Annotated in this window: 52 protein-coding genes, 1 tRNA gene and 1 pseudogene (1 of these 54 running past the window's edge); 46 read left to right on the top strand and 8 right to left on the bottom strand. The window is 36.6% G+C overall.

All coding sequences use genetic code 11. From position 1 onward, the window contains the following. From ADH99_RS00460 to ADH99_RS00405, 13 genes are all read left to right on the top strand, one after another. Window positions 1-467 carry the end of a sugar kinase gene (locus ADH99_RS00460; RefSeq protein WP_049554431.1) on the top strand. Its footprint begins 538 nt before the window's first position, so only the last 467 of its 1005 coding nucleotides appear in the window; the start codon falls outside the window, past its left edge; its stop codon occupies window positions 465-467. A gap of 302 nt (window positions 468-769) precedes the next feature. Further along, a complete protein-coding gene (locus ADH99_RS10395; RefSeq protein WP_152903664.1) occupies window positions 770-958 on the top strand; it encodes a hypothetical protein in 189 nt (62 codons plus the stop codon). A gap of 498 nt (window positions 959-1456) precedes the next feature. After that, window positions 1457-2284, top strand: a complete 828-nt coding sequence (locus tag ADH99_RS00455; protein WP_065427277.1) for an HAD family hydrolase — start codon at window positions 1457-1459, stop codon at window positions 2282-2284. 18 nt (window positions 2285-2302) lie between these two features. Further along, a complete protein-coding gene (locus tag ADH99_RS00450) occupies window positions 2303-3772 on the top strand; it encodes an MFS transporter (RefSeq protein ID WP_049554433.1) in 1470 nt (489 codons plus the stop codon). 35 nt (window positions 3773-3807) lie between these two features. Continuing rightward, window positions 3808-5532, top strand: coding sequence for a glycoside hydrolase family 3 protein (locus tag ADH99_RS00445; RefSeq protein ID WP_049554434.1), 1725 nt, complete (start codon window positions 3808-3810; stop codon window positions 5530-5532). A 15-nt stretch (window positions 5533-5547) separates the two neighbouring features. Beyond that, window positions 5548-7350 carry a beta-glucuronidase gene (gene uidA, locus ADH99_RS00440; protein ID WP_049554435.1) on the top strand — a complete coding sequence of 601 codons (1803 nt, stop codon included), beginning with the start codon at window positions 5548-5550 and terminating at the stop codon, window positions 7348-7350. 91 nt (window positions 7351-7441) lie between these two features. Continuing rightward, window positions 7442-8122: a FadR/GntR family transcriptional regulator gene (locus ADH99_RS00435; protein WP_049554436.1), complete on the top strand. Its 681-nt coding sequence runs from the start codon at window positions 7442-7444 to the stop codon at window positions 8120-8122. Between the two features lie 117 nt (window positions 8123-8239). Next, complete coding sequence (locus ADH99_RS00430; RefSeq protein ID WP_049554437.1) at window positions 8240-8869, top strand: bifunctional 4-hydroxy-2-oxoglutarate aldolase/2-dehydro-3-deoxy-phosphogluconate aldolase; 630 nt, start codon at window positions 8240-8242, stop codon at window positions 8867-8869. A 2-nt stretch (window positions 8870-8871) separates the two neighbouring features. Beyond that, the gene (gene uxaC, locus ADH99_RS00425; RefSeq protein WP_049554438.1) at window positions 8872-10275 is read left to right on the top strand and encodes a glucuronate isomerase; all 1404 of its coding nucleotides are present in this window, start codon (window positions 8872-8874) and stop codon (window positions 10273-10275) included. A gap of 13 nt (window positions 10276-10288) precedes the next feature. Further along, the gene (gene uxuA, locus ADH99_RS00420; protein ID WP_049554439.1) at window positions 10289-11341 is read left to right on the top strand and encodes a mannonate dehydratase; all 1053 of its coding nucleotides are present in this window, start codon (window positions 10289-10291) and stop codon (window positions 11339-11341) included. Between the two features lie 10 nt (window positions 11342-11351). Then, entirely contained in the window at window positions 11352-12191 is an 840-nt protein-coding gene (locus ADH99_RS00415; RefSeq protein WP_049554440.1) for an SDR family oxidoreductase, read from the top strand. A gap of 78 nt (window positions 12192-12269) precedes the next feature. Continuing rightward, the gene (locus ADH99_RS00410; protein ID WP_049554441.1) at window positions 12270-13274 is read left to right on the top strand and encodes a sugar kinase; all 1005 of its coding nucleotides are present in this window, start codon (window positions 12270-12272) and stop codon (window positions 13272-13274) included. 118 nt (window positions 13275-13392) lie between these two features. Continuing rightward, window positions 13393-14100: an alpha/beta hydrolase gene (locus ADH99_RS00405; protein WP_049554442.1), complete on the top strand. Its 708-nt coding sequence runs from the start codon at window positions 13393-13395 to the stop codon at window positions 14098-14100. A gap of 43 nt (window positions 14101-14143) precedes the next feature. On the opposite strand, the gene ADH99_RS00400 is transcribed toward ADH99_RS00405, so the two are convergent. From ADH99_RS00400 to ADH99_RS00390, 3 genes are all read right to left on the bottom strand, one after another. After that, window positions 14144-14217: transfer RNA gene (locus ADH99_RS00400), tRNA-Arg, on the bottom strand. Between the two features lie 434 nt (window positions 14218-14651). Beyond that, entirely contained in the window at window positions 14652-15095 is a 444-nt protein-coding gene (locus ADH99_RS00395) for a threonine/serine exporter family protein (protein WP_005605748.1), read from the bottom strand. Continuing rightward, on the bottom strand, window positions 15092-15862 hold the full coding sequence (locus tag ADH99_RS00390; protein ID WP_049554443.1) for a threonine/serine ThrE exporter family protein: 771 nt from the start codon (window positions 15860-15862) through the stop codon (window positions 15092-15094). Before ADH99_RS00390 ends, ADH99_RS00395 begins: the two co-directional genes overlap by 4 nt. A 209-nt stretch (window positions 15863-16071) precedes the next feature. Here ADH99_RS00390 and pta point away from each other — a divergent pair, with 209 nt between their 5' ends. Beyond that, window positions 16072-17061, top strand: a complete 990-nt coding sequence (pta, locus tag ADH99_RS00385; RefSeq protein WP_049554444.1) for a phosphate acetyltransferase — start codon at window positions 16072-16074, stop codon at window positions 17059-17061. A 347-nt stretch (window positions 17062-17408) separates the two neighbouring features. On the opposite strand, the gene ADH99_RS00380 is transcribed toward pta, so the two are convergent. Beyond that, complete coding sequence (locus ADH99_RS00380) at window positions 17409-17594, bottom strand: PspC domain-containing protein (RefSeq protein WP_005605744.1); 186 nt, start codon at window positions 17592-17594, stop codon at window positions 17409-17411. 430 nt (window positions 17595-18024) lie between these two features. Here ADH99_RS00380 and ADH99_RS00375 point away from each other — a divergent pair, with 430 nt between their 5' ends. From ADH99_RS00375 to queA, 4 genes are all read left to right on the top strand, one after another. Then, entirely contained in the window at window positions 18025-18564 is a 540-nt protein-coding gene (locus tag ADH99_RS00375; protein WP_049554445.1) for an NADPH-dependent FMN reductase, read from the top strand. 143 nt (window positions 18565-18707) lie between these two features. Further along, complete coding sequence (ruvA, locus tag ADH99_RS00370; RefSeq protein ID WP_049554446.1) at window positions 18708-19295, top strand: Holliday junction branch migration protein RuvA; 588 nt, start codon at window positions 18708-18710, stop codon at window positions 19293-19295. Between the two features lie 12 nt (window positions 19296-19307). After that, window positions 19308-20315 carry a Holliday junction branch migration DNA helicase RuvB gene (gene ruvB, locus ADH99_RS00365; protein ID WP_049554447.1) on the top strand — a complete coding sequence of 336 codons (1008 nt, stop codon included), beginning with the start codon at window positions 19308-19310 and terminating at the stop codon, window positions 20313-20315. Between the two features lie 14 nt (window positions 20316-20329). Continuing rightward, window positions 20330-21367, top strand: coding sequence for a tRNA preQ1(34) S-adenosylmethionine ribosyltransferase-isomerase QueA (queA, locus tag ADH99_RS00360; RefSeq protein WP_049554448.1), 1038 nt, complete (start codon window positions 20330-20332; stop codon window positions 21365-21367). Between the two features lie 303 nt (window positions 21368-21670). Here the strand turns inward: queA and ADH99_RS00355 are convergent, their stop codons facing one another. Continuing rightward, complete coding sequence (locus ADH99_RS00355; protein ID WP_049554449.1) at window positions 21671-21853, bottom strand: YjzD family protein; 183 nt, start codon at window positions 21851-21853, stop codon at window positions 21671-21673. A 139-nt stretch (window positions 21854-21992) separates the two neighbouring features. Here ADH99_RS00355 and ADH99_RS00350 point away from each other — a divergent pair, with 139 nt between their 5' ends. The 12 genes and pseudogenes from ADH99_RS00350 (at window position 21993) to ADH99_RS00295 (ending at window position 34804) form a co-directional block, all read left to right on the top strand. Continuing rightward, the gene (locus tag ADH99_RS00350) at window positions 21993-25346 is read left to right on the top strand and encodes a DNA polymerase III subunit alpha (protein WP_049554450.1); all 3354 of its coding nucleotides are present in this window, start codon (window positions 21993-21995) and stop codon (window positions 25344-25346) included. A gap of 98 nt (window positions 25347-25444) precedes the next feature. Then, the gene (pfkA, locus tag ADH99_RS00345) at window positions 25445-26410 is read left to right on the top strand and encodes a 6-phosphofructokinase (protein ID WP_049554451.1); all 966 of its coding nucleotides are present in this window, start codon (window positions 25445-25447) and stop codon (window positions 26408-26410) included. Between the two features lie 24 nt (window positions 26411-26434). Continuing rightward, window positions 26435-27841: pseudogene (gene pyk / locus ADH99_RS00340) on the top strand (pyruvate kinase); the annotation flags it as partial. Between the two features lie 215 nt (window positions 27842-28056). Next, entirely contained in the window at window positions 28057-28920 is an 864-nt protein-coding gene (locus tag ADH99_RS00335; RefSeq protein WP_049554453.1) for a CvfB family protein, read from the top strand. Between the two features lie 18 nt (window positions 28921-28938). Further along, window positions 28939-29388, top strand: a complete 450-nt coding sequence (locus ADH99_RS00330) for a Fur family transcriptional regulator (RefSeq protein ID WP_049554454.1) — start codon at window positions 28939-28941, stop codon at window positions 29386-29388. A 3-nt stretch (window positions 29389-29391) separates the two neighbouring features. Then, window positions 29392-30276, top strand: a complete 885-nt coding sequence (gene xerD / locus ADH99_RS00325; protein WP_049554455.1) for a site-specific tyrosine recombinase XerD — start codon at window positions 29392-29394, stop codon at window positions 30274-30276. A gap of 23 nt (window positions 30277-30299) precedes the next feature. Then, on the top strand, window positions 30300-31469 hold the full coding sequence (deoB, locus tag ADH99_RS00320) for a phosphopentomutase (protein ID WP_152903667.1): 1170 nt from the start codon (window positions 30300-30302) through the stop codon (window positions 31467-31469). A 19-nt stretch (window positions 31470-31488) separates the two neighbouring features. Then, on the top strand, window positions 31489-32304 hold the full coding sequence (locus ADH99_RS00315) for a purine-nucleoside phosphorylase (RefSeq protein WP_049554457.1): 816 nt from the start codon (window positions 31489-31491) through the stop codon (window positions 32302-32304). 26 nt (window positions 32305-32330) lie between these two features. Beyond that, window positions 32331-32708 carry a GNAT family N-acetyltransferase gene (locus ADH99_RS00310; RefSeq protein ID WP_049554458.1) on the top strand — a complete coding sequence of 126 codons (378 nt, stop codon included), beginning with the start codon at window positions 32331-32333 and terminating at the stop codon, window positions 32706-32708. Then, window positions 32696-33457: a segregation and condensation protein A gene (locus tag ADH99_RS00305; protein ID WP_049554459.1), complete on the top strand. Its 762-nt coding sequence runs from the start codon at window positions 32696-32698 to the stop codon at window positions 33455-33457. Before ADH99_RS00310 ends, ADH99_RS00305 begins: the two co-directional genes overlap by 13 nt. Beyond that, on the top strand, window positions 33450-34070 hold the full coding sequence (scpB, locus tag ADH99_RS00300) for an SMC-Scp complex subunit ScpB (RefSeq protein ID WP_005605719.1): 621 nt from the start codon (window positions 33450-33452) through the stop codon (window positions 34068-34070). Before ADH99_RS00305 ends, scpB begins: the two co-directional genes overlap by 8 nt. 8 nt (window positions 34071-34078) lie before the next feature. After that, window positions 34079-34804 (top strand): pseudouridine synthase, encoded by a 726-nt coding sequence (locus ADH99_RS00295; RefSeq protein WP_049554460.1) that lies wholly within the window; start codon window positions 34079-34081, stop codon window positions 34802-34804. A gap of 64 nt (window positions 34805-34868) precedes the next feature. On the opposite strand, the gene ADH99_RS00290 is transcribed toward ADH99_RS00295, so the two are convergent. Beyond that, window positions 34869-35123, bottom strand: a complete 255-nt coding sequence (locus ADH99_RS00290) for a ferredoxin (protein WP_049554461.1) — start codon at window positions 35121-35123, stop codon at window positions 34869-34871. 103 nt (window positions 35124-35226) lie between these two features. On the opposite strand from ADH99_RS00290, the gene ADH99_RS00285 reads away from it, so the two are divergent. From ADH99_RS00285 to ADH99_RS00225, 13 genes are all read left to right on the top strand, one after another. Then, on the top strand, window positions 35227-36189 hold the full coding sequence (locus ADH99_RS00285) for a helix-turn-helix domain-containing protein (RefSeq protein WP_049554462.1): 963 nt from the start codon (window positions 35227-35229) through the stop codon (window positions 36187-36189). A 1-nt stretch (window position 36190) separates the two neighbouring features. Next, window positions 36191-37564, top strand: a complete 1374-nt coding sequence (locus tag ADH99_RS00280; protein ID WP_049554463.1) for a RecQ family ATP-dependent DNA helicase — start codon at window positions 36191-36193, stop codon at window positions 37562-37564. A gap of 135 nt (window positions 37565-37699) precedes the next feature. Then, complete coding sequence (locus ADH99_RS00275) at window positions 37700-38272, top strand: SAG1386/EF1546 family surface-associated protein (protein WP_049554464.1); 573 nt, start codon at window positions 37700-37702, stop codon at window positions 38270-38272. A gap of 69 nt (window positions 38273-38341) precedes the next feature. Further along, window positions 38342-39007, top strand: coding sequence for a (d)CMP kinase (gene cmk, locus ADH99_RS00270; RefSeq protein WP_049554465.1), 666 nt, complete (start codon window positions 38342-38344; stop codon window positions 39005-39007). Between the two features lie 130 nt (window positions 39008-39137). Next, window positions 39138-40331, top strand: coding sequence for a 30S ribosomal protein S1 (rpsA, locus tag ADH99_RS00265; protein ID WP_049554466.1), 1194 nt, complete (start codon window positions 39138-39140; stop codon window positions 40329-40331). A gap of 84 nt (window positions 40332-40415) precedes the next feature. Continuing rightward, on the top strand, window positions 40416-41729 hold the full coding sequence (gene der, locus ADH99_RS00260) for a ribosome biogenesis GTPase Der (protein ID WP_049554467.1): 1314 nt from the start codon (window positions 40416-40418) through the stop codon (window positions 41727-41729). A 161-nt stretch (window positions 41730-41890) separates the two neighbouring features. Further along, the gene (locus ADH99_RS00255; RefSeq protein ID WP_005605703.1) at window positions 41891-42169 is read left to right on the top strand and encodes an HU family DNA-binding protein; all 279 of its coding nucleotides are present in this window, start codon (window positions 41891-41893) and stop codon (window positions 42167-42169) included. Between the two features lie 124 nt (window positions 42170-42293). Then, on the top strand, window positions 42294-43565 hold the full coding sequence (locus tag ADH99_RS00250) for a tetratricopeptide repeat protein (RefSeq protein WP_049554468.1): 1272 nt from the start codon (window positions 42294-42296) through the stop codon (window positions 43563-43565). A 10-nt stretch (window positions 43566-43575) separates the two neighbouring features. Beyond that, window positions 43576-44106, top strand: a complete 531-nt coding sequence (locus tag ADH99_RS00245; RefSeq protein ID WP_065427278.1) for a YpiB family protein — start codon at window positions 43576-43578, stop codon at window positions 44104-44106. Beyond that, window positions 44099-45328 (top strand): CCA tRNA nucleotidyltransferase, encoded by a 1230-nt coding sequence (locus ADH99_RS00240; protein ID WP_049554470.1) that lies wholly within the window; start codon window positions 44099-44101, stop codon window positions 45326-45328. Before ADH99_RS00245 ends, ADH99_RS00240 begins: the two co-directional genes overlap by 8 nt. 112 nt (window positions 45329-45440) lie before the next feature. Further along, on the top strand, window positions 45441-45914 hold the full coding sequence (locus ADH99_RS00235) for a hypothetical protein (RefSeq protein ID WP_005605696.1): 474 nt from the start codon (window positions 45441-45443) through the stop codon (window positions 45912-45914). Window positions 45915-46040: 126 nt separating this feature from the next. Then, a complete protein-coding gene (locus ADH99_RS00230; protein ID WP_049554471.1) occupies window positions 46041-47459 on the top strand; it encodes a glycogen synthase in 1419 nt (472 codons plus the stop codon). Between the two features lie 18 nt (window positions 47460-47477). Further along, entirely contained in the window at window positions 47478-49874 is a 2397-nt protein-coding gene (locus tag ADH99_RS00225) for a glycogen/starch/alpha-glucan phosphorylase (RefSeq protein ID WP_049554472.1), read from the top strand. A 37-nt stretch (window positions 49875-49911) separates the two neighbouring features. Here ADH99_RS00225 and ADH99_RS00220 read toward each other — a convergent pair whose 3' ends face one another. Further along, window positions 49912-51762, bottom strand: coding sequence for a glycoside hydrolase family 13 protein (locus ADH99_RS00220; protein ID WP_049554473.1), 1851 nt, complete (start codon window positions 51760-51762; stop codon window positions 49912-49914). Between the two features lie 273 nt (window positions 51763-52035). On the opposite strand from ADH99_RS00220, the gene glgB reads away from it, so the two are divergent. From glgB to glgD, 3 genes are read left to right on the top strand one after another with little or no spacing between them, the layout of a single operon-like run. Continuing rightward, window positions 52036-53880 carry a 1,4-alpha-glucan branching protein GlgB gene (gene glgB, locus ADH99_RS00215; protein WP_049554480.1) on the top strand — a complete coding sequence of 615 codons (1845 nt, stop codon included), beginning with the start codon at window positions 52036-52038 and terminating at the stop codon, window positions 53878-53880. Between the two features lie 15 nt (window positions 53881-53895). Continuing rightward, window positions 53896-55068 carry a glucose-1-phosphate adenylyltransferase gene (locus ADH99_RS00210; protein WP_049554474.1) on the top strand — a complete coding sequence of 391 codons (1173 nt, stop codon included), beginning with the start codon at window positions 53896-53898 and terminating at the stop codon, window positions 55066-55068. Window position 55069: 1 nt separating this feature from the next. After that, window positions 55070-56182: a glucose-1-phosphate adenylyltransferase subunit GlgD gene (gene glgD, locus ADH99_RS00205; RefSeq protein ID WP_039848801.1), complete on the top strand. Its 1113-nt coding sequence runs from the start codon at window positions 55070-55072 to the stop codon at window positions 56180-56182. Between the two features lie 52 nt (window positions 56183-56234). On the opposite strand, the gene ADH99_RS00200 is transcribed toward glgD, so the two are convergent. Beyond that, window positions 56235-57551 (bottom strand): ISL3 family transposase, encoded by a 1317-nt coding sequence (locus ADH99_RS00200; RefSeq protein ID WP_049554475.1) that lies wholly within the window; start codon window positions 57549-57551, stop codon window positions 56235-56237. Between the last annotated feature and the right edge of the window lie 120 nt (window positions 57552-57671).

Genomic DNA, 57671 nt, shown 5'->3' with positions numbered 1-57671 from the left:
CTTGTTTCCAACAAATCTTGCCTTATGTAGATATTTTATCTGCAGGGAGACTCGATGCGATTCATTTTCTCCAAGTTGTAACAGCTGAAGAAGACGTATCTCTTGAAGAAATCTATCGTCGCGTGAAAGAAAAATATGCGAATATCAAAGTGTTATATTCCACAAAAAGAAATGTTTTTTCAACCAATCACCATGAGTTACAAGGTTTTTATGTAGGAGAAGATAATAACTTTGTAGAGTCAAAAATCTATGATATTCAACCTGTAATTGATCGAGTTGGCGGTGGTGATGCTTTCGCCGCTGGGATTCTAAATGGAGTTCTAAAAGGTTGGGATAGCCAACAAATTGTCGATTTTGGAACAGCAAGTTCGGTATTAAAACATACGGTTTTTGGCGACTGGAATCCGTTTGACGAAAATGAAGTCTTTGAATTTATGAACCAAAAATCAGGACAGATTGTTCGTTAATTTAACAAAAGGTAAAAACACCAATGAAATTGCATTGGCGTTTGTTTGTATGATGTCAAAGGTATTCGAACCATCCTACTTCATTAATCACTGCTGTTAATTTAATTAGACGCTTTAGAGCCTCGAAAATAATACAGCTGAAACGGTACGAACTGTACCAGTGTTTTAGTTACCATGTAAGGTGTCACGAATCGCGTTGGTAATCGTAGTCGATTAACTAATTAAAAGACGACGAGGAGATGACAAAAAAATTATCACGAGAATGATTGGAATTTTTAATCTATTTAAGACAATAGCAGGAGATGCAGAAAAAGTGTCTATCAAAAATCATCAAGTTAGCATTGCCAGATAACTTAAAAAATCAACGGTTTGAGAAGGCGATTTGTCACCGGGAGAATATTGGGATTAAGAGTACGTATGCATTCATTGCCTTGCCTGACACGAATCTTAAAATTCGCGGCCACATCCAAACTCGTCATGAGGACATTTAAAAAAACTTTTTATTAGGGGCAGAATATCTTTAAAGTCGTAGTGCTTATCTCCATTTCGGAAATAGAGTTAGAAATTAACAAGTATGTCTTGAAAGTTTTCTACTCGAAAATAGATAGTTCTTCTTACAGTCAACATTTGTGGGAATCAGAAAAACAAGATTGTTTTTTATCTTAACAATATATATTCATCATTCAACAGATGATTTTTAAAAGTCGTCTGTTGATTTTTTGTTGCCTATTATAATAGATGAAACCTTTATTTAAATGGAGAAATAGCAACTTTAAAAAAGTTTGAAAATTTTTTAATTTAGGTATTTATTTTTTGTTTCACTTCTGATACAATGAATACATCAGATGAATTCACTGCAAAACGTCACATCATTTCTAAAATTAGAGATGATTTTATATTTACGCACTAATGTAAGCGAGTGCATAAAAGTCATCTAACAAAATCATCTGCAGACTTTAGAACTGATTTATTTTATGAAAGGAGAGCATATGGCTTTAACAAATGAAAGTCCATTCGTAGTATGTATCGATTCAGATGGCTGTGCGATGGACACAATGGATATTAAGCACATTCGATTCTTTGGCCCGCTAGCAGCGAAGTATTTCGAGATTCAAAATCAAGAAGTCTATTTAGAAGAATGGAATCGTGTTAACTTATTCTCTGAAACGAGAGGGATTAATCGCTTTAAAGGGTTACTACTTAGTCTCGAGTTTGCTAAAGAACACGGTGAAGCAATTGAAGACTTCTCAGTGTTTGCTAACTGGTGCAATCATACAACATCTCTTTCGAATCAATCATTAGAAGAGGAGATAGCTAAGCATAACGATGCTGTACTAGTAAAAGCACTCGATTGGAGTAAGGCTGTGAATCACGGCATTGAAACAGAACTTGTTGGCGAAGATAAACCTTTTGAAGGCGTGAAAAGTGCTTTAGAAGAAATTAGTATAGTAGCACAAATTGCAATTGTTTCTTCTGCGAATAGCGAAGCAGTTAATAGTGAATGGAAACGTCATGGGTTAATGTCATTTGTTTCAGAATTCTTCGGACAGGAACGAGGAAGTAAAGCAGCAGCAATTAAAGAAATCAAGTCTCTCGGATTTGAAAAAGAGAAAATCTTAATGGTTGGGGATGCTCCTGGGGATCTTGATGCTGCAAAAGTCAATGAAGTACATTTCTATCCAATATTATTTGGGAAAGAAAAAGAGTCATGGGCAACGTTAGTCACAAATATTCTTCCAGAATTTATTGACGGACAATACAATGACGAAGAGTATCAAGCAATTTATCATAAACATTTATCACAATTTAAAAATTAAAAATAAGGAGTTATTAACATGGAAAACACAGGGGTTCATAGAGCGAAAACGTGGCAAATGGCGTTGTTTGCTTTAAATAATACATCAACAAACTTATGGCTAGTTCTTTTGAACTTCGTAGCTTACTATTTAACAGGTTATGTTGGGGTAGCAGTAGTAATGGCTACTTCAGTAATGACTTTTATGCGTATTTGGGACGCAATTACTGACCCAATCGTTGGCTATATCGTAGATAAAACAGATGGAAAATTTGGTAAAAATCGTCCATTTATGGCACTTGGTAATATCGTGTTACTAATTACTACTTTCTTAATGTTCTTTACAACTCACCATTTATCAGAAGAATTTAGATTTATTTATTTCCTAGTGATTTATTTAATTTACATTATTGGGTATACATTACAAACAGTAGTAACTAAATCAGCTCAAAGTTGTTTAACAAATGACCCTAAACAACGTCCAACATTTGGTATTTATGATGGTATCTATAACGCAACATTATTCGCTTTAGTACCTGGTTTTGTTGCTCAACACTTAGTGCCAAAATATGGTGGTTTCACTGCTGAAATGTTCCAAGAATTATGGCTGTATATTGCTCCTGTAACAGTTATCTTCACTTGGTTAGCAATCTTTGCACTTAAAGATAAAGACCGTACAGAATTCTTTGGTACTGGCGAACCTGTTAAAGTTACCTTTAGAGACTACTGGGATGTACTAAAAAATAACCGAGCTATTCAAATGTTAGTAGTATCAGCATCAACAGATAAATTAGCAGCTATAGTTACTTCTAATGCTACAGTATCAGTTATTATCTTTGGTATTATTTGTGGAAACTATAAATTGTTTAATACATTTAACCAATATACATTGATTCCTAAGATTTTAATTATGATTCTTGGGGTTAAATTTATCGCTCAAAAACTTGGACAAAGAAAAGCACTATTATTAGGTTCATGGGCTGGTATTATCCTTTATGGATTATTATTTGGGTTATTCTATGTAGCGGATCCTTCAACATTCTCACTACCTGGAGCTGAAGGATTCACAGGATTATCATTCTTTACAATTGCATTCTTAGCATTATTTATCTTAGCACAAGGGGCAAATGGTTTAGCTGGTACAATGGTAATTCCTATGACAGCTGACTGTGCGGACTACGAAGTATATCGTTCAGGACGTTATGTACCTGGTTTAATGGGAACATTATTCAGTGCTGTTGATAAAATCGTTTCTTCATTCGGTTCTGCATTTGTTGGTATCCTATGTGCATCTATTGGATTTACTGAACAATTACCTCAGGTGGACACACCATTAACGCCAGAATTGAAATTTATCGGTTTGGTAATGTTCTGCGGGTTTATTATGTTCGGATACTTCTGTAATATTATCGCAATGAAATTCTATCCATTAAACAAAGAGAAAATGGAAGAAATTCAAAGTGAAATTGCTAGAATCAAAGCTGAGTCATTAGCAAAACAAAAAGCATAATTCATTAACGCTCCGTCATTATAGGAGGAAGTAAAATGGCAAGATTAGTAGATTTATCAAAAAAACCTTATAACTTGAATCCAAGTCAAATTGAATGGGTGGAGTCAACAATTAAAGGCATGACAGATGAAGAGAAAGTAGGACAATTATTTACAAACTTATTCTTCTTCGGAGGAGATGCTTTTAGTGGAAATAACTTAAGCAACAAAGAAATTCTTGAAAAATACCATATCGGTGGTGTCCGATATATGAACGGTAGCCCAGAAGATGTTCAAGGGTTGATTAATAATCTTCAATCTCAAACAAAAATTCCATTATTAGTGGCTGCAAACTGCGATTCAGGTGGTGACGGCGCCGTTAAAGGTGGTACTTATATTTCTTCTGGTGCGCAATCTGAAGCAAGTCGCGATCCTTGGGTTCCTTATCATGCAGGACTTGTATCTGCTCGTGAAGAGACTGCTCTTGGGGTAAACGTAAACTTTGACCCATGCGTGGACATTTTACAAAACTGGAGGAATACAATCGTTAATACTCGTGCGTACGGTACAACTGCTGAAGATGTCATTAAATATACGAACGCATACGTGGAAGGATTAAAAGCAGAACGTGAAGTAGTTTGTTGTGTGAAACACTTCCCTGGAGATGGAACTGAAGAACGTGACCAACACTTAATTTTAGGTGTGAATGAATTATCTGTAGAAGAGTGGGAAAATTCATTTGGTAAAGTGTATCGCAACCATATCGACAACGGTGTGGAAATGATTATGGCAGGACATATCGCATTGCCTGAATATCAAAAAGCACTTCGCCCATGTCTTGAAGATAAAGATGTAATGCCAGCAACACTTGCTGAAGAACTAATTCAAGATTTACTAAAAGAAAAACTAGACTTCAACGGAATGGTAATTACAGATGCAAGCCACATGTTAGGAATGACAAGTGCGATGCGGCGCGAGGACTATGTTCCAGGAGCAATTGCTGCAGGATGTGACATGTTCTTATTCTTCAACAATATGGAAGAAGACTTTAACTTCATGTTAAAAGGATATCACAATGGAGTCATTACTGAAGAACGTATGACAGACGCTCTTCGTCGTATTTTAGGATTGAAAGCAAAATTAAATCTTCCTGAAAAACAAGCAAACGGAACATTGTTAAAAGATAAGAAAGAGTTAGAAGTCATTGGTTGTGCTGAACACTTAGAGTGGCAAAAACAAGCAGCTGACCGCGGAATCACTCTTGTTAAAGATACGCAACAAAACTTACCGATTAATCCAGTGGATCATAAACGCGTACGCTTGTATTACTTAGATGGTGAAAAAGGTGGAATCATGGCTAATGATGATTCAGTTTTAAACCGCTTCGTAGATGAATTAACTAGTCGCGGATATGAAGTAATGGTTAATGATGGAAATAGTCGTATCAAAGGACGTACACTAGAGTATAGAGATACAGTTGATTTAGCGCTAGTGGTTGCAAACGTAATTGGTTATGGTGCACAAAATAACTACCGTATTCAATGGAAGACAGCTATGTCGAATGAAGTGCCTTGGTATGTACATGAAGCACCAACTGTATTTGTGTCTACAAACTTTACAACTCATTTACATGATGCAACAATGGTTAAAACATTTGTGAATGCATACCATGGGAATGAGAATACAGTCAAAGCTGTAATTGATAAACTTGAAGGGAAATCTGAATTCAAAGGAACTCCAAACGAGTTAGTGTGGACAGAAAAATGGCAAGCTAAATTATAGAAAGAGGGATGGTCGATGTTATATCCAGTTTTAAATGCAAAGAGAAAACGTTATTCGTTAGATGGGATTTGGAATTTTAAGCAAGGTGAATACGTCCCAGGATTGGATCCACGACTTTCTACTGAAGACTTAATGGTCGTACCAAGTTCATTTAATGATGTAGCAGTTGAATCTGAAAAAAGATATTTTATTGGAGATAACTGGTATGAGCGTACTTTTGCGGTTCCTTCTTTCGAATCAGATGAAGAATTAGTGCTTCGTTTTGGTTCTGTAACCCATCAAGCAAAAGTATATGTGAATGGTCAATTATTAGGAGAACATATCGGTGGGTTTACACCATTTGAAGTTCGTATTCCTGAAGAATTGACAAGAGAAAAAGAATTATTGATTAGTGTTTGTGCCAACAATATTTTAGATCATACAACTTTACCAGTCGGCAACTATTCTGAAGAAGTATTACCGGACGGTACTGTGAAGAAGAAAGTTTCAGAGAACTTCGACTTCTTTAACTATGCTGGGATTCAACGTCCTGTTCAATTATTAGTTCTTCCTAAAGCGCGTATTGAAGATATTGTAGTTACTTACGATGTTCATGAAAATGATGCGACTGTGAAGGTAGTGGTAGAGCATACTGCTAATGGTGGAACCGCAAAAGTAACACTTTTAGATGAAGATGGTGAAGTGGTAGCTAAGGGTGAGGCAGAGTCTGAACTTGAGATAGTCAATGTTCGTCGCTGGGAAGTATTAGATGCTTACCTTTATACAGCAAAAGTCGAGTTATTTGCTGGAGACGAGTTAGTAGATGAATATGAAGAACTATTTGGAGTTCGTACGGTTCGTGTTGAAAAAGGTCAGTTCTTAGTAAACGACAAACCGGTATACTTCAAAGGATTCGGGAAACACGAAGATAGTTATGTAAATGGTCGTGGTTTTAACGAAGCAGTAAACTTAATGGACTTGAATTTAATGAAGAATGTGGGAGCTAACTCATACAGAACGGCTCACTATCCATATTCAGAAGAGATGATGCGTTTATCAGACCGTATGGGATTCTTAGTGATAGATGAAGTTCCAGCAGTCGGTTTGTTTGCAAACTTTACTGCTGCACTAAGTATGAATAGCGGAGGAACTAAACCGATTAAGACATGGGAATTCTATCAAACAATGGAAAATCACAAACTTGCACTTAAAGAATTAGTGGCCCGTGATAAGAACCATGCATGTGTGGTTTTATGGAGTGTCGCGAACGAACCAGATGGTGCTGGTGAAGGTGCGGATAAATACTTCGAGCCTTTAGTCAAATATGTGAAAGAGTTAGATCCACAAAAACGTCCAACAACTGTTGTGAATATTATGATGGCAACACCAGAACAGGATTTAATTTCTCCATTGATTGATGTGCTTTGCTTGAATCGTTATTATGGTTGGTATCTTAACCATGGGGATATTGAAGGGGCACGCGTAGGGCTTCGTAAAGAGTTGAAGGAATGGCAAGAAAAATATCCAGACAAACCAATCATTATGACTGAGTATGGTGCAGATACTTTACCAGGCTATCATTCAAATTGGGATGTTCCATATACAGAAGAGTATCAAGAACGATTCCATCAAATGAGTCATGAAGTATTTGATGAACTCGAAAACTTTGTTGGTGAACATGTTTGGAACTTTGCGGATTTTGAAACAAACAGTTACGCATTAATTCGTATCCAAGGAAACCACAAAGGATTATTCACAAGGGATAGAAATCCAAAATCAATTGTGAAACTATTTAGAAATCGTTGGAATGCTATTCCAGACTATAACTACAAAAAATAGTAAGTACTTTTCGAAAGCTATTCTAATGGTTTGAGCTATAGAGTGAGAACTGTTAGAATAGGTTCGAAAAAGTGACGAATGGGGAATAGATATGAAAGAGAAAACTGTTTCTTTAGTGGAACAAACCGCAAATAGAATTGTCGAATATTTTGAAAAAAATGATTTAAAAGTCGGAGACAAGTTGCCGAATGAATATACATTGGCACAAGATTTAGAAGTGGGTCGTAGTACGTTACGTGAAGCAGTGAAAATGTTAGTTTCAAAGAATATCTTGGAAGTACGTCAAGGTTCTGGAACTTATATTACGAGTTTAACGGAGACTGTAATAGATCCATTAGGTTTTGGTGAAATCGATAATCATATGAAGTTGACACAAGACTTATTTGAAGTACGCTTCTTGATTGAGCCTCAGATGGCGAGTCTTGCCGCGCAGCATATTACGGATGAAGAAGTGGCTGTTCTAGAAAGGCTTGAAAAGGCCTTGGAAAAAGAAATTCATTCGGATGGAGATATTCACTTTAAACTGGATATTCAATTTCATAGTGCGATTGCTGAGGCTAGTCGTAATGTAGCGATGCAGCAACTGATTCCAATTATTATTCAATCGATTAAGTTGTATAATGATTTCTTTACAAGTGAGCAAAGCAAAGCAAATACGATTCGTGCTCATAGAGAAATTGTAAGAGCAATTAAAAATCGAGATGCTGTCGCTGCCAGAGACGCGATGTTACTGCATTTAGCAGATAATAGACGAACATTATCGTATGATTAAATCGTCTGATGAAATAGACGATATCAACCGAATATTGTCATTGACACCAAAAGTCATCTGATGTATCATAGATATAACAGATGACTTTTATTTTTTTACTAGAAGGAGAAAAAGCTTATGACAAGTGTATTAGAACAATTAAAACAGAACTATATTTTTGCAGTTATTCGGGGGAAATCATCAGATGACGCAATTGAAATTTCAAAACACTCAGTATTGGGTGGCATTAAAAATATTGAAGTAACTTATACAACACCTGAGGCTTCTAAAGCAATTGCTGAATTGAAAGCTTTTTATGCAAAAAATTCAGAAGTAGTGATTGGTGCTGGAACGATTATGACAGTTGAATTAGCTAAAGAAGCTATTGCTGCTGGAGCAGAGTTTTTAGTAAGTCCTCATTATGATGCGCATATTCAAAAAGTCGCTCATGATGCTCATATCGATTACTTCCCAGGTTGTGCAACTACGACAGAAATCGTGCAAGCGATGAATGGTGGAGCAAAAATCATCAAACTATTCCCTGGTGGAGTTTTAGGACCTTCATTTATTAAAGATATTCATGGCCCAATCCCAAATGTTAACTTAATGCCTTCAGGTGGCGTATCTCTTGCAAACATTAAAGAGTGGAAAGAAAAAGGTGCTGTTGCAGTCGGTGTCGGAAGCGCTCTTGGTGCAAAAGTGGCAACAGAAGGATATGAAAGTGTAACACGCATTGCTAAAGAATTCGTCAGTGCGTTGGAGGACTAATTATGACTTTTAATCGTAAAAATTTTTTACTACAAAGTAAGGTTGCGGAAGACTTATATAGAGTAGTGGAACATCTTCCAATTGAAGATTTCCACTGTCACTTATCTCCTCAAGAAATTTTTGAGGATAAACCATTTGAGAATGCCGTACAAGTATGGCTTGGCGGAGATCACTATAAATGGCGCCTAATGCGTGCAAATGGTGTGAGTGAACGTTTGATTACAGGGGACGCAACTCCTGAAGAAAAATTCGAAGCATGGGCTAAAACGTTGGCTAAGGCATTTGGAAATCCTTTATATCACTGGAGTCATTTAGAATTGAAACAAGTTTTTGGTATTGATGACTATGTGACGCCTGATAATTGGAAAGAGATTTATGACCGTATGAATCAAACCATTGCAGAAGAACAACTGAGTCCAAGAAAATTGATTAAACGTGCAAACGTGGAATTCATTGGAACAACTGACAATCCACTTGATTCGCTCGAATGGCATCAAAAGATTGCAGAAGATACGGCTTTCGATACAGTTGTTGCACCAACATTCCGTCCGGATGAAGCCTTTGTGTCACATCCAAAATTCGCTAACTTTGTGACTAGATTACAAGAAGTAACTGGCGTAGAAGTTGGTTCGTTTGATAGCTTTGTGGAAGCTTTGGAACAACGTATCGAATTCTTTGTGGCAAACGGATGTAAAGCAAGTGATATTAGTTTTGGAGAAATCTTGTATAAGAGAGCTTCAAAAGAAGAACTAGATGCAATTTTTGCAAAAGTGATTCGTGGAGAAGTACCTACTCTTGAAGAAATCCAACAATGGCAAACAGAAGTGTTTATTGCCTTATGTGGGTTGTACAAGAAACACCATCTAGTGACACAAGTTCACTTTGGTGCAGTTCGAGATACAAACCGTAAGTACTTTGAGGAAATTGGTGTAGATGCAGGATTTGATTCAACAGGAGATCAAACGCATCTAGCACTGGCTTTAAACCAATTATTAAATGCATTAGAAGAATCGAATCGTCTTCCAAAATGTATTTTCTATAACTTAAATCCATCGTACAACGACATTTTGGCCAATACGCTCGCCAACTTCCAAGCAAACGAAGAAGGAATTAAAGGACGTTTACAATTTGGTGCAGCTTGGTGGTTCTCGGATACTGAAAAAGGAATGAGAGAACAAATGCTAGTACTAGCAAATCAAAGCTTATTATGGAATTTTGTAGGAATGTTAACTGACTCAAGAAGCTTCCTATCGTATCAAAGACATGATTACTTCCGTCGAATTCTTGTTTCACTTGTAACGGAATGGATTGAAAGTGGTCGAATCCCTTATGATGAAAAATTAATTACAGAGTTCTTAGAAGCCATTTGCTATAAAAATGCTAAAGAATTTTTTGGATTGAACTAAAGGAGGAATAAAAATGGAAATGACATTCCGTTGGTACGGACATGATGATCAGGTAACTCTAGAGAATATTAGACAAATCCCTGGTATGAAAGGGATTGTAACAGCGATTTATGATGTTCCAGTTGGAGAAGTGTGGAGTCGTGAACGTATTCGTCAATTAAAACAAGATGTTGAAGCTTCAGGATTAAAATTGTCTGTTATTGAAAGTGTTCCAGTTCATGAAGATATTAAACTTGGAAAATCGACAAGAGATCAATTGATAGATAACTATATTCAAACAATTAAAAACTTAGGAGCAGAAGGAGTTAACGTCGTATGTTATAACTTCATGCCGGTATTTGACTGGACACGAACTGACCTAGCGTATGATCTTCCAGATGGTTCTAATGCATTAATCTTCGATGAAGAAGTGGCTAAGAAAATGGATCCAGTAAAAGGGGAATTATCACTGCCAGGTTGGGATTCAAGTTATACAAAAGATGAAATGAAAGCTATCATGGATGAGTATTCTAAAGTAGACGAAGAAAAACTTTGGGAACATTTAGAGTACTTCATTAAACGTGTCATTCCAGCAGCAGAAGAAGCTGGTGTGAAAATGGCAATCCATCCTGATGATCCACCTTATAGCATCTTTGGATTACCTCGTATTATTACTTGCAAAGAAAATCTTGTAAGATTTGTAGAATTATACGATAGCCCAAATAATGGGGTAACTGTTTGTGTAGGTTCATATGCTTCTGATCCAAACAACGATGCTGTTGAAATGTTAAAAGAAATGTTGAAACGTAATCGTGTAAACTTTATGCATGCTCGTAACATTCGTTTAACAGGAAAAGGCAAATCATTCGAAGAATCAGCACACCCAACAGAATACGGTTCAATTGATATGTATGAAGTGGTTAAAGCTCTTCATGATGCAAACTGGGAAGGCCCAATCCGTCCGGACCATGGTCGTATGATTTGGGGAGAAACAGGTCGCCCAGGATATGGATTATTTGACCGAGCTCTAGGTGCTACTTACCTTCACGGTTTAGCTGAAGCCGTAGCTAAAAATGCAAAACAATAGGAGAAAAAACATGACACAATTTTTTGATTTTACAAATAAAGTCGTAGTCATTACCGGTGCCGGTGGAGTAATTTGCGGTGAACTCGCAAAAAGCTTTGGTAAACAAGGCGCAAAGGTAGCTTTACTAGACTTAAACCAAGAAGCTGCACAAAAATTTGCAGATGAAATTATTGCTGAAGGCGGTATCGCAAAAGCATATAAAACGAACGTACTTGAAAAAGAATCATTAGAAGCTGTTCGCGAAGCGGTGAATAAGGATCTTGGTACCGTAGATGTTTTAGTAAACGGTGCTGGAGGAAATAACCCACGTGCAACAACAGATAATGAGTTCCATGAAGTTGGATTAAGTGCCGAAACAAAAACATTCTTTGACTTAGATAAAGCAGGAATTGAATTTGTATTCAACTTAAACTATTTAGGTACATTATTACCAACACAAGTTTTTGCACAAGATATGGTTGGAAAAGAAGGAGCAAACATCATCAATATTTCAAGTATGAATGCATTCACTCCTTTAACAAAAATTCCAGCGTATTCAGGAGCAAAAGCAGCGATCAGTAACTTCACTCAATGGTTAGCGGTTCACTTCTCTAAAGTAGGAATCCGTTGCAACGCGATTGCCCCAGGATTCTTAGTTACTGCTCAAAATGAAAGACTACTATTTGATGAAAATGGAAATCCAACTCCGCGTGCGGATAAAATTTTACGCAATACACCAATGGGACGCTTTGGTGAATCAAATGAATTAGTAGGGGGAGTATTCTTCCTTGCAGATTCAACTCTTTCAAGCTTTGTTAATGGCGTAGTTTTACCAATTGATGGTGGTTTCGCAGCTTATTCTGGAGTATAATTAAAGAACATAAAAGGAATCGAAGTGAGAGCTTCGATTCTTTATCTATCAATTGAAAATTGGAGAAGAGATATAGAGATGAAAGTAATAACTCTAGGTGAAATTTTATTAAGATTATCGACCGCAGCAGATGTACGGTTAAAGAGTACAAAAGAGTTTAGGGTGTGCTATGGTGGAGCTGAAGCAAATGTTGGAATTTCGTTAGCTCACTTTGGTCATAATGTCTCGGTAGCAACAGTTCTACCTCAAGATAACCCTTTAAACGACGCTGTCAGTTCCAGATTACGAATGAATGGAATCAATACAGATTTGGTTGCGACAGAATATGGAAGATTAGGAACATACTTTTTAGAGCAGGGGAATGCAGGACGTGCTTCTCGCGTTACATATGATCGTTTATACTCTAGTATCTCTGTTGTGAACGAACTCTGCTGGAATCTAGATAAAATTTTCAAAGGTGTGGATTTGTTGCATATTTCTGGAATTTTGCCAGCACTTTCGAAGAAATGGCAATCATGGACCGTTGAAGTCGTTTGTAAGGCAAAAGAATATGGATGTCGTGTAAGTTTTGATATGAACTACCGTAGTAAGCTTTGGAGTTATGAGGAAGCCTATCCTTGTTTCCAACAAATTTTACCGTATGTAGATATTCTTTCTGCAGGTAGATTAGATGCGATTCATTTCTTGAAAGTTGCATCAGAAGACGAAAATGTTTCCCTAGAAGAAATTTACAAACGAATTCAAGCAAAATATCCAAATATTAAAGTGTTGTATTCAACAAAACGAAATGTCATTTCAACAAATCATAACGAATTACAAGGATTTTTCGTAGGTGAAGATGGAGCATTCGTAGAGTCTAAACTATATGACATTAATCCAATCATCGACCGAGTAGGTGGAGGAGATGCCTTTGCTGCAGGAATTCTAAACGGCGTTCTAAAAGGGTGGGATAGCCAACAAATTGTTGACTTTGGAACTGCAAGTTCAGTCTTAAAACATACTGTTTTTGGAGACTGGAATCCATTCAATGAAGATGAAGTCTTTGAATTTATGAACCAAAAATCGGGACAAATTGTCCGTTAAATTGATATAACAACAATTAGACGTCAGTGTTTATCTCTGACGTCTTTTCATTTGGGCTTATCAAGCGCGAGGAAAACTGTTAAAATAGTGGAGAATAAGCAGTAGAAAGGGAATCGCCATGGTTAAAAATTCTGTATGGATCCAACAAGAAATTGAGGGAGTGAAGCTATATGTTTATCGTTCCAATGTCAAAGATGCTACGACCATTTATTTTTTAGATGGAGATCAATTCGAAGAACCTTTTAATCATTGGATTCGCAAACATCAACCTGCACTCAATTTTGTACTCATAAATGCAAATAATCGAACAGATGATTATACACCGTGGCCTCTCCAGGCGTCAGAAAGCATGCCGATGGATTTCGGTGGGAAAGCTGCAGAACATCTTTCGTTTTTCGCAACACATGTTATTCCATTTTGTGAGAGTAAATATGCTTTTGCCTCAAGCGAAGAAAAGAGAGTTATCGGTGGTTATTCGCTAGGTGGATTATTCAGCCTGTACGCAGCGGTGAACACTAATTTATTTGGGACCGCCCTCAGCTGTTCTTCATCGCTGTGGTTTCCTGATTTTCTGGACTATTTAAAAGAACATCCTTTTAAAGCCGCTCATCCAAAATTATACATGAGTGTGGGAGACCAAGAAGGAACGACTGCGACGAATTTAACAGCAGACCAAACTCTAAATACGATAGCATTAAAAGATTTTTATGAGCCGAAATTTCAAGCAGGTGATTTCCAGTTTACGTTGGAAGTGGGAAATCATGGAAATGATATTCCAGGACGTGCCTGGCGTGCTATTGAATGGGTAGAAGAGAATTGTAGATAATGAACAAAAAATCCACTGGTTTAACCAGTGGATTTTTTTCTAGCGGTGTCAAAGGGTCTCGAACCCCCGACCTAGCGTTTAGGAAACGCTTGCTCTATCCAACTGAGCTATGACACCCTGATACATTTATTGAACCACAGAACCTGCAATCTGTCCATACACAGTCACTTTTTCTTAACAAAATGAGGAATGACAATCTTCATCCGCAAAGCAGATTTAAATAATAAAACTCAATTATGTCTTTAAACAAGAAGGTTTAGAGACCACAGATTTTATGAAAAAAGATGGAGTCCCTTGGGATTCTATGGTGGGAGTAAGAGCGTTTCGTAACTGATGCGAATATGAGACTCTAGGAATTTATTCCGTAGAGACTCATTGAGGCTCAGTAGGTGAGAGACATCGGCTCGAACCGGTAAAGCTCTTATCCCTACCATGAAGATATCCCAAAGGGACGGAATCTAAAGTTTTTAATAGCAATGAATTTAATCTCTAAATCTTCGGTTTATGTATAAAAAAACCGCCAAAAAATTTTGGCAGTTTTTAAGGTTTATTTAGTTTGCTGATTGACGGCGTGAAGATTGCCAATGCGAATACAGACGGAAAATCGAATCGACCGTAAAGATAGCAAGTGCAATCATCCCGGCAGTAATCATTGTTTGACCGAAGAAGAATTTTCCTTTTTCAACATCTCCTACAAAGAAGGCGTATACGGTACGATACATGCCTGCACCAGGAACGAGTGGGAAAAATCCAGGGATAAAGAATACCGTTACGGGAGCTTTAAAATAGCGTGCTGCTAAGTGCGATAAAAACGCAATTGTAAGGCCGCTATAGTAAGTAGCTAGTTGTAATCCAGAACTATCCAAGAAGAAGAGATATACAAACCAACCAATGCCTCCAATAATCGAAATATGAATGAGGAGTCGTTTTGGTGCTTCAAAGACAATACAACTGAAGTAGACAGCGATGAGAGCACTAATCACTTGATAAATCATAAGGGATTTGCACCTCCTGCTAAGACGAGTCCCAAAGCAACAGCAATAGCGACGGAAAGAGCCGTCACAAACGCTTCAATTGCCCGGGCTGCTCCTGAGTTGTAGTCTCCGCGTAATGTATCGCGAATGGCATTTGTAATGGCGGTTCCAGGAACGGCCGGCATGATTAATCCTACAATGGAGATGCCGATTCGAGCGTCCGGAACGAAATGTTTCTGAATCAAAATGATAATGACAATCGCAGGAATAATCGAGATGAGGTTCAACACGAATGTTCCTAATTTTAATTTCGGATCTAACTTATAAACAAATGGCATGATAATCGCTGCTACGGATGCAATGACGAGTTCAATTGGCGTTGCTCCAAATAGAGCAGCGTAGAACCCACACATCAGAATAAGGCCTAAGTCTTTTAACCACTGTGGATATTCGGATTCTTTTAAATCTTGTAATCGTTGATAAGCCGTATCAAGGTCGATTTCTTTTGTCACTAATTGACGAGAAATGGCGTTAACTTTATAGATACGATTTAAATTTGTGTCACGATTTGGAACACGGCGGATTTCTGTAATAGAATCGATGCAGTCATCATCGAGCGTTGCAAAGATTCCAGTCGCCATTGCGAAGGCTTCGCAAGTTTCAAAGTTTGAAGTGGAGAGAATATAGTTCATTGTTTCTTCCACGCGATACGATTCCGCATTGCATTCAAGCATGATTTGACCAGCCAGAATAGCGGTATCCATTAATTTTTTTGCATATGATCGCACAAAGCCTTCCTCCTTACTAAAACACTCTCTAAGTATAGCATACTAGCGGTGTTTTGCTAAGTAGAAATTTTTATGAAATGAAACTGTACTATTTTCATATTGCTTACAAATTAGTACAGCTGTTTTTTTGATGATTGTTTTAACATTGTACTGTTTTTTTAAAAGTATTTAGTGTATTATTAAGATAGCAAATTTTTGGAGGGATATCCGTGGAATTATTTGAAGAATTATCACTTAAATTGAAAGGGAAAGACGTTAAAATCGTATTTCCAGAAGGAGATGAACCAAGAATTATCGGTGCAGCAGTTCGTTTATTAGCTGATGGACTTTGCCAACCAATCTTACTTGGAAATGTAGATGCTATTAATGAAGTAGCAGAAGCTCGTGGATTTAACATTTCTCATTTAGAAATTATCGATCCTGAAACTTATGCGGACGATAAATATGCTGAAATGGTAGCAAGTTTTGTAGCACGTCGTAACGGTAAAGTATCTGAAGAAGATGCGCAAAAATTATTACGTGACGTAACTTACTTCGGAACAATGATGGTATACATGGGCTTAGCAGACGGATTAGTATCTGGTGCGGTTCACTCAACAGGGGACACTGTACGTCCAGCATTACAAATCATCAAAACAAAACCAGGAGTATCTCGTACAAGTGGTGCGTTCATTATGATCAACAGCGACAAATCTAAGAAATACTTATTCTCAGACTGCGCAATCAACATTAACCCTAACGCACAAGAATTAGCTGAAATCGCAGTAGAATCTGCTAAAACAGCTGAATTATTCGGTATTGAACCAAACGTTGCAATGTTAAGTTTCTCAACTAAAGGTTCTGCTAAATCTGAAGAAGCATTAAAAGTAGCTGAAGCAACTAAAATCGCTCAAGAATTAGCTCCAAACTACAACATCGACGGAGAATTACAATTCGATGCTGCATTCGTACCAAGCGTTGGTAAACAAAAAGCTCCAGACTCACCAGTAGCTGGACAAGCAACTGTATTCGTATTCCCAGAAATCCAATCAGGTAACATCGGATACAAAATTGCACAACGTTTCGGTAACTTCGAAGCAATCGGACCAATCTTACAAGGATTAAACAAACCAATCTCTGACTTATCACGTGGATGTAACGAAGAAGACGTCTACAAACTAGCTATTATCACAGCTAACCAAGCGTTGATGGAAAACTAAGGTGCGACAAAGCGCGCTCAAAAGCGATGACGGTTCGAACTTTGCCGTAAGCGACTAGTATAGTCGTGCGGACAAAGTGAGAAAGGCTTGAGCTTTTGCACTTTGGAGCCCGATTTCAAGAGAAAGACAGAAGACAAAAACGACTCGCATCGCGAGTCGTTTTTCTATTTATATAGGCTTATTAGATATTCCCGAATCACAGGTGATGAAGAGAACATCAATAAGCTACTGAGCGGTGCGAGACTTCGCGATTTCTGCGATGGCGAACTCAACTACATAAAAGAAGATAGAATATTTCTAAAGCACAAAAAAAGCAGGTTTAAAACCTGCTTTTTTACTTAAAACGATTATTCACCTTCAGGAAGTACAAATGATAAAACTGCGTATGCTAAAGCTCCAGTTCCTGCAGCTAAGACAGATATTGCCCAGCCGATACGAACTAATGAAACATCGATACCATAGTAATCAGCTACACCAGCACAAACTCCCATAATTTTCTTTTCTTTTACATTACGTGTTAAACGTTTTTCCAAATGAAATCACTCCTAATTGTTAAGATTATATTAAATGTATCGTAGGCTATTTATGGAAGACAATTAGTTTTACTACATTTCACGGAAAGAACTAGATTCTTTCAAAAACAGATATGAATTTTCGGTGAATTTCACAAAATATTCATATTCCGGCTGATGTTCTTATTATGAGAATGGAGTAAATTTATATACTTTATTATTAAATAATATATCTCATCCGAAAGATTATTTATTAGATTTCTATTTGAGAAATCTCTTGATAGCAAGGGTTCTGGTTCATTGTTAGAGGTTCTAAATTTATAATAATTTTTTATGAGCAAATAAATTGCTTTAATATTTAAGTGATGATAATCTTTAATTAAGCCAAGAGAGAAGACGTCGCTTTCTTGGAAAAACAACGAAAAAGAAATGAGGAATTTAAGAATTTAATATGAAAAACATTTTATTTGTAGTAGGAAGCTTACGTAAAGGAAGTTTTAACCACCAAATGGCTAAAAAAGCAGAACAACTTTTAGAAGGAAAAGCAACAGTATCATACTTAGACTACTCAAACCTTCCATTAATGAACCAAGATTTAGAAACTCCAGTATTACCTGAAGTACAAGCAGCACGCGATGCTATCGGTAAAGCAGATGCTATTTGGATTTTCTCACCAGTGTATAACTTTGCTATTCCAGGAACAGTGAAAAACTTAATTGACTGGATGAGTCGTGCTCTAGATTTATCAAACCCAAGTGGACCTTCTATTTTACAAGATAAAGTAGTAACAGTATCTGCATTAGCAGCAGCTGGGCATGATCAATTATTCGCTTCATATCAATCATTATTACCATTTGTACGCATGCAAGTAGTAGGTGATTTCACAGCTGCAACAATTAACCCAGAAGCCTGGGGAACTGGTGTTGTTACATTAAGCGATGAAGTAGTAGCAGGACTTGAAAAACAAGCTGAAGCATTATTAAATGCATAATTAAATTTCAAACTTAAATTAAGGAAGCAGTCTCTCTTTGAAGGAGGCTGCTTTTTTTGAACAGTATACGAACAGACATTTGCCCTAGACCTTCCTGTTATGCTAGAATTGTACTGATATAGACATAAAAAGGAGTATTATTCATGTATGAATATTTAAATGGTGAGTTAGCGCATATCTTACCAACAGCTATTGTTATCGATGTGCATGGCGTAGGGTATCAAGTGGTATTTGCAAACCCATACCGCTTGCAAGATTCTCTAAAAAAACAAATTAAAGTTTTAGTACAACAAGTTGTTCGTGAGGATTCGATTACATTATACGGATTTATCTCAAGCGAAGAACGCGAATTATTCCAACGATTAATTAGTGTTTCTGGTATTGGTCCAAAGAGTGCGATGAGTATTTTAGCAAATGACGATACAGAAGGATTCGTGAACGCTGTAGAAAGTGGGAATGTCACTTATTTAACGAAATTCCCAGGAGTTGGGAAGAAAACAGCGCAACAAATTATTCTTGACTTGAAAGGGAAGTTTGAAGCACTACCAGAGGAAACAACGAAAGCAGTCGTTTCAACGAACCAAGCCACTCTTGAGGAAGCGAAAGAAGCATTACTGGGCCTTGGGTATTCTGCAAAAGAAATTACAAAGATTTGGAAGTCACTGGAAGCTGCTGCTCCAAGTACGACGCAAGAGGCATTAAAAGTGGCCTTTAAACTATTGATGAAATAATGGAGGATTATCGTGGAAGAAGAACGTTTTATTGACCAAAACCCGCCTGACGAAGTGGAAGTACAAGACGAGTTATCACTAAGACCACAGACGTTACAACAATATATCGGGCAACAAAAAGTAAAAGAAGAACTTGCCATTTATATTCAAGCGGCGCGTAGTCGTTCTGAAGCCTTGGACCACGTGTTACTATACGGACCTCCGGGGCTTGGGAAGACGACACTTGCGATGGTCATTGCTAATGAATTAGAAGTTGGTATTAAGACAACCAGTGGGCCAGCGATTGAACGCCCAGGAGACTTAGTCGCTCTTTTAAACGACTTAGAAGCAGGAGATGTTTTATTTATCGACGAGATTCACCGATTGCCACGTGTAGTGGAAGAGATGCTGTATTCAGCGATGGAAGATTTCTTTGTGGATATCGTAGTCGGACAAGGGCCAACTGCGCATCCGGTGCATTTTCCATTGCCGCCGTTTACGTTGATTGGAGCAACAACTCGTGCAGGGGCACTTTCTGCACCGCTTCGTGACCGTTTCGGGATCGTAGAACATATGGAATACTACGATGAGGCTTCTCTGTCTGAGATTGTTAAACGCAGTGCAAATGTCTTTGATAGTGAAATTAAGGATGAAGCCGCTCTTGAGATTGCGCTTCGTTCTCGCGGGACACCGCGTATTGCCAATCGTCTCTTAAAGCGTGTACGTGACTTTTCTCAAGTATACGAAGAAGGGATGATTTCAAAAGAAATTACGCAACAAGCCCTAAAAGTCTTGCGAGTAGATGCTAAAGGGTTAGATCATATTGACCGTAAATTATTAACGGCGATGATCGATTTATACGATGGTGGTCCTGTTGGGCTTGGTGCCATTGCGGCGAATATTTCAGAAGATGCGGAAACCATTGAAGATATGTATGAACCTTATTTATTACAAATTGGATTTTTAAAACGGACATCACGCGGTCGTGTGGTGACGCCGGAAGGATATGCTCACTTAGGGCGCTTATATCCTTTAGCGTAAGGAAGGAAATAGAAATGAACTATACAACGAAAGATTTCGACTTCGATTTACCCGAAGAATTAATCGCTCAAACTCCATTGAAAGACCGTACGTCTTCACGTTTATTAGTGGTGGATAAAACAACACATAGCATTGAAGATAAACATTTTTCTGATTTACTAGATGAATTAGAAGAAGGAGATACACTTGTTGTGAATAACACACGTGTACTTCCAGCTCGTCTTTATGGAACAAAAGAAGAAACAGGAGCTCATATTGAGGCCTTACTATTAACGAATACGGAAGGTGACAAGTGGGAAACACTTGTAAAACCTGCCAAACGTATGAAAGTGGGTAGTGTTGTTTCTTTTGGAGATGGCCGACTTAAAGCAACGGTTGTCGAAGAATTAGAACAAGGTGGACGTATCATCGAGTTTTCATACGAAGGAGTATTCCTAGAAGTGTTGGAATCTCTTGGGGAAATGCCTTTACCACCTTATATTAAAGAGCGTTTAGAAGATAAAGAACGTTATCAAACCGTTTATGCTAAAGAAAATGGATCTGCAGCAGCACCTACAGCTGGCTTGCACTTTACGGAAGAATTAATGCAAAAAATCCGTGAGAAGGGCGTGAATATTGTTCCAGTAACGCTGCATGTTGGTCTAGGAACGTTTAGACCTGTTTCTGTGGATTCTCTTGAAGACCACAAGATGCATTCAGAGTATTATAATGTGTCAAAAGAAACTGCGGATATGATTGAAGCGACTAAAAAAGCTGGTAAACGAGTGATTGCTGTTGGGACGACTTCGATTCGTACGTTAGAAACGGTTGCTAGAGACAACGATGGGCATGTGGTGCCTGCGAGTGGATGGACGGATATTTTCATCTCTCCTGGGTATGAGTTCCGTGTGGTGGATGCATTTGTGACGAATTTCCACTTACCAAAATCAACGCTTGTGATGCTTGTCAGTGCTTATCTTGGTCGTGAATTCACACTAGAAGCCTATCAGCACGCCATCGAAGAACGTTACCGCTTCTTTAGTTTTGGCGATGCAATGTTTGTGCATAAATAAAGGAAAAAGACCTTCGGTCTAACTACGAACCATAGGGAACTCTTCATGGTAGAGATAATAGCTGTATCGGATTGAGCCTTTTGTCTCAATCCTACCGAGCTTCAAACTGACTCTAGGAAATGAATTTCCAGAGTCAGTAATTCACATCGATTACTAATCGCTATTACTTCTACCATAGAATCCCTATGCTTCTTCATTTGCCCACGGTCCTTTTGTGCGATTTATACAGAACATTGCTAAAAGGAGAGAGACATTCTTAGTGTGTGCTTATAAAATAAAAAAACAGAAGTTAAGGTTCAACTCTTAACTTCTGTTTTCTTTTGATTTCATAAATACGTGTTGGATGATAAAGATAGCTGTGGTTACGAGTACTCCTACGGTTACGGCACTTTGTACGTTGTAAGGTGTTTGAGAGAGTGCACTTCCTAAATAGTAAGTAACTTGGCTAAGTATCAATCCCCATACGATGGTAACAATATATTTCACGGACAACCCTTCTTTCACTTCTCATTATAGTACAAGGGAGATTCTTTTGACAATAGATGGGTTGAAAAACTTTCCAAAAGGGAGCGCGAATGGGGAAGATATGCTATAATAAGACGACAAATATGAGAGGAGGAACCTTATGCCGTTTACAACTTTACAAGTATTCAGTAGCTATTCATTACTCAAGAGCACGATTCGTTTAAATGAATATGTTGCGACTGGAAAATTATTAGGTTATAAACAATTGGCCCTAACAGATGATGGTGTATTGCACGGCGCAGTGGAGTTTTATGAGCGCTGTATTCAAAATGGAATTCAACCGATTCTAGGATGTACATTCGAGGTTGCCTGGAAGAGTGATGCTTCTAGAAAAGAAATGCTCATCGTCTATGCAAAAGGCGCTAAGGGGTACGAATCCCTCCTGAAACTTTCAACCCTTTATCAACAAGGGCTTACTTGGACAAAGGAGATGACGGAGTGGATTGCCACTCATAGCGAGGATGTGAAAATCGTTCTTCCCCCAATGGATAGTGAGTGGGTTGCGGCGCATTCTAAGGGCAGACTTGAAGCAGTTCTAGGAGCTGTGAAGGAAGAGTATGCTGGCGTTGAGATTGCTGTAGGGATTACTCGTGAAATGGTTGAACGCGGTGAGTTCGACACAATGCGTGAAGGGATTGAAGCTGCTGGTGTGATTCCAGTTGCCTTTAGCGTCTCTCGTTATTTAAATACAACTGATTATTTCCCTTGGAAGGTTTTACAAGCGATTCGACTAGGGGAAACTCTCTCGTTTACTCAAGAAGATGCATCAGGGAGTGAATCTTTACCAGAAGCGACTTCGATGGCGAAGGTGTTCCAAGTGGTAGAAGGTGGAGTGCTTCTTTCTAACTTAGAAAAGTTTACAAAAGATTTAGTGGTAGAGATTCCTCTAAGAGACACCATGCTCCCTAAATTCCCAGTTCCAGGTGGGAAGACGAGTGCAGAGTTCCTTTATGAATTATGTGAGGCTGCTATGCTGGAGATGGGGGTAACGACACCTGTTTATGTGAACCGTCTTAAAGAAGAGTTGGCTGTTATTCATGAAATGGGATTTGATGATTACTTCCTAATCGTTTGGGATATTATGCGTCAAGCGCGCGAGAAAGGCATTCAAACCGGAGCTGGTCGTGGATCTGCGGCAGGTTCACTTGTAGCGTATCTCTTACATATTACAGGTGTTGATCCGATTCGTTATCACTTGCTATTTGAACGTTTCTTAAACCGTGAACGTTATACAATGCCTGATATCGACTTGGATTTTCCTGATGATAAGCGTGAAGATATTTTAGCATATATCGTTTCAAAATATGGAAATCAAAATGTAGCACAAATCGTGACATTTGGTACGCTTGGAGCGAAACAAGTGATACGTGATGTATGTAAAGTCTTTGGCGAAAACATCATTACAGTTCAGAAGTTTTCAAATAATATCGCTCAAGGGAAAGTAACATTAGAGCAGACCTATAAAGAAAATAAAGCATTTCGAGAACATGTGGAAAGTAGCGAGCGCAATCGCAAACTATACCAAGTGGCCAGAGCTCTGGAAGGTCTTCCTCGTCATTCATCAGTCCATGCTGCAGGTGTTGTATTATCGCAAGAAGATTTGACAAAGACAGTTCCTTTAATGAAACGAGACAAAGGGTATTTGGCGTCATTTCAGGAAGCAGATTGGATGCTAACGCAGTATGCGATGCAGGCTGTTGAAAAAGTGGGTCTTCTCAAGATGGACTTACTTGGGTTAAGTAACCTGACATTGCTGCATAAGGCAATCCAACAAACTCAAAAGATTACGAAAAAAGAATTGGATATTACGAAGATTCCTCTAGACGACCCTCGTACGTTTGAACTCTTCCAAAAAGCACAGACGAACGGGATTTTTCAATTCGAGTCAGACGGTATTCGCCGTGTTTTGAAGGAAATGAAACCAACTGAATTCGAAGATTTAGTGGCAGTACTCTCGTTGTACCGTCCAGGACCAATGGAGCAAATTTCTCATTTTATTAATCGTAAAAAAGGAACAGAAATCGTTCAGTATCCGCATGCATCTCTTCAAAGGATTCTTGAACCAACCTATGGTATTTTGGTCTACCAAGAACAAGTTATGCAAGCTGCAAGTGAAATGGCTGGTTTTTCTTTAGGAGAAGCGGATATTTTACGTCGTGCGATTGGTAAGAAGAATAGTGAAACTATCGCTGCACAAAAAGAAAAATTTGTGCAAGGCGCCGTTTCAAAAGGATACAAACAAGAAGATGCCGAGACGGTCTACGACTACATTGAAAAGTTTGCCAACTATGGATTTAATAAATCACACGCAGTAGCTTATGCGATGCTGTCTTATCAATTGGCGTACTTAAAGGCAAACTATCCTACAGCGTTCTTTACAGCCTTGTTCCAAAACGCGAGTGCGAAATCATCGAAGTTACAAGACTATCTTGTAGAAGCGCGTCAATTAGGGATTAAAATATTGCCACCAAGTATCAATAATAGTTTTGCTGATTTCGTAGCGAACGATAGTGGTGTTATTGTCGGTCTCAACAGTATTAAAGGAATTAGACGAGACTTTGTTGAAAGTATCGTGAAGAACCGTTATGAGTATGGACCGTTCAAAGGGTTCCAAGACTTTGCATATCGAATGGGTGCTCAATATACAAAAGAACCACTTTTAATAGCGTTAATTAATGCGGGAGCCTTTGATGAGTTTGGTGAAACACGGGCGACGCTGAAGGCGAATGTGGATGCTGTTGCTAAAAGTGTGAAATTCCATGGATTGAATTTATCACTTGAGGATGACTTAGAAGTAGCCTTCACTCATGTAGAAGAAGAGCCGCTCCTCCAACGCATTGGAGAAGAAATCGAAGTGCTAGGATTTTCAGTTTCGCCACATCCTTCCTCGAAATACGATCCTCTTTTGAAGAGTGGATGGATTCAAGCCATTCAAACTGTTTTTGAAGAAGGATATATGCGTTTTGTAGGATTGATTGTGGACATTCGTAAAATCTCCACTCGTAAAGGAGAGCAAATGGCGTATGTCACACTTCAAGATGCGTCTGGGATGATCGATGTAGTTGTCTTTCCATCAACACTTGCTGAAATCTATCAGCATCTTCAACAAAATACGATGGTCCTTATGGAAGGTCGTGTGAAGAGAGGACAAAAAGGACAATGGCAATTGCAGTTAAATCGTATGTATCCTATGAGTTTTGCTGATAAGTTGCTAACTGATTCATCTAAAAAGTTGCAAATTGCGATTCGTCCAGAAAAACATACTCCAGAAGTATACACGGAAATCAAACAACTCGTGACCAAATATAAAGGAGTGACACCTGTTGAATTATTCCTTGTGAATAGTAAGACGCTTGTAAAGAATTCTTTTGCAAACGGTGTAAATCTTGAGTCAAAGCTAATACCTAGTCTTATCGACATTTTAGATAAAGAATGTATAAAAATTGTAAAATGAAAAAGTTTATGAAAATGAAAGACATTTGTTCTAAAAAGTGATAAAATGAGAACAAATGGGCTTGTTCCAGTAAAAATAAATCTAAGAGGTGAATCTTTGTGAAACGCATTGCTGTTTTAACAAGTGGAGGAGACGCTCCAGGGATGAATGCCGCTGTACGTGCCATTGTACGTAAGGGTATTTATGAAGGCTTTGAAGTCTATGGAATTAACTACGGTTTTGCCGGTTTAGTAGCTGGTGATATTCGTAAATTAAATCCGTCTGACGTGAGCGACATGATTGGTCGTGGGGGTACATTCTTGTATTCTGCGCGTTATCCTGAATTCGCAAATCGCGAAGGACAAGAAAAAGGGATTGAACAATTAAAGAAATTCGGTATTGAAGGTCTTGTTGTTATCGGTGGTGACGGAAGCTATCAAGGTGCCGTTGCTTTAACGAAGCTTGGTTTCCCAACAGTTGGGGTTCCAGGAACGATTGACAATGATATTCCTGGTACGGAATATACAATTGGTTTCGATACTGCAATCAATACTGTATTAGAAGCGCTAGACCGTCTTCGCGATACTGCGACATCACACGTTCGTACGTTTATCGTTGAGGTTATGGGTCGTCGTGCTGGAGATATTGCACTTTGGACAGGGGTTGCTAGTGGTGCAGAACAAATTTTAATTCCTGAACAAGATTTTGATTTAGAAGCTGTTGCAAAAGAAATCAAACAAGGACGTTTAAATGGGAAGAAACATACGTTAATTCTTCTAGCGGAAGGCGTAATGTCAGGGGACGAACTGGCCCAAAAATTACGTGAATATGATAGTGATTTCCACACTCGTGTTACGGTTCTCGGACACGTTCAACGTGGGGGAGCTCCTAGTGCTCGTGACCGCGTTCTTGCAAGCCGAATGGGTGCCAAAGCAATCGATTTATTAAAAGAAGATATCGGCGGCGTGTGTGTTGGCGTTAAAGCTGAAGAAATTATCTATAGTGATATCGTTGAAACATTAGCAAACGGCAAACATTTACCTAACTTAGAGTTGTATCAACTAAATAAAGAAATTTCTTTCTAAAAAATTAAAGGAGTCAAGGATAAAATGAAAAGAACTAAAATCGTATGTACAATTGGACCAGCTAGTGAAGCTCCAGAAAAATTAGCTGCTTTATCAGAAGCAGGAATGAACGTTGCACGTCTAAACTTCTCACATGGTGACCATGAAGAGCATTTAGCACGTATCAACACAATCAAAAAAATCCGTAAAGAAACAGGACGCGTTATCGCAATTCTTTTAGATACAAAAGGACCAGAAATTCGTACACATAATATGGAAAATGGTGCGATTGAATTCCACACTGGTGATGTAGTTCGTATTTCAATGACTGAAGTGCTAGGAACAAAAGAAAAATTCTCTATTACTTATCCAGAATTAATCAACGATGTTAAACCTGGATCAATTATCTTAGTAGATGACGGTTTAGTAGGTTTAGCTGTTACTGAAGTAGACCATGCAAATGGCGAAATTGTCTGCGTCGTAAACAACAGCGGTGTTGTTAAAAACAAAAAAGGAATTAACGTTCCTGGTGTTAAAACAAAATTACCTGGTATCACTGAAAAAGACCGTGCAGATATTATTTTCGGTATTGAAAATGATATTGACTTCATCGCAGCAAGTTTCGTTCGTCGTGCTTCAGACGTTCAAGAAATTCGTGAATTATTAGAAGAACATAACGCAACTCACATTCAAATTATTCCAAAAATCGAAAACCAAGAAGGTATCGACAATATTGACGAAATCTTAGCTTTATCTGACGGTTTAATGGTTGCTCGTGGAGACATGGGTGTTGAAATCGCTGCGGAAGAAGTTCCAATCGTTCAAAAAATGTTAATCAAGAAATGTAACACATTAGGTAAACCAGTTATTACTGCTACTCAAATGTTAGATTCAATGCAACGTAACCCACGTCCAACACGTGCGGAAGTTGGTGACGTAGCGAACGCTATCTTCGACGGTACAGATGCAGTTATGTTATCTGGTGAATCTGCAGCAGGGGATTACCCAGTAGAAGCAGTTCGTACAATGGCAAATATCTGTGTTCGTACAGAACAAGAAATCCGTGTACGTGACAAATTCAAATTAAAAGCATTCAACGAAAACGATGTAGCTGAAGCGATTGGTCGTTCAGTAGCACATACCGCTAAAAACTTAAAAGTTAAAACAATTGTTGCTGCAACAGAATCAGGACATACTGCGAAAATGATTTCTAAATTCCGTCCTGACGCAACAATCTTAGGTGTCACTTCAACAGAACGTCAACAACGTGCGTTAGCATTAATATGGGGTGTTAAACCAGTAATCGTTGATCGCGCTAAATCAACTGACGAAATGTTTGAATTATGTCTTCAAGCAGTACGTGACCACCACACTGCTAAAGAAAACGACTTAGTAATCATCACTGCTGGTGTTCCTTTAGGTATTAAAGGTACAACGAACATGATGAAAGTAGCTCGCTTATAATTCATTTGAAAATAAAAAGGTTTGAACGAATCTAAAAGGTTTGTTCAAGCCTTTTTTTTATAAAATTGAGAGTGTAAGTGTAAGTGCTTCAAAGATTCATGCATATCCTTTAAGAAAAAGGCCCAAATTACAGGATAAAAATGACTGTAAGCCCTATTTTGTGGTAAAATAAAAGGACAAATGTAAAAAGAAGGAGGTTTGTTATGACAAGTGAATTATCGACTGTTGTTCAAGCCATTATCACGGATGAAAACGAAAAGTACTTTTTTGTGCAAAAGAGTGGAGAGACATTTCGTCTAAAAAAGAACGAAGCTACAGAATCACTCAAAATTGGTGATGTAGTAACGGGATTCTTATATGAGAATTCTTCTAGTAAAAAAGTCTTTACTCTGAATATTCCTGAAGTAACAAATGAAAGTTATGGATGGGCAAGTGTGACACAAGTCAGAAAAGACTTAGGCGTATTTGTAGATATTGGTTTAGAAGATAAAGATATGGTAGTTTCATTGGATGAACTTCCAAGTATGAAAGAGTTATGGCCAAAGAAAAATAATCGTTTATATGTAACATTGATTAAAGATAAAAAAGATCGTACATGGGCAACGATGGGGGATGGAAACGCACTTAATGAAAAAGTGATTCGTGGTCATAAAGGGCTGTTGAATAAAGACTTAACTGGAATTGTGACACAAGTGCGCCTTGTTGGGACTACGATTATAACTCCGGAAGGATATAAATTGTTCTTGCATCCTTCAGAACGATTATATGAACCAACGCTGGGAGAAGAAATTACTGTTCGTGTAATTGGTTTACGACCTGATGGTGTACTCAATGTATCAATGAGACCAAGAGCACATGAAGCTATTGGAGATGATGCGGAAATGATTATTGCGATGTTGAAGAATCGACCAACGCATACACTTCCATATTGGGATAAGAGTGATCCAAAAGTCATCAAAGAAATCTTTGGGATTAGTAAAGGACAATTTAAACGTGCTATTGGAAACTTGTTAAAAGCAAAACGAATTACACAAGAAGAAGGATTTATTCATCTGATTGAAGAATAATGAGTGGAGGCGAGTCGCTTGTCATCTATTTCTATTGAAGGGATTCAAAAGAAGTTACAAGAAGAAGGATTCAAACTAACCCTGCAAAGACAGGCAACAGTTGAGATTCTTCTTGAACATTTAAATGAACTACTGACTGCTGAAGAAATCTATATGTTTGTAAAAGAAAAATATCCAGATATTGGATTAGCAACAGTTTATCGAACATTAGAAATTCTAACAGATTTAGAGGTAGTTACCAGAAATATATTTGACGATGGTATTGGTCGCTATCACTTGAAGCAGTCTGTTAGCAGACATTTTGCACATCATTTATTGTGTGTTAAATGTGGTCAAATTCAAGAGGTGGAAGAGGACCTTCTCATTTATGTGGAACAGAAAGTGTTAGAGCAGTTTCATTTTCAGGTGTTGGATCATCGGCTGACTTTCCATGGAATTTGCAAAAATTGCCAGCAAAAGGAAGGGTAGAAGATGAAAGAAATACACTACTTCCTGGATAGTATTGCTGTTCAAGGCTTATCCGATAATACGGTTTCCAGCTATAAACGAGACTTAGAGAAGTTTTCTCAGTTTTTAGAAGAACAGAAGGTGACACGTCTTCAAGATGTGGACCATACGACAATGGTACTATTTCTACAGAAATTAAAAAAAGACGAATATGCTGTTAGTTCAACAAGTCGCATGATTAGTTGCTTGAAGAAGTTCTTCCAGTTTCTCGTGCAAGAGCGAATGGTAGAGCGAGACCCAACACAGCAAATTCATCCGCCAAAACCGAAGAAGCAGTTGCCAAAAGCGCTGAGTATCGATGAAGTGAACCGGTTGCTTGAGGTACCAGATACCTCAACGGTTCTAGGCTTAAGAGATAAGGCGATGCTCGAACTCTTATATGCAACAGGGATGCGTGTAAGCGAACTGATCAGTATTGAACTGAGTGATTTACATTTAGAGCTTGGATTCCTACAAACGATTGGGAAAGGGAATAAACAACGCATTATCCCGATTGGACAAGAAGCAACCAACTGGATTCAAAACTATTTAGAGTATGCACGGCCTGCTTTAGAAGACGAGAAGAAGTTATCGAATGTCTTGTTCTTGAATCACAGAGGTGGACCGTTTACACGTCAAGGTTTCTGGAAGAATTTAAAGAAGATTGTCCAGACAGCCATGATTACAAAGGAAGTGAGCCCGCATACATTGCGCCATTCCTTTGCAACACATATTTTAGAAGCGGGTGCCGACCTTCGAATCGTGCAAGAATTACTCGGACACTCGGATATTAGTACGACACAAATTTATACACATATTACAAACGAACGAATGAAGGAAATTTACAAACAAGCACATCCTCGTTCGTAATAAAGAAAATGGAGATGGAATCTATGAAATTTAAAAGAATACATGTCATTGTAATGGACTCTGTAGGTATTGGAGAAGCACCCGATGCTGCAAAATTTGATGATGCAGGTTCACATACTTTAGGCCATATTTCAGAAACTGTAGGCCTAAATGTGCCAAATATGCAACGTTATGGTTTAGGGAATATCGCTCCTTTAAAAACAGTTCCACCAGTAGAACATCCAGAAGGAAGCTATACGAAACTTGAAGAAGTTTCTGTTGGTAAAGATACAATGACAGGTCACTGGGAATTAATGGGCTTAAATATTAAAACTCCTTTCCGTGTTTTCCCTAATGGTTTCCCACAAGAATTATTAGACCGTATTTCTGAGTTCTCAGGAAGAGGAATCGTATGTAACTTACCATACAGTGGAACAGCGGTTATTGATGACTACGGTAAACACCAAATGGAAACAGGCGATTTAATCGTTTATACTTCTGCTGACCCAGTAATGCAAATTGCTGCTCATGAAGACATTATTCCGCTAGAAGAGTTATATCGTATTTGCGAATATGCACGTGAAATTACAAAAGACGATCCATACATGATTGGTCGTATTATTGCACGTCCATATGTAGGTGAACCTGGAAACTTCCAAAGAACTTCAAACCGACATGACTATGCGTTAAGCCCATTTGGCGAAACAACATTAGATTTCTTGAAGAAAGATGGCTTTGATGTCATTGCAATTGGTAAAATTAACGATATCTTTAACGGACAAGGAATCACTGAATTCGTTCGTACAAAAGACAACATGGATGGCGTAGATAAACTTGTTGAAGTATTGAAGAAAGACTTCACTGGTATGAGTTTCTTAAACTTAGTGGACTTTGACGCGGTTTATGGACACCGTCGTAATACAAAAGGATACGGTGAAGCGCTTGAAGCATTTGATGCTCGTATTCCAGAAATCGTAGAAAACATGAAAGAAGATGATTTACTCATTATCACTGCTGACCACGGAAACGATCCAACATTCAAAGGAACTGACCACACTCGTGAGTACATTCCTGTGTTAGCCATCAGCAAATCATTGAAACACCCAACACACTTACCAGAAGGGCACTTCAGCGATATCGCAGAAACAATCAGCGAAAACTTTGGGGTAGCATCAACTAGTAACGGAACAAGCTTCTTAAAAGAATTAAACTAATAGAGAAAGAGGGAACAACATGAGCAAATACGAACAATTAGTCGAAACAAAAACGTTTTTACAAGAAAAAGGCATTGGTCACATTGATTTCGGAATGATTTTAGGATCCGGGCTTGGTGAACTTGCTGGAGAAGTGAAGAACCCATTAATCTTTGACTATAAAGATATTCCAAACTTCCCAGTATCAACTGTAGTCGGTCATGCTGGCCGTCTTGTATACGGTGAATTAGAAGGCAAACAAGTTCTTATCATGGATGGACGTTTCCACTACTATGAAGGTTACGATATGGAAACAGTAACGTTCCCAATTCGTTTAATGAAATTATTAGATGTTGCAACAATTATCGTTACAAACTCAGCTGGTGGTGCAAACCCAACATTTGAACCAGGGGACTTAATGATTATTACAGATCAAATTAACTACACTGGTACAAACCCATTAATCGGACCAAACGATGACCGCTTTGGACCTCGTTTCCCTGATATGAGCCATGCTTACCACGAATACGGACAAGAAGTGGTTCGTAAAGCGGCTAAAGAATTAAACATCAATATCAAAGAAGGAGTATACATGGGATACTCTGGACCAACATACGAAACACCAGCAGAAATCCGCTTCACTCAAGCAGTAGGTGGGGACGCGGTAGGAATGTCAACAGTTCCTGAAGTTATCGTAGCTAACCATGCTGGTATCAAGGTGATTGGGATTTCATGTATCACAAATTTAGCTGCAGGAATGCAAGCAAACTTAAACCACGAAGAAGTGGTAAAAACAACACAACGCGTTAAAGAAGTGTTCAAATCATTGGTTCGTAAAGTGTTAGTTTTATATTAAGAGACGAACCTCGAGGAGGAATGAATTTGTTAGTACCTTATTCAGCAACGAATAAAAAAATTGTGATGGGATTATTATCCTATATCCCAGAATTCAAGGACTTTAAACGATTGCAAGAGGAAATTGAAGAAATCGCGACGAATCCATCGATTAAATGCTGGCTTTTTAAAGAAAGTGACAGTGAGAATTTTATTGGATTGATTGGAGGAGAAAGCACAACAGACACGGTTATCATTAAATACTTATCGGTGTCACCTTCGTTTCGTGGGGAAAATATTACATTCCAAATGTTAGAAGATTTAGCAAAGATGGAAGATAAAGTATTGAGTGGAACAATTGAGACGAGTGTGATTCTCGCAAAATGGAATAAACATCGTGTAAGTGAGGAACCATGGAAGATTTAACAATTAAAGTAGCTGAATACGAAGGACCGATGGATGTCCTCTTGCATCTGATTCGTGAGATGAAAATCGATATTTACGATATTCCGATGAATGAATTAACGAAGCAATATTTGAACTTCATTCATTCTATGAAAACTTTGGAGTTGGAAGTGGCAGCTGAATATTTAGTAATGGCATCAACCTTATTAGAAATCAAAGCAAGAATGCTTCTTCCAAAACCAAAATTAGAAGAGTTGGATGAAGACGGGGAGCTAATCGTAGAAGATCCTCGTAATCAGCTAGTCCAACAACTATTGGAATATCAACAAATTAAAGAAAATGCCAAAAAGCTAGAGGAGCTTTCTTTCCTAAGGGGGTTACACTTCGGGAAAGAAGCAAGTGACTTGTCTTCTATGCAAGAAATTATTCCTTTAAAAGAAGGAGAAGTGACGACTCAAGATTTATGGAATGCGTTAAAGAAATTAGCGCGTAAGAATATTGCTAAGATGCCGCTCAAGGCTAATATTCAACATGAAACGCATACAGTTGAGGAATTGATGGATTCGATTATTTCAAAAATCGAGCATACAGATAAGAAACAAGTTCCATTCGAGGAATGTTTCCCAGCGTTCAACAGGCATGCGATTACAACAACATTTTTAGCGATGTTACAGCTCGTTCGTGAACATCGTGTACGTTTTATTCAAAGTTCTCCATATGAGGATATTTTGATTGAGAAAAGACAAGAAAAGGAGAAAGAGAGTGACTAATTACATTTCAGTATTAGAAGGCTTACTATTTGTTGCTGGAGATGATGGGATTACATTAGAAGAAGCAAGCTATATTTTAGAACTCGAAAGAAGTGCGGTTCGTCAGTTGCTAGATGAATTAAAGAAACGCTTAGAGGACGAAAATAGTGGCCTAGAACTTCTTCTCACAGCTTCTCATTATAAACTTGTGACAAAGGCTAGTTTAAAATCCTATATCGAAAAATATGCGGTTTCTCCATATTCTTCTCAATTGTCTCAAGCTTCTCTAGAAACGTTGGCGATTATCGCGTATAAGCAACCTGTCACACGTGTGGATATTGAATCGATTCGTGGCGTTCAAAGTAGTGGTTCGATTCAAAAACTTCTTTTAAGAGATTTAATCGAAGAGGCTGGAAGATTAGAGACACCCGGACGTCCAAAATTGTATAAAACAACAGCGTATTTCATGGATTACTTTGGATTAGAATCGCTTGATGCACTGCCAGATGCTTCTGATTTATTTGATTTAGATTCTGAAGAAGCAAATCAATTATTTAGAGATAATCATGATTTATTTGAAGAGTTGGAAATACGCTCTAAAGAACATCATGAAGTAGAAGAAGAGAAAGAGTAGGTTTTTTTGTGGAAAGATTACAAAAAGTAATGGCACACGCAGGTGTGGCATCCCGCAGAAAATGTGAGGCATTTATTCAAGAAGGCCGCGTTAAGGTCAACGGTGAAATCGTCAGAGAACTTGGATTTAAAGTAGGTGCCAATGATAAAATTGAAGTAGACGGTATTCCAATTTACAAGGAAGAACCTGTATATTTTATGTTTTATAAACCCAAAGGAGTGCTTTCAAGTGCCAGTGATGATAAGGGAAGAACCGTTGTGACGGATTATTTTAAAGATGTAGAACAACGCGTGTATCCAGTGGGACGTTTGGACTACGATACGACAGGACTTCTTTTATTAACCAATGATGGTGAGTTTTCAAACTTGATGACTCATCCAAAGCATCACGTGGAAAAGAAATATATTGCGAAAGTTAAAGGAATTCCAACACCTCGTCAAATGCGTCAATTGGAACGCGGAATTGTTTTAGATGGGAAGAAAACGTCAAACGCAATAGCTCAAATTTTATCAGTTGATACAGATAAAGGAACAGGGATTGTCGCTTTAACGATTCACGAAGGATGGAATCATCAAGTGAAGCGTATGTTTGAAGCAGTGGAATTACCTGTTATGAAATTAAAACGTGAAGAGTTTGGATTTTTAACGTTGGAAAACTTACGCCCTGGAGACTATCGTGAATTACGCTCATTTGAAGTACAGAAACTAAGAAAGCTCGCTTTAGACGAAAAATAGATTTCTATTAGGGAGTCATACAAAGAAAAACGGACTCATACTGTTGTGAGTCCGTTTTGTTTATTTATTCTTCTGTAAAGGGTCTGTTTTTTCGTTTAATGGCACCAGTTGGACAGGCTGTATAAGCATCTTTGAACTTTTCCAGCGTATCTTCTGGTAGTGGAACTGTTCCGGTATTGTTGTCTTGTTTTACAAAGGCAATCCCTTCAGCGTCGTACTCGAAGATTTCAGGAGCACGTAGTTGACAGATGCCACATGCGATGCAAGACTCGCAATCAACTTTTGTATAAATTTTTGAAAGAGAGGATTTTTTATCCATGAGTCAGTACTCCTTTTATCAAATTTGGATATTACATGCGATCAAGTCGTATGGTGTGGTTCCGATAAATCGATTATATCGTATTTTAACAGGAAATCGTACCATGTCGACTTTAATTGGCGTGACAGAAGATAAAACTGAAGTATTTTTTGCTAGTTTACCTCATTTAAAAGAAGAGTACTTTCATCAATTAGTAGATGGATTATTCCGTGAAGGAATAGTTAGCGAAAATGAATCAGGCTTAGTATTGCTAAGAGAGATTCCGGATTTTCCACTTGTGACAAATGGAAGACATGCTGTCAATTATTTGATGCATCCATATTCATTTGTGCAATTACGAGATGTCACAAGACTCTGGGTCGAATGGATTAGTTACAACCGCTACGAAGAAACACGATATCGTCCTCTCATTCAAAATGTATGGTTACAGCAATTATTTAAGCGATGGTATAAAGAAGAAAAAGAGAACATTACGCCAGTTTGGTTTAGAAGTGTTGTGGATGAATTCAAGGTTTGGTCTGAGAAACAAGAAGAATCTGTGAAAGGGCATTGGGTAGGGCTTTTTAATGGAGCTAAGTCGACATCAGCTCTAGAAAATGAGCTTGTTTCGTTGTGGGAATTTACCACGGTTGAAGACTGTGAGCCTCTTTCAAGATTAGTCTTGATGAAATGGGTGAGTGATGTCTTTGAAGAACCTGAAAATTCTCCAATCACTTATGGATGGTTTTCTAAAATGTTTGAATGGATTTCTCATGAAACGAGTTCCGTTCAAGAAACAGTTCGTCTGTTTTGTAAAGGAATGAAACGCACAGAAATTGCCCACCTTCGTAAGCTTAAAGAGAGCACGATTAACGACCATCTCTTAAAGTATGTGTTACTTACAAAAGAGGCATTATATGAACGCGTTGAAGAAACGAAGGCTGCCGTGGCGTATAAATCCCTCTTTGAAAATGGACAATATCCTAGGTATAAAGAGGCTAAAGACCAATTTGAAGCAGCAGGGAAAAAACTAGATTTCTTCTTATTCAGATACTATCAAATTAAAGCCTTAAAGGAGCGTAAATGACATGGATCCAATATTGAATCGATTCGGATATGATGCGTTCAGAGAAGGCCAGAAAGAAATCATTACGGCTCTTGAAGAAGGGCATGATGCGATTGCGATTTTACCAACAGGAAATGGAAAATCATTTATTTATCAATATATCGGTATCAAAGAAAACTGTAGAGTCGTTATCGTGTCTCCTCTGATTGCGTTAATGGTCGACCAAGTAGCTAGTTTAAAACAGCTCGGAATACATAGAGCGGTTGCCATCACGTCTCTTATGTCAGAGTCTGAGAAAAATTATATTTTAAGTACTTTAAATGAGTATCAATTTATTTTTGTTTCTCCAGAAATGCTGCAAGCGCCAAGATTCTTTAAGCAATTATCAAAACTTGAAATTGGATTACTCGTTGTTGATGAGGCGCATTGTATATCGCAGTGGGGGTATGACTTTAGAAGCGATTACCTATTTATTGGTAAGATGAGAAAAAGTTTAGGAAGTCCTCGAACGTTAGCGCTAACTGCCACAGCGACGACTCAAGTCATTCATGATATTTATACATTTTTAGGATTAAATAAAGAGGAGACGACTTATTTCCAAGGACATGCCTTCTTGAAGAATCGTGAAATTGATGTTATTTCGGTTGAAGGTCTTCGTAGTAAGATGCTTTCTGAATTGTTGAAGCGTGTGGAATATCCTTGTATCGTGTATGCCTCAACAATCAAAGAGATTGAAGGGTTAAAAGAATCACTCCAAGAGGAAGGATTTACAAAAATTGATACCTTTCACTCTAAGAGACATAGTAGTGACCGTCAAACGATTCAGCAGAAATTTTTTAGAGGAGAAATCAACATTCTATTAGCAACAAGTGCATTTGGAATGGGGATTAATCAGTCGAATATTCGTACGATTATTCATTATCAACTTCCACAGACACTTGAAGATTATGTGCAACAAATTGGTCGAGCTGGAAGAGACTTGCAATTTAGTCGTTGTATCGCCTTGATTCATTCAGACGATTTTCCCCAAATGAGACGTAAGATTGAACGCTCCTATGAAGTAGATGATGAGGAAGAGACGGAACTTCATCAAAATATCAAAGAGATTGCGAAAACGTTTCGTTGGAATAATAATCAAACGAGTGCATTTATAAAGAAACAGCGAGAGCGTAAATTAAAGCAAGCAGAGCGGATTGAAGAATTTGCGACAACGACCTTGTGCAAAGAACAATATCTAGCTCATTTTTTCGGTGAAAAAAGGAAAGCTTCGTGTGGAAAGTGTAGTAGTTGTAGGCATCTTGATTTGTTTTTAATGGGGATTTCTTCTAAGTGGAATGAAGTGGAAAATTCAAAAAATTCCTTTGAAGAGAGCTTTAAAAAATTATTTAATCTCTGATTAAATAGAGTGATTTTTAATTATTTTATGCTACAATAGAGCTAAGGTAAAAGTTTGCACCTAAGCACATAAATATGCTATATTGATTAGTGAATTGACTGAGGATTGTATTGGGTCAAATTAGGAGGATTTTTGATGAGCGATAACTTTAATAATGATGACTTAAATAAAACTGAAGAACAACCATGGGAAAGAAAATTTGGTGAAGATGAAAATTTAAAAAATCGTCAATTTTCTCGTAGTGCAAGAAATTCTGGTGGGAAAGCAGTAGCGCCTTTATCAAATGTACTATTATTTGTATTCCTAATTGTGATTGTTGCACCAGTATTGTTCATGATGTGGTTCTCAATTAGTAATAACAGTAACCAAGTGAAACCAAGAACAGCTGATGATGTAATGCTTACTAAAACGGTTGAAACAACGACAGTAGCCCCAGAAACAACAGTTGCACCAACTACAAAGCAAGAAGCAACAACTGCAGCTCCTGAAGCGACTACGACAGCTCCTAGACAGGCAGAAACAACACAACAAACACCTACAACAGCAGCTCAACAAAACGGAAATTACGGAACCTATGTTGTTAAACAAGGAGATACTTTATACCGTATTGCTGTAAATCATGGGATGGATGTTGCTACATTAAAACAAATTAATGGTTTATCAGGAGATAATATAGCTCCAGGAACTACTTTAAAAGTTAAACAATAATAATTAGTTAATTTTTAGAAGTCTGAGACGCAAGACGTTTCAGACTTTCTTTTTGAAAGGAAGAATAGAATGCAAGTTGCAATTGATGGACCAGCTTCATCTGGAAAAAGTACGATTTCAAAATTGATTGCTAAAGAAACGAATTTTCTATATTTAGATACAGGTGCGATGTATCGTGCAACAACATTGGCTTTTCTAAGAAATAATATTGCAGTAGTGGATGATGAAGCAATCAAAGAGTTATTAGAGAATTTAGTAATTAGTTTTAGAAATACGGATGAAGGCCAACTCGTTTTCTTAAATGGGGAAGATGTTACACATGAAATCCGTGATCTTGAAGTGACACGAAATGTCTCTGAAGTTTCAGCGATTAAATCAGTAAGAGCAAAACTTGTTCAAATGCAAAGGGAAATTGCCGAAAATCACTCCATTATTATGGATGGGCGGGATATTGGAACTGTAGTACTTCCAAATGCTGAATTGAAAATTTTCTTAGTAGCTTCAGTTAAAGAACGTGCATTGCGCCGTTTCAAAGAAAACCAAGAGAAGGGTATCGAATTATCTCTTGAAAAACTAGAAGAAGAAATTGCTCACCGTGACTATTTAGACAGCACTCGTAAAGAGTCTCCTTTGAAAAAAGCGGATGATGCGATTGAAATTGATACGACAAGCCTATCAATTCAAGAAGTTGTTTCTAAAATCACGAATCTTATCCAAGAAAAGTTAACGAATTAACCAGATTTTACACAAAAACACTAGAATTCGTTTTCATTTAGTGGTATGATTGTAAATGGATAAAAAGTTTGATTTTACACAAAAAGTAAACTTTGCGTTCGTATGAATTGTCGCGCTAGGAGGAAGTCACATGTCAGAATTACAAACAATGCAAGATGCGCTAGATATCGTTAAAGATATTCAAATCGGAGATTTAGTACAAGGTGAAGTATTAACTCTACAAGATAAACAAGCCATCGTCGGAATTATCGGTGGAGGCGTGGAAGGGGTTATTCCTTTCAATGAATTATCAACATCACCAGTGGAACGTGTAGAAGACGTTTTATCAGTAGGAGATGTCGTTGATTTAGTAGTCATCAAACAAATCAAAGATAAAGAAAATGGAAGTTTCTTACTTTCAAAGAAACGTGTAGATGCACGTAAAGTTTGGGAAGAAATTCAAGCTAAATTCGATAACAAAGAAATTATCGAAGCTCCAGTTGTGGATGCTGTTAAAGGTGGTTTAGTAGTAGATGCAGGAGTTCGTGCTTTCGTACCAGCTTCTATGGTATCAGACCACTATGTTGATAACTTAGCTCAATTCAAAGGCCAAACATTAGCTTTTGAAATTGTTGAAATCGAACCAAGCGAAAATCGTTTAATCTTATCACGTAAAAACTTAGTTGCAGCTGAAAAAGCAGCTAAGCGTGCAGCTGTATTTGAATCAATTCAAGAAGGTTCTGTAGTGACTGGTAAAGTTGCTCGATTAACAAACTTCGGTGCGTTTATCGACTTAGGTGGAGTGGACGGATTAGTTCATATTTCACAAATCTCTCACGAACATGTTGCAAAAGCAAGCGACAAATTAGAAGTTGGCCAAGAAGTTCAAGCAAAAGTTATTTCTGTAGATCCTGAAAGCGGACGTGTATCATTATCAATCAAAGATACATTAGCAGGACCTTGGGATAATATTGAAGAACGTGCAGCTGTTGGTTCAGTATTAGATGGTTTAGTAAAACGTCTAACTACTTTCGGAGCATTCGTTGAATTATTCCCTGGAGTAGAAGGGTTAGTTCACATCTCTCAAATCGCTCACCAACATATTGCAACACCACACGAAGTTCTTAAAGAAGGTCAAGAAGTTCAAGTGAAAGTTCTTGAAGTTCATCCAGAACAACAACGTATTTCTTTAAGTATTAAAGCTTTACAAGAAGCTCCAAAACCTGAAAAAGAAGAAGTTGAAGAAGTGGTTGAAGAAACTTACGAATTACCTGAAGAAGATGTTTCATTCTCTTTAGCAGATCGTTTAGGTGATCAACTTTCTGAACTTAAAGTTGAAGAATAACATTCATATAAAAGTTAAGTGGAAATAGTCTGGACTGGTTCCAGACTATTTTTATGATAGAATTAGAGAAAAAGGAGGAATAGTATGTCAACACCAGTTATTGCCGTTGTAGGGAGACCAAACGTTGGAAAATCTACAATTTTTAACCGTATTGTCGGAGAACGTATCTCTATCGTAGAAGATATCGCCGGAGTCACTCGTGACCGTATCTATTCTGAAGGTGAGTGGTTAGGGCACTCATTTAATATTATTGATACAGGTGGAATTGACATTACGGATGAACCGTTTATGTCAAACATCCGTATGCAAGCAGAAATTGCGATGGAAGAAGCAGATGTGATTATATTCCTTACAAGTGTAAAAGAGGGCGTGACAACGACTGACGAACACATTGCAAAATTACTCTATCGTACAAATAAACCAGTTTTACTTGCTGTTAACAAAGTGGATAACCCAGAATTACGTTCAGAAATTTTTGATTTCTATGCGTTAGGATTCGGCGAGCCATTTCCAATCTCAGGAAGTCATGGTTTAGGTCTTGGTGATTTATTAGATGCAGCTGTTAAAGCTTTCCCTGAAGATAAAGGAGACGAAGAGGATAAAGATGTAATCAAGTTTAGTTTCATCGGACGTCCAAACGTAGGGAAATCGAGTTTAGTGAATGCGATGCTTGGTGAAGAGCGTGTAATTGTATCGAACGTTGCAGGAACGACACGTGATGCCATTGATACAACTTTCGAAGACGAAGAAGGTACTGTCTTCAAGATGATTGATACTGCCGGTATTCGTAAGAAAGGTCGTGTCTTTGAATCCACTGAAAAATATAGTGTTCTTCGTGCCTTAAGAGCGATTGAACGAAGCGATATTGTTTGTGTGGTCTTGAATGCCGAAGAAGGAATTCAAGAACAAGATAAGAAGATTGCTGGATACGCTCATGAAGCCGGTAAAGGTGTCGTTATTTTAGTGAATAAATGGGATACTCTTGAAAAAGATAATTCAACGTATAAAGAGTTTGAGGACAAGATTCGTCAAGAATTCCTATATTTATCATACGCTCCGATTATCTTTGTATCTGCAAAAACGAAACAACGTCTCTCAAAAATCCCACCAATCCTAAAAGAGATTCATGAAGTTCGTTCACGTCGAATTTCATCTTCAGTGCTGAACGATGTATTGATGGATGCTATTGCCATGAACCCAACTCCAACGGATAAAGGAAACAGATTGAAAATTTACTATATGACACAAGTAGCGATTCAACCACCTACGTTTGTTACTTTTGTTAACGATGTAGAATTGATGCATTTTTCATACGAGCGGTTCTTAGAAAATAGAATTCGTTCTGCTTTCGGTTTTGAAGGGACTCCAATCCATATGATTACCCGTCAAAGAAAGTAAAAAAAATCATATCTATCTTATAAAAGACGATATAAACCATTGAAACTATTCTCTTAGAATGTTATACTTTAGAAGAAATCAAAACTATTTAGATTTCCAGATTAGTTGGACCACTCAACAAAATCTGATAGAAATTCTTATTTGATGGAGGTGAAACTAAAATGGCTAACAAAGCAGAATTAGTAGATCGCGTTGCTAAAAAAACGCAATTAACAAAGAAAGATGTTTCAGCAACAGTTGAAGCTTTATTCGAAACAATTCAAGAGGCTTTAAAAGCAGGTGAAAAAGTTCAAGTTATCGGATTTGGTAACTTTGAAGTTCGCGAACGCGCTGCTCGTAAAGGACGTAACCCTCAAACAGGTAAAGAAATTAAAATCAAAGCTTCTAAAGTTCCAGCATTCAAAGCTGGTAAAGCTCTTAAAGATGCAGTTAAAAAATAATTCAATTGAACTATTTTCTTAGCAAGAAGTTTTAAATGGTGTTATATTAGAGATATCTCTATATAATGCCATTTTTTATTATATACATATTTATTAATAGTTTTTATTATATCAAGGAGAATTTATGACTACAGTAATTAAAGAGATACAACAAGCTTTAGAAGAACAAGATATTGAAAAAGTATATGAATCTTATCATCGATTTTTTGATCATTTTGACCCAGAAAATGACCTTCAAGAGATGGCGGACTTGGCAACATATTCTGTATCCATCGGGTTCTATGAAGAAGCAAAAAGGGCTTTGTTACGACTTACAGAAGTTGAACCAGATGAAGCGATTTGGACGATTTTACTAGCTGAAATTTTAGTTGCTGAAGGTGAAACAGACCAAGCGTTATCGATTCTGTATGATATTCCAGAAACAGATCCAGACTATCCAAGTGTATTGGTGGTACAATCAGAAGCATATCGTGAAGAAGGGGACTTTGATTTAGCAGAGAAAAAACTCTTAAAAGCAAAAGATTTGGAACCGGATGAAGCTATCATTGATTTCTACTTAGGAACATTATTATTTGAAGCGGGTAGTTTCGAACGTAGCGCCTTTTTCTTAGAGCGTTTCTTAAAGCAAAATCCAGAGGAAACTGGGGAAGAGGAACGTGCACAAGAATTGTATGTTGAAGCAACTTTGAGAATGGGAAATAAAGAGCCCTTAGAGCAATTTATTGGGGAAGAGAGTATTGACGGGCTATCAAGTGATTTACTCACTCAAATGGCTTCGTATGAGTCCATTGAGGGCAATTATGAGAAATCTCTCGAGTACTATATGGAACTTCTGGAACGTGAACCTGAAAATAGTGAAGTGACACTAAACGTAATTCAATGTCTTTTAATCTTAAAACGTGATGAGGAAGCAAAAGCCTATGCTAAGAAATGGATTGCTTTTGATGAATTGAACGATGAAGCACATCGTATTCTTGGACAAATTGAAATTACAACAGGGAATCAACAGGAAGGATTACTTGAATTAAAAGAAGCCGTAAACTTAAATAATGATTCAATTCTCAATGTGACAAGCTATGTTGAAGCATTGAATGATGAAGAAGAATATGAGGAAAGTATTGCATTTCTTGAGAGTCTAGAAACAAAAGAAGATGCAGTTATTCTTTACTTGTTTGCGAAAACTTATGAAGCAATGGAAGAGTACAGTGAAGCATTCAAGAACTATCAAAATGCCTATGAAGCAGGGGAAAGTTCCTTAGAATTCTATGAAGATTACATTCGATTTATGATTGAAGAAGGTAGAAAGGAACAAGCAAAAGTAGTTTTACAAGAAGCTTTGAAATTAGATCCGTTTAATCCAGAGTTTATTCGTTATTCATTTATTTTTGAAGAATAGGAGTGGTAATATGTTTAACCCAAGTTTAGAAACCAAGAAAAAGTTTATTTCGTGGTTTATCTCGAACCATTCTTTAAAAAGAAGAGAATCCCTTTGGATTTTAAATTATCTTTTAAACCATGAATTATTATTAAAACAAATTCATTTTGTTGAACATGTAGAAGCAACTCCAAAAGGAATGTTGTTTTCGACGATTAAACCTGCTCAAGAATCCTTCTTATTTTTTAAAGAAGGCACCTCTTTTGATAATCCAGAAGTTGCTTTTCATGATATGCGTCTTCATTGGAAAGAAGATTGTTTCGTTGAACTTGATTTTCCAAACGCATATAAAAGTATGGTAAGTTTTGGTGTGTTAGAAAAGAATCCGTATTTCATTTCAGAACTTGATGAAATAGATTCTGTAACAGAAGAACTACAAACCATTCAAAAGGAAGTTCAAATCTCGCAGTTAAAACTAGAAATCAATGAAGCACTTGAAAAAATGGACTCAGAACTCTTTATGCAATTAACAAATCGATTAAAGGAGTTAGAAAATGAATAAATTTAATCGAAAAATTGACATTCTATCGGTTCCACTTTTTGTTGCAGCTTTACCTGTTTTACAAACCTTAAAGAAGGCTGGACATGAAGCAGTATTTGTTGGAGGGTCCGTTCGAGATTTAGTGTTGGGTAAAGAGATTTCTGATGTAGATATAGCAACAAGCGCGACACCAGAAGAAGTTAAATCTTTGTTTACTCATACGGTTGATGTAGGTATTGAACATGGTACAGTGCTAGTCATTTATCATCAAGATAGTTATGAGGTTACAACCTTTAGAACGGAAGGGACTTATCAAGATTTTAGACATCCGGATTCTGTTACCTTTGTTAGAAGTCTTGAAGAAGATTTAATGAGACGGGACTTTACCATTAATGCATTAGCTATTAATGATCAAGAAGAAATTGTCGATTATTTTGATGGACTTAAAGACTTGGAAAACTCTATCATTCGATGTGTTGGAAATCCTATGGAGCGTTTTAATGAGGATGCCCTTCGAATGATGAGAGCTATACGATTTGCAGGTCAATTAGGTTTTACAATAGAATCGAAGACTTTTAATGCCATTCGTGTTCTGAAAAGTAATTTAGAACGTGTTGCGGTGGAGCGAATGAAGGTAGAATTTGAGAAAATGATTGTTAGTTTGCATCGTAACAATGCGTTTCTTGCATTTATCGAATCAGATTTGTATCAATCATGTCCGGATTTTGCAAATTCTAGAGAAACATTGAAAAGAATTGGAGAGTTTCCATTGAGTTCTATGTCGATTCTTCAAGCGTGGGTTTTATTTGCGTATTATAATCAATTAAGTGTTTCCGAGCTAAAAAAAGTATTAAAAAATTGGAAATCTTCAAATGAGCAAATTTCTGAGACGTTGATAGGATATCAAACGCTTCTTAATCGTTTAGATAAAGAGTGGGATTCATTCATGGCATACGAATGTTCAGAAAGGATTGCTATTGAAATTGAAGGATTACTCCCTGGACTTGGTAGAACTGAAAATCATAATATTTTAACTCAAGTGTATAAAACTTTACCTATTCATTCTATGCAAGATATTCAGATAGATGGATTTGGTGTAAAAGAAGCATTAAAGCTTGAAAAAATGGGGCCAAAGATAGGGAAAGTTCTTCAAGCAGTTGAGAAGGCCATACTCTCTAATAAATTAAAAAATGAAAACCATGAAATTGTTGATTGGATAAGGAACCATTTTCTCGAAGATTAATGCTATGAAATCAATTTCATTTTTTCATTTATTAGTATTAAGTCTTGAATGAAAGGCGTTTCAATGGTAAAATTAATCTTGTAAGCAATAATATTTTAAGGAGTGACCCTATATGAAAAAGGTTATGTCAGGTTTACGATTTGTATTTAGAAATGGAGAAACATGGACGATTAATCGCCGTTTGATTGGTGACTTATGGATTAAAAAAGTTACAACTTCATTTGGACGTATTAACGGTGGAGAATTCCAAGAAATTCACCCATGTGAATCATTACGTATTGAAATCTTACCAGAAGCTGACCACGTAATGTCTGAAGACATTAACTTAGGTGGATTAGAATTAGGTATGTTCGAACGTGTTAAAAAATATAGCGATATTGAATTAATGGATATTTTATATTTAGATGGAAATCATCCAAAATCAGATGTAGTTGTTGAAACTGACCGCGTTTATTTCCCATACAGCCCTGTAGATGAAGATGGAAATGACAACAAATTCCAAAGTTCAGCTATTGGATCTCACGGAAACTTATTTATCGTAATTGATCCTGAAAAATCTGTAGAAGATATCTACCCTGAAATTTAATGAATTTAGAAAGTCTAAGACTATTTTGTCTTAGACTTTTTTATATTAAAATTTTTATATAAGAGGCTAGTTCTTTTCAAATTTTAAAGGTATAATGAAGCCAGAATAATTTAAAGGAGAGAGAGTATGAAAGTATGTTTTATTGCAGCTGAGGCAGCTCCTTTCGTGAAAGTTGGAGGTTTAGGAGATGTTATTGGCTCTCTACCGAAGGCGCTTCGTGAACTGGGAATAGATGCTCGAGTAGTATTGCCCCTATATTCTAGCATTGATCGTGAACGATTTGGTTTAAAATATAGAGGATATCAGTTTGTTGATTTAGGTTGGAGACACTTATATTGTGGAATATTTGAAACTGTAGTTGACGGCGTTCCGTTTTATTTTATTGATAATGAACAGTACTTTAAGAGAGAGAGTATCTATGGACAAGCCAATGATGGTGAGAGATTTGCTTTCTTTTCTAAAGCTGCTCTTGAGATTTTACCTGGTGTTGACTTTAAACCAGACATTGTTAACGTAAACGATTGGCATACAGCTCTTTCTGTCATTTATTTAGATGTGTTGAAGAGTAGAGAAGCAGATTTCTACAAAAATATGAAAAGCGTTCTTTCGATTCATAATATTGAGTTTCAAGGACGATTTAACCCGTATGAAATGGGCAATCTATTTGGGCTAGATAATAAATATTTTGATGCGTTAATTTATAATGGTGATTTGAATTTATTAAAAGGTGCTATTCAACTTGCGGATCGTATCAATACTGTTAGCGAAACCTACGCTCGTGAGATTTTAGATCCTTATTTTTCTTACGGATTAGATAAAATTTTAATTGTTGAACAAGGAAAATTAAAAGGGATTTTAAATGGAATTGACATTGAAAAATTTAATCCTAAAACAGATCCGATTATTCCTATTAACTATGATATCCATACTTTTGAAGATAAAGTAAAGAATAAGTTAGAACTTCAGAAAGAGTTAGGATTAGAAGTAAGCGAGGATATTCCATTAATTGGTATGGTTACAAGATTAACTCATCAAAAAGGAATTGACCTTCTCTTGCAGGCTAGCGAAGATATTTTAAGAACAGGGGCACAGTTAGTTGTGTTAGGAACCGGTGACGCTCATTATGAGAGTGCTTTACGTTCTCTCGAAAATTATCGCCATGATCGAGTTCGCAGCATTCTTCTATTTTCCAATGAAATGTCCGCAAAAATATATGCTTCCAGTGATATTTTCCTAATGCCTTCTAAAACCGAGCCTTGTGGTTTGTCACAATTAATCTCAATGAGATATGGTACAGTCCCTGTGGTACATCGTGTAGGTGGATTGCGAGACACCGTAATTCCTTTTACTGGAGTAGAAGGAAATGGATTCACGTTTGAAAGTTTCCAATCGGGAGATATGATGGATGCAATTTATCGTGCAGTAACTTGTTTCTATCAATCACCTGGTGAATGGAATCAAATTATCCAAAATAATCTCAATAAAGATGTTAGCTGGGAAAAATCTGCTAAACAATATTTGTCGTTGTATCATGAAGTGCTGTAAGAAGAAAGAGGAAAATAAATGGTTGATAAGAGCTTAGTAAGTCGTGTTGACAATTCGTTAAAGAATCAATTTGGTGTTACTATTTCAAACGCGAGTAAACGACAAGTCTATGAAGCATTAATGAGATCTGTTCGTGATATTTTAATGGAAAAGAAGTTTAGTTATGAACAAACTTTAAAACAAACTCGTCAGAAACGTGCCTACTATATGTCTATGGAATTCTTAGTGGGTCGTACTTTAAGAAATAATTTATTTAATTTAGGACTTGAATCGGAAGCAAAAAATTACTTAAAAGAAAATAATTTTTCTTTAAATGAAATCTACAATATGGAACCAGACCCAGGACTTGGAAATGGTGGTCTTGGAAGACTTGCTGCTTGTTATTTAGATGCATTAACAAGTAATGAGTATCCTGTAACAGGGTTTTCTATTCTTTATGAATATGGAATTTTTAAACAAGTTATTACTAATGGTTGGCAACAAGAGTTTCCAGATCAATGGTTAGATTTAGGAAAGTATGGACTAGTTTACCGTCATGATGAAGAAGTAGAGGTCCGTTTCTATGGGGAATTAGAACAAGTGATGACAGATACGGGTTTAAAAGTAATCCATAAAAATTACACCTCTATCCAAGCAGAACCTTATGATTTATTGATTTCAGGATATGACGCTTCTGCAGTAAATACACTACGTCTATGGGAAGCAAAAGCCAAAACTGGCTTCAATATGAAGCTGTTTGAACGTGGTGAATATACTAAATCATCAGAGGCTGAAGCAATTGCGTCTTCTATTTCTAAATTATTATATCCAGCCGACGTTACTAACGAGGGTAAAGAGTTACGAATTAAACAACAATACTTCTTTATTAGTGCTTCATTACAACAATTAGTGAAGAACCATTACCATGAATTTGGTACATTAGAAAACTTTTCTGAACACGTTGCGCTTCATATTAATGATACCCATCCTGCTATGGGTGTTGCTGAATTAATGCGCTTATTAGTGGATGAATATGGATATGATTGGGACAAAGCATGGAAAATTACGACAAAAACATTTGCTTATACAAACCACACGATTATGGCAGAAGCTTTGGAAAAATGGGCAGTTTCATTATTCCAACCAATTCTTCCTCGTATTTATTCTATTATTGAAGAAATTAATAGACGATTCTGTTTATGGGTAATGGAACAAGGAAAAGAATATACCTTAAGTGATACAGCGATTATTTATGACGATATGATTAAGATGGCCAATCTTTCAATTGTAGGAAGTCATTATGTGAATGGGGTATCAAAACTGCATAGTGATATTCTTGTTCGTGATACTTTTAAAGCATTCAACGAATTATATCCAGGAAAATTTGGAAATGTGACGAATGGTATAGCTCATCGACGTTGGTTAGGACAAGCCAATCCGGAGCTAGCCTCTTATTTAGAACAATTAATTGGAAATGATTTTATTAAAGATCTTTCTGGCATCTCTAAATTAAATGCCTATAAGGATGACGAAAATGTTTTAGAGGCACTTAGAGAAATTAAACTAAAGAAAAAAGAGCAGTTAGCAGACTATATTCGTGAAACTCTTGCGATTTCAGTAAATCCTCATTCAATTTTTGACGTACAGGTGAAGAGATTACATGAATACAAACGTCAATTATTAAATGCTTTGCACATTGTGTATCTTTACCATGAGATTAAATACAGCGGATTACGTCCGACACCACGCACATTTATCTTTGCTGCGAAAGCTTCTTCAGGATATCAAATGGCGAAAAACATTATTAAATTCATTCACTCGATTTCTCAAATGATTGAAAGTGACGAATTAGTGCGTGAATATATTAAGGTAGTATTTATTCCAGACTACAAAGTAACGTTAGCAGAAATCATTTTGCCAGCTGCGGATGTCAGTGAACAAATTTCTCAAGCAGGTAAAGAAGCTAGTGGTACAGGTAATATGAAATTAATGTTAAATGGTGCAGTGACTCTTGGTACAATGGACGGAGCGAACGTTGAAATCTACGAAGCTGTAGGAGAAGACAATATCGTGATTTTCGGGCTAGAAACAGAAGAAGTAGAAGCGTTATATGCTCAAGGTTATAAACCATGGGAGTACTATAATCGTTCACCTAAGATTAAGACAGTTCTTGATTTCATCCGTACAATGACGGTTGGTGGAATGAATTTCAACTTCATCGTGGATTATTTATTAACTCAAGATCATTATATGTGTCTTGCAGATTTTGATAGCTATGTTGAAGCACAAGAACGTATTGAAAAAGCCTATAATGATTCCAATAAATGGATGAAGATGAGTCTAGCAAACATTGCAAACGCTGGAATATTTTCAGCAGATCGTTCTGTGGAAGAGTATGCTAAAGAGATATGGCATATAAAAAAGGTAGAAGGCTAAATAAAAAAAGATTATCACAACCGTGATAATCTTCTTTTTATTTTTTGATTTTATAAACTGCAAACCCAACAGATGGAATGATTAATCCTTTAGGATGGTTACGTGTAGGAGTGCTAGAAAATAATTGTTTACCATGTAATCCTTCTACGAAGTGAGAATGGTTGTTGATATTTACGGCACAAATAAGAGATTCTCTTTGATAAATTAAACAACCATCTTGACAGTAAATAACTTTATAATCTCCTTTGAACTCTTCTTTATAATCATTTCTAAATTTTGTTAGAGACAAATAATGTTCAAAAATCTCTTGATTCATTTTTGCTTTATCAAAAGTTTTACGATTGTATGGGTCTCTAAATCCTTGCATTCCAATCTCGTCTCCATAATAAATAGATGGAACACCAGGAATCGTGAATTGGATAAAACTTGCCACTTTTAGTTTCCTAATAGCATCTTCTAGCATATCTCCAGATAACTCTAAAGTAGGTCGTTCGTGGAGAGGGACATCCTCAGTATTATTAAAACCAAGAGATGTTAAGATGCGTTCAGTATCATGGCTATCTAATAAGTTCATTAATACTTCTAAAGCAGGTTTTGGATAATGGTCAATGATTTCTTCAAGAGCATATTTTAATGCTGAAGCATCTTTTGTTTTAATAAACTCTATAATTGCATTTTTCCAAGGATAATTCATTACACTATCCAATTGTTCTCCAAGGAAATACTTTCTACGACGATCATAAGCTACTTTAGTTGTCGCATCTTCCCATACTTCTCCAATAATAAGTGCTTCAGAATCGGTTTTCTTTACTGTTGTCCGAAGTTCATCTAAAAACTCGTCAGGAAATTCATCCGCCACGTCTAGTCGCCAACCAGAAATTCCTAAATGTTGCCAAAATGGGAGAACCCCATCGCTTGGATTATTGATAAAATCCATATAAGATTTGTTTAACTTATTAACGGTAGGAAGGTTGGAAAATCCCCACCATGAATGATAGGTATCAGGGTAGTGCATGAAATTAAACCATGAATAATATGGAGAATTGATTGAATTAAAGGCACCATTACTTTCATAGTGACCTTGTTTATTAAAGTAAATACTATCATCACCAGTATGGCTGAATACACCATCTAGAATAATATGGATACCATGCTTTTTGAAAAGCTCACATAACTCCTTAAAGTCACCATTTGTACCTAAATACGGATCGACATTAAAATAGTCAGCAGTTGAATACCGATGGTTATCTGGACTTTCCATAATTGGATTCAAATAAATACAATTAACATTTAGTTTTTTAAAGTGTTCTAGTTCCTCTTCAATTCCCTTTAGATTTCCTAAGAAGAAATCTTGAGCTTTATAATTTTCATGAGTGATTCCTGAATCGGGATTATCATTCCAATCAGAGTGTTTAATTCGAACCTCTTCATTACGAGCAATTGGGGCTTTATATTTGTTACTTTTTTTAAAACGATCAGGGAAAATTTGATACATAATTCCACCTTTAAACCAATCTGGAGTGTGGAATTCTTTATCATATACAGTTAATTGCCAGCAATTCACTTCATCAAAGTAGAGTGTAGGAACTGCCTGAAATTTGTTATTGCTTAAAAAATACATCCCGATTTCTGATCGAACCTCAAAGTAGTAGAAGTAAAGACCGGTATCTAATTTAGAAATTTCAAAAGTATATAGTGTCCCATCAGCTTCAATCTTAGATAGACTTGGATGTAACACATGTATTTTTTGAGTAAAATCTTCTTTAAGAATTAATTGTAACGATGAAAGAGGAGTGTCTTTAGTCACTTTTACTTGTATAAAGACAGATTGTTCATTGGTCACTGCACCAGCAGGATACTTATTCATAAGTGAGTGATATTGAATCATTAGTAACCTCCTTTTTATTTATAAATCTAGTTTCATTGTAATACAAACTTCTTAAAAGTGATAACAAAACGAAGAATTGAAAAATATTATAGATACAACAATAAATAACATGAAAATTCACACAATAGTATAGGAAAATTAAAAAAATATGATATAATTTATAAAAGAGAAATTGTTCAACTAGTAACATTTTCTAATTTTTTATCCAGAACTTGAAAACGCTTATCTGTATAGTAAAGCGATTTGAAAAGGAGTGATTGTCAAGTGCAACAAATGGCAGAATATTTATTTCATGAAGGCAGAAACTTTCATAGTTATGATTATTTGGGTAACTTTCTAACTGAAGAAGGTTGTACATTTCGAGTATGGGCTCCTAATGCCAAAGAAGTCTATGTGACTGGTGAATTTTGTAATTGGGAACCTACTAAATATGCTATGAAACGAATAAATGATAATGGAATTTATGAAATAACAATTCCAGGAATTAAGCAATTTGATGCTTATAAATATGTCATCATTCCTTATAATGGAGATTTTCTTTGGAAAGCTGATCCGTATGCAAGACATGCGGAAACAAGACCCAATACGGCATCAAAAGTATATGAATTTCCTGAATTCACATGGTCTGATTCAAAGTGGATAGAACAAAGAAATATTCCATATCAAAATGCTTTAAATATATATGAGGTAGAATTAGGATCTTTTAAGAGAAAAGAGAATGGAGAATCATACTCTTACCGAGAATTAGTGGATGAATTGATTCCCTATGTAAAAGAGATGAACTATACCCATATCGAATTACTTCCAATTACGGAATATCCATATGATAAATCATGGGGATATCAAGTGACAGGCTTTTTTGCTGCAACATCTAGATTTGGGACTCCTGAAGACTTTATGTATTTTGTGGATGAATGCCACAAAGCCAATATAGGAGTTATTTTAGATTGGGTTCCGGGTCATTTTACCAAAGACGCTTTCGGATTATATGAATTTGATGGAACGCCTTGTTACGAGTATGGAGACCCCCGAAAACAAGAACATAAAGGATGGGGAACAAGGGTATTTGATTATGGAAGGTCAGAAGTACTATCTTTTCTATTTTCTAGTGCTGTTTTTTGGATTGAGAAGTTTCACATTGATGGCTTAAGAGTCGATGCAGTCAGTTCGATGTTATTTTATAACTACTGTAGAAATGAAGAAGAGTCAGCAAGAAATATATACGGTGGCTTTGAAAATCTTGAGGCGATTCATTTTATTAAAGAACTGAATCAATTTGTGAGAACTCATTATCCAGGGGTGATGATGATTGCTGAGGAGTCTACTTCTTATGAAGGGGTAACAAAACCGGTTGAAGAAGGAGGCTTAGGATTCCACTTTAAATGGAATATGGGATGGATGAATGATTCCCTTGATTACTTAGAAACAGATCCTTTGTTTAGAGGAGGAATTCATCATCAATTTACTTTTTCTATGATGTACGCATTCACTGAGAATTATATTTTACCTATTTCTCATGATGAAGTCGTTCATGGAAAGAAATCTCTAGTAGATAAAGCGCCGGTATCTTACGAAGATAAGTTTGCAAATTACCGTGCCTTTATGGGATATATGATGGCACATCCGGGAAAAAAATTAAACTTTATGGGAAATGAAATTCCGCAAATTATTGAATGGAATGAAGAAAGAGAATTAGATTGGTTCCTACTAAAATATCCGATTCACGATGCTACTCATCGTTATGTGAAAGATTTGAATGCTTTTTATAAGAAACATTCAGAATTATGGCAGTTAGATGGTGGATGGTCAGGATTCAGGTGGCATGAGGTTCAAGATATTTGGAATAATGTTTTCGCGTTTTCTAGAATAAATGAATCTGGGGATGAAATTTTAGTTATTTCTAATTTCTCAGGGAACTTAATCAGAAATTATAAATTGGGTGTTTCTAAATGGGGTAGTTATAAGGTTGTTTTAAATTCTGATGCAAGAAAGTATAACGGAAGTGGGCTTATCAATAGAACTCTTCATACAAAAACTCAACCACATAAAGAGTTTGATTATACGTTGGAGGTAAATGTACCACCGTTTTCAACTTTGTATATTATTAATAATAATTAATCGGAGGATAAACATATGGCAAGAAAAAAAGAAATTGTTGCAATGCTACTAGCTGGTGGACAAGGAACACGTCTCCAAGTTCTTACGAAAGATATGGCCAAACCAGCTGTCCCATTTGGTGGAAAATATCGAATTATTGACTTTCCACTTTCTAACTGTTCTAATTCAGGAATTTCCACAGTAGGTGTTCTTACACAGTTTATGCCTCTAGAACTGAATTCCTATATGGGGAATGGTAACCCATGGGATTTAGACAGAGTTGATGGAGGTTTAACGATTCTTCCTCCGTATACTGCTGGAAAAACGGGTGAATGGTATAAAGGAACTGCAAATGCCATTTATCAGAATATTAAATATATTGAACAATATGATCCAGAATATGTTTTAATTTTATCAGGGGATCATATTTACAAAATGAATTACAATAAGATGCTTGATTTCCATAAGGAAAAAGAAGCTGACTTAACAGTAGCTCATATTAATGTACCACTAGAAGAAGCGAGCCGTTTTGGGATTTTGAATACGAATGATGACTTACAAATCATTGAGTTTCTTGAAAAACCAGAACATCCAATTTCAACAAAAGCCTCAATGGGAATTTATATTTTTAACTGGAAAGTTCTCAAAGAGTATTTAATTCGTGACGAGGAAAATCCTGAAAGTGAAAAAGATTTTGGGAAAAATATTATTCCAATGCTCTTAGAGGAAAATCGTCGTATTTTTGCATTTCCTTTTGCTGGTTATTGGAAGGACGTTGGTACGATTGAGAGTCTTTGGGAAGCCAATATGGACTTAATTAAACGTAGAGATGAATTTAATATCTCTGATAAAACTTGGAAAATTTACTATCGACATGAAGGGAAACTACCTCAATTTATTGGAGATAGTGCTCAAGTAACAGATTCAATGATTTCAGATGGGACGATTGTGTTAGGAACCGTTCATGAATCTATTGTTTCTTCTGGAGTATCCATTGAAAAGAATGCTAAAGTTCAAGGAAGTATTATTATGCAAAATGCTGTAATAGAAGAAGGAGCAACAGTTATTAACTCAATTATTGCCGAAGGAACTGTTGTAAAATCTGGAGTAACAGTAGGGCATTCTGAAGTGGAACTTGGTCAAGATATGATTACCGTAATTGGTAAAGATGAGATTGTTACAGAAGATACAAAAGTTGGAGGTAACTAATATGATTAAAGCGTTTTGTGTACTATTTGCAGATAATTATAGAAATGATGATTTACAAGGATTAGTTCGAAATCGTACAGCAGCTGCATTGCCAGTAATCTCTCGCTATCGTATGGTTGACTTTATGATTTCTTCTCTTGTGCATGCCAACATTGATAATATTGCAGTCCTTACCAACCATAACTATAAATCTTTATTAGATCATATGTCTCATGGTAAGGATTGGGATTTGAACCGAAAAAATCGTGGACTAAAATTTATTACTCCTATGTCTAATTATTTATCGACGCGAATTCCTCAAAATAAAATTGAGGCTTTAGCTAACACGATGGTTTATACACAAAGTTTAGATGAAGAATTTGTTATTTTAGCGGATACCAATATTATTGGAAATATTGATTTTAAAGAAATGTTCCAATACCACTTAGATACGGGTTCTGATATCACGGTTGCTTATACTTATAGAAAGCCTAATGTTGGTGAATCACAAATCATTTTTGATGAAAATCATAAAGTATATGAGTCTCTTTATCATTTTGATGGATCAGATAATATTTGTGCTACTCAAGTAAAAATTTACATTTTGACCAAGGAACTTTTCAATGGCATTGTTAAGAAGGGATTAACTCTAGGATGGGAAGATATTCTTAGAGACTATATTGCAAAAAATTTAGAAACTTTACGTGTGTTTGCATATCAAATTAAAGGTTATTTGAAGGTTGTTAATAATATCAAAGATTATTATGATTTAAATATGGATATGTTAGATTTTGATAATCTTAAGGATGTATTTCTATCTGGAACGGATATAATTACACGTGTACAAGATACAGTGCCTACTATTTATGGTAAAAACGCTGATGTAAAAGGATCTATACTTGGTGATGGATCAAAAATTAACGGAACTGTTGAAAATAGTATAATCTTCCGTGATGTAGTCGTAGAAGAAGGCGCGGTTGTACGAAATAGTATCATTTTATCGGATGCGGTTATAAAAACAGGTTCTCATCTGGATTATGTAATTGCCGATAAAGGTGTAGTTGTTAAACAGCATACTGTTCTTACAGGAACTGAAGAAGTACAAGTAGTGGTAGATAAAGGTAAAACTGTTTAAAATAAATATGGCTCTTTGTCAAATAGTGTTGATGAAGAATATTAGGAAGGGATTAAGCAACTAATTGTTGCTTAATTCCTTTTTGTTTTGGGCCAAACATTTTTGTTATTAAAATAATCCTGTTCCTAAAGTGATAATAGTTTCTAAAGCCATAGGCATTTCTTTTGAGCACTTTTATTTTATTGTTTATTCCTTCAATAGGTCCGTTTGTTCTAGTTGGATGCTCACAAGTATTTTGAATATATGGCAGGTAAGTAATTAGAGTTTTTAATACTCTTTTTAAACCAGAAGATAGGTCTAATTGTGTAGCTGCTTCAATCATTTCCTTGAATTCTATATAATCTCTAGCTTGAATACATTCACGAAGTGAATGTACAACCTCATAATCATTTTTAAGAGATGGATTGTTTTCCAAAATATAATCCACGATTCCTTTACTTGTTATAAAACTTTCAAAAAGCTTATAACGATTATATTTATAGTTCTGAAGTTCGTTAGGATTCTTTAAAATGAACTTCCAATAGTGTTTTAACTTTCGATATAATTTAGGGTCTTTATAACGATGCTTATTCATGACACGTACCCGAGTACGATTTAATTCTCTATTTAAGGCTTGTACGATATGAAAAGGATCAATGATAATTTTTGCGTTAGGAAACATTTCTTTTATTAATTGAATGTACGGTAGGTACATGTCGATTGAGATAGTTTTTACCATTAATCTAGTCTTGGGCTCAAAACGATGAAAATATCTTTTCAAATTGTAAGATTTTCTATCTCGTACAACATCGACCAGCTTGTGTGTAGTGCTATCACAAATAATGAAACTCATATTACTATCGGAAGATTTAACGGATTTAAATTCATCAAAGCATAAATGCGCAGGTAAATCATGTAATGGTTTAATCGTTAAGAATCGTGCTGTATCATCTATGATACGTCTGACAGTATGAACTGAAACATTTGTTTCTTTTGCGATATATGTTTCAGATACTGTTTCACTTATTTTTGATTTGATTTCGTTTTTTAATCGTTTCGAGATATGACAGTGTTTTTCTACAATTCGACTAGTGTCTGCGGTAAATGAAGAGCCGCATTCTCTACAGAGAAATCTCTGCTTGCGTAGATTTAAGTAGGCCGGAAGGCCTGAAACAGAACAGAGAGTGATACGAGAAGTTTTCGTCCCATTTTTAACAATATTATGATTTTGGCTAACACATCCACAGACGGTACAAAATTCTGGTTTATGCGTATATGTAGCTGAATAAAATAAAGATTTTCTCTTTTTAAATATCTTCTCTTGAACTTTATTATCCCAAATAATATTTTTATCTTTGATTTGTAGCGTAGCTTCTAGTATATTGTTCATATGGTCATCATCCTTTTGTATTAGGTTTAGGCGCTTTTAATATAATGGATGTTGGCCTTTTTGTATACACTAAAATAGGGTTGTGGAAAATTTCCATCAACCCTAAAAATTATAGAACCA

Source organism: Granulicatella sp. 572.rep1_STHE (genome assembly GCF_001073445.1).
In the GTDB taxonomy this organism is placed as follows: Bacteria; Bacillota; Bacilli; order Lactobacillales; family Aerococcaceae; genus Granulicatella; species Granulicatella adiacens.
Note: the sequence above shows the minus strand (reverse complement) of the source record. Positions and strands in the feature narration are given on the sequence as shown.

What these genes read in the sequence shown, in the direction of transcription:
- ADH99_RS10395 (WP_152903664.1), top strand. Translation starts at nt 770, where the DNA reads ATGCAGAAAAAGTGTCTATCAAAAATCATCAAGTTAGCATTGCCAGAT.
- ADH99_RS00455 (WP_065427277.1), top strand. Translation starts at nt 1,457, where the DNA reads ATGGCTTTAACAAATGAAAGTCCATTCGTAGTATGTATCGATTCAGAT.
- ADH99_RS00450 (WP_049554433.1), top strand. Translation starts at nt 2,303, where the DNA reads ATGGAAAACACAGGGGTTCATAGAGCGAAAACGTGGCAAATGGCGTTG.
- ADH99_RS00445 (WP_049554434.1), top strand. Translation starts at nt 3,808, where the DNA reads ATGGCAAGATTAGTAGATTTATCAAAAAAACCTTATAACTTGAATCCA.
- uidA (WP_049554435.1), top strand. Translation starts at nt 5,548, where the DNA reads ATGTTATATCCAGTTTTAAATGCAAAGAGAAAACGTTATTCGTTAGAT.
- ADH99_RS00435 (WP_049554436.1), top strand. Translation starts at nt 7,442, where the DNA reads ATGAAAGAGAAAACTGTTTCTTTAGTGGAACAAACCGCAAATAGAATT.
- ADH99_RS00430 (WP_049554437.1), top strand. Translation starts at nt 8,240, where the DNA reads ATGACAAGTGTATTAGAACAATTAAAACAGAACTATATTTTTGCAGTT.
- uxaC (WP_049554438.1), top strand. Translation starts at nt 8,872, where the DNA reads ATGACTTTTAATCGTAAAAATTTTTTACTACAAAGTAAGGTTGCGGAA.
- uxuA (WP_049554439.1), top strand. Translation starts at nt 10,289, where the DNA reads ATGGAAATGACATTCCGTTGGTACGGACATGATGATCAGGTAACTCTA.
- ADH99_RS00415 (WP_049554440.1), top strand. Translation starts at nt 11,352, where the DNA reads ATGACACAATTTTTTGATTTTACAAATAAAGTCGTAGTCATTACCGGT.
- ADH99_RS00410 (WP_049554441.1), top strand. Translation starts at nt 12,270, where the DNA reads ATGAAAGTAATAACTCTAGGTGAAATTTTATTAAGATTATCGACCGCA.
- ADH99_RS00405 (WP_049554442.1), top strand. Translation starts at nt 13,393, where the DNA reads ATGGTTAAAAATTCTGTATGGATCCAACAAGAAATTGAGGGAGTGAAG.
- ADH99_RS00395 (WP_005605748.1), bottom strand. Translation starts at nt 15,095, where the DNA reads ATGATTTATCAAGTGATTAGTGCTCTCATCGCTGTCTACTTCAGTTGT.
- ADH99_RS00375 (WP_049554445.1), top strand. Translation starts at nt 18,025, where the DNA reads ATGAAAAACATTTTATTTGTAGTAGGAAGCTTACGTAAAGGAAGTTTT.
- ruvA (WP_049554446.1), top strand. Translation starts at nt 18,708, where the DNA reads ATGTATGAATATTTAAATGGTGAGTTAGCGCATATCTTACCAACAGCT.
- queA (WP_049554448.1), top strand. Translation starts at nt 20,330, where the DNA reads ATGAACTATACAACGAAAGATTTCGACTTCGATTTACCCGAAGAATTA.
- ADH99_RS00350 (WP_049554450.1), top strand. Translation starts at nt 21,993, where the DNA reads ATGCCGTTTACAACTTTACAAGTATTCAGTAGCTATTCATTACTCAAG.
- ADH99_RS00335 (WP_049554453.1), top strand. Translation starts at nt 28,057, where the DNA reads ATGACAAGTGAATTATCGACTGTTGTTCAAGCCATTATCACGGATGAA.
- xerD (WP_049554455.1), top strand. Translation starts at nt 29,392, where the DNA reads ATGAAAGAAATACACTACTTCCTGGATAGTATTGCTGTTCAAGGCTTA.
- deoB (WP_152903667.1), top strand. Translation starts at nt 30,300, where the DNA reads ATGAAATTTAAAAGAATACATGTCATTGTAATGGACTCTGTAGGTATT.
- ADH99_RS00315 (WP_049554457.1), top strand. Translation starts at nt 31,489, where the DNA reads ATGAGCAAATACGAACAATTAGTCGAAACAAAAACGTTTTTACAAGAA.
- ADH99_RS00305 (WP_049554459.1), top strand. Translation starts at nt 32,696, where the DNA reads ATGGAAGATTTAACAATTAAAGTAGCTGAATACGAAGGACCGATGGAT.
- ADH99_RS00290 (WP_049554461.1), bottom strand. Translation starts at nt 35,123, where the DNA reads ATGGATAAAAAATCCTCTCTTTCAAAAATTTATACAAAAGTTGATTGC.
- ADH99_RS00285 (WP_049554462.1), top strand. Translation starts at nt 35,227, where the DNA reads ATGTCGACTTTAATTGGCGTGACAGAAGATAAAACTGAAGTATTTTTT.
- ADH99_RS00280 (WP_049554463.1), top strand. Translation starts at nt 36,191, where the DNA reads ATGGATCCAATATTGAATCGATTCGGATATGATGCGTTCAGAGAAGGC.
- ADH99_RS00275 (WP_049554464.1), top strand. Translation starts at nt 37,700, where the DNA reads ATGAGCGATAACTTTAATAATGATGACTTAAATAAAACTGAAGAACAA.
- cmk (WP_049554465.1), top strand. Translation starts at nt 38,342, where the DNA reads ATGCAAGTTGCAATTGATGGACCAGCTTCATCTGGAAAAAGTACGATT.
- rpsA (WP_049554466.1), top strand. Translation starts at nt 39,138, where the DNA reads ATGTCAGAATTACAAACAATGCAAGATGCGCTAGATATCGTTAAAGAT.
- der (WP_049554467.1), top strand. Translation starts at nt 40,416, where the DNA reads ATGTCAACACCAGTTATTGCCGTTGTAGGGAGACCAAACGTTGGAAAA.
- ADH99_RS00255 (WP_005605703.1), top strand. Translation starts at nt 41,891, where the DNA reads ATGGCTAACAAAGCAGAATTAGTAGATCGCGTTGCTAAAAAAACGCAA.
- ADH99_RS00250 (WP_049554468.1), top strand. Translation starts at nt 42,294, where the DNA reads ATGACTACAGTAATTAAAGAGATACAACAAGCTTTAGAAGAACAAGAT.
- ADH99_RS00245 (WP_065427278.1), top strand. Translation starts at nt 43,576, where the DNA reads ATGTTTAACCCAAGTTTAGAAACCAAGAAAAAGTTTATTTCGTGGTTT.
- ADH99_RS00240 (WP_049554470.1), top strand. Translation starts at nt 44,099, where the DNA reads ATGAATAAATTTAATCGAAAAATTGACATTCTATCGGTTCCACTTTTT.
- ADH99_RS00235 (WP_005605696.1), top strand. Translation starts at nt 45,441, where the DNA reads ATGAAAAAGGTTATGTCAGGTTTACGATTTGTATTTAGAAATGGAGAA.
- ADH99_RS00230 (WP_049554471.1), top strand. Translation starts at nt 46,041, where the DNA reads ATGAAAGTATGTTTTATTGCAGCTGAGGCAGCTCCTTTCGTGAAAGTT.
- ADH99_RS00225 (WP_049554472.1), top strand. Translation starts at nt 47,478, where the DNA reads ATGGTTGATAAGAGCTTAGTAAGTCGTGTTGACAATTCGTTAAAGAAT.
- ADH99_RS00220 (WP_049554473.1), bottom strand. Translation starts at nt 51,762, where the DNA reads ATGATTCAATATCACTCACTTATGAATAAGTATCCTGCTGGTGCAGTG.
- glgB (WP_049554480.1), top strand. Translation starts at nt 52,036, where the DNA reads ATGGCAGAATATTTATTTCATGAAGGCAGAAACTTTCATAGTTATGAT.
- ADH99_RS00210 (WP_049554474.1), top strand. Translation starts at nt 53,896, where the DNA reads ATGGCAAGAAAAAAAGAAATTGTTGCAATGCTACTAGCTGGTGGACAA.
- glgD (WP_039848801.1), top strand. Translation starts at nt 55,070, where the DNA reads ATGATTAAAGCGTTTTGTGTACTATTTGCAGATAATTATAGAAATGAT.
- ADH99_RS00200 (WP_049554475.1), bottom strand. Translation starts at nt 57,551, where the DNA reads ATGAACAATATACTAGAAGCTACGCTACAAATCAAAGATAAAAATATT.